The organism is Pseudomonas sp. 2 (assembly GCF_056627435.1).
Genome location: NZ_JBWXNG010000001.1, coordinates 507,790 through 563,431, shown reverse-complemented (window position 1 = coordinate 563,431; position 55,642 = coordinate 507,790). Strand labels below are relative to the sequence as shown.

The following is a 55,642-nucleotide window of genomic DNA, read 5'->3' as shown; positions in this document are numbered from 1 at the left end:
AGCCGCCCGGGTAACTGTGGGCAAGGCTGGCGGCGGCGCGGTTTTCCGACGACATCAGGGTGATCAGCAGCATGTCGTGACGGTTCAGCTCGCTGCCCAGCTTGACGCGGGAGAACACGCCCTTCATCTCGGCGGTCTGGGAGATGTCGACCTTGACCATCTCATCCATCGGCAACTTGGCGTCGAGGGTGACCATCGCGGTCATCAGTTTGGTGACCGAGGCGATCGGCACCACCACGTCAGGATTGCTGGAATACAGCACCTGGCCCGATTGCAGGTCGGTGATCATCGCGCTGCCAGAGGCCAGATGAAGATTGGCCGGGTCGCGGTTGAAGGCGGCAGGTTCGTTCGCAAGTGCACCAGTGGAAAGTGCAGAGCCTGTAAATGCAAATAATAGGCCGATGAGTGATGTGCGAATTTTCAAGAGCAAAGCTCACTTATGGATGAGAGATAGCGTGGAAAGCCGGACTTTTTTCAAGAACGACAACAAGATCGGCGCATTTTAGGAGCATGTTTCTAATTATGTCGATGGCCTGGGTTGGACCTTTGAGTAATAAAAACCGCCTGTATGGCATTCGTTCAGGTTAAGGATCCCAAAACCCTGTATTTAGGCCGGTGGCGTCGATATTCATGGCACTTGCGGCGGCCACCGATTAGCATTCCACGCCATTGAATCCCTTCATTTGAATTGACCTAGGAGTTGCGTGATGCCCAAGGGGTTTGTCAGCAAGGATTACGCTGCGCTGGTGTCCGGCGCGGTGGTCGTTGCGGTGCTCTTGCTGGTGGCAGGATTGTTTGTGCGGCCTTCGGACTGGGCCGGCTGGATTCAGGCGATCGGCCTGATCGTCGGCCTGATGATGGCCATTACCGTGCCGGCCATTCAGCGTCGCCAGGACCTGGCAGCGCAACAGAAACAGGTGCGCGACCGCGAAACCGGCTACGCGCGGCGCATGCAGTACCTGTGCGGCGAGCTGAACGAGCTGCTGGCCAAGACCACGGTCAACCTGGTGCACCTGCGCGCCGCCGATCGTCACCGCTTGCAGCGCACCCTGGAGGATTACCTGCATCGGCTGTTCGAATCCCACAAGCTGGATCAGAACGACGACCGCGTGGTGATTGCCCATGAACTGCGTCTGGTGGCCAACGACCTGATCGAAGAGCTGGAAAGCGGTCGCTCCGATCGCGTGGTGCTCGGCGCACTGGAAAAGCGCCTGCAGAAGCTGGCTCATCGCTGCCAGGTGAATGCAACCATGGCAGAGCGCCTCTAAACGCCAAATCGCAGGCAAAAAAAAGCCCGCATCAGGGAGGCGGGCTAAAGGGAAGTGCGGAGCAACGCACGATTTGAAGAAGAAGCGAATTCGTTTCAGCCGTTGAGCTGGCGGGTTTCCATTTGTTGCGAGAGCGCCTGTGCTGCGGGCAGCGACGACAGAGGACCACTGACTGGCTCGCCGTTGTGCATCAGGTACCAGCACGCCAACAGGCCGCGTTCGCGAAGTTGTGCCGGGACTGCGCTGCCCACTACCGACATGATTTGAACCTTGGTCATAAGTGCCTCCATCAATCTATGGCGCTACTTTACGATCAGGGTGGCACAGGCAGAAATCACTGCTCTCGATAGTCGTCATTGATGAGCGACAGGTCAGGTTCTGGCTTTGACGGATGTGCGGTTTTGTCTGTCAGGTCACAGTGGCGCGACGGCCACGTTCAGAAAAAACGCCCGAAAACGACAACCCCGCCTTGCGAGCGGGGTTGTTGTGTTCGAGGCTTTGGGCCGATGACCCGAAGCGGTCTTGATATCTGCCGTTACCAGCGACCGCCACCGTGGTAGTAGCCACGTGGAGGACCGTAGTAGCGTGGCGGGCCATAGTAGCCAGGGCCGTACACCACCGGGCGTTCAACCACGTAGGCCGGCTGTACGTAGACAGGCGGTGGCGGTGGCGGCGCGTAGTACACAGGTTGCGGCGGGGCCACGTAGACCGGTGCCGGTGCTGCATACACAGGACCTGAAGCCACGGCTGCACCCACCACGCCGCCGACGACTGCGCCAATGACTGCCGCTCCGCCCCAGCCCGGGCCGCCGCCATGGGCTTCGGCCTGACCTGCGAGGGCGAGGGCACCTAACAACAAGGCAACCTTGGGGATGTGACGAATCATGACTGTTCCTCGGGTGTTCAGTCCCGTTGTCGCCAGCCTGCGTTACGCTCAGGCATTGCCACGGGATAACTTCTCAGACAACAGGTTTCGGGAAATCTGCGAAGCCGTTGCGTAAATTTTGTGTAAGGTATTGGGCGACATTGAGAGCCATTGCTCGGGAATGCGCCGCAAGCGGTTGAATTCTACGCCTTTGCTGGCCCGTTCACTAATACCGTTCAGGAGATTTCATGTTTCATTCGCCCAGTAAGGAAACCCTGTTGTGCATGTCGCTGGCGGCCCGCCCCGGCAACTTCGGCGTGCGTTTTCACAATCACTTGTACGAACAGTTGGGGCTGAATTTCTATTACAAGGCCTTTGCACCCAATGACCTGCCGACAGCGATCGCCGGCATGCGCTCGCTGGGGATTCGCGGGTGTGGCGTGTCGATGCCGTTCAAGGAAGCGTGCATTGCCCTGATCGACGAGATGGACGGCTCGGCGGCGGCCATCGAGTCGATCAACACCATCGTCAATACCAACGGCCATCTGAAAGCCTACAACACCGATTACATCGCGGTGGCGCAACTGGTCGACAGCCATGCCGTGCCGCGCACCCGCTTCGCCCTGCGTGGCAGCGGCGGCATGGCCAAGGCGGTGGCCTGCGCGATGCGCGATGCCGGGTTCACCGATGGGCTGATCGTGGCGCGTAACGAACAGGCGGGCAGGGCGCTGGCGCGTGCCTGTGGCTTCGAATGGCAGCCGGAATTGGGCAGCGAGCGGGTGCCGTTGCTGGTCAATGTCACGCCCTTGGGCATGATCGGCGATCAGGCCGATGCGCTGGCGTTCGAGGCCGATGCCATCGAAGCAGCTGATACCGCATTCGACGTGGTGGCCAGCCCGGCGCTCACACCGTTCATTGTTCACGCGCAAAAGCACGGCAAGCGGATAATCACCGGCGATCAGGTGGCGGCGATCCAGGCGCTGGAGCAGTTCATCCTGTACACCGGCGTGACGCCGAGTCTGGCGCAATATGAGGCTGCGGCGGCGTTTGCGCGGGGTGTGTGACCCATTCGCCGATCGCGGCCGCAACACCGTCCCGTAGCAGCACGGCTTGCCGGCGGGAGCGGTGTGTCAGTCAGTATATCTGTCACTGACACACCGCACCCGCCGGCAAGCCGTGCTGCTACGAAGAGCGAATGTTCAGCCTTCCAGCCGCGCCAGACGCTCTTCCAGCGCCGCAATCCGCGCTTCGAGCTCTTCAACCCGTTCAGCCAGTGCCGGGCTGCTGCCGCCTGAGCGCTCTGACGGATTCTGCCGCGCCGCCAGAATCGCTTCCATGTCCGCAGGGTCGCCCAGGGTGTGCATGTAGCGGTCTTCGCGCTGGCCGGACTGTTTCGGGATCAGCACCGCCAGGCCGCGGGCGATCAGGCGTTCAAGCTGATGGACCACCGCAGCGCTGTCGTCGAAGTCGTGCATGCGATTGCTGCGGGTCAGCAGCTCGTTGACGGTCTGCGGGCCGCGCAAGAACAGCAGGCCGGTCAGAATCACCTGGGCCGGCACCAGTTCCAGTTTCTTGTCGACCTTGTGTTCCCAGCGATCGGCGCGGCTGCCCATGACCAGACGGGTCAGTTGGTGGCCTTCCAGTGCACGCAGGCTTTGCCCAACTTGCCCGGGCGTGAGGTTCATCACCGGTTCCCGGCTGGTTTTCTGGTTGCAGGCCAGCACCAGGGCATTGAGCGTCAGGGGATAGGTTTCAGGGTTGGTGGCCTGTTTTTCGATCAGACAGCCCAGAATGCGCACCTCGGTGCTGTTCAGTTGCAGAGCGTCTGCGCTTTCAACTGTGTTCTCGACATCCGTCTCTGTGGACATGACCTGTTCCCCAAACATTGAAAAGGCTATGAGGGTAGGGGCTCGATGAGGTAAAAGACAAGCCGCGTCAGCATGCGCTGCATGCCTTTTCAATGTGACTTCATCCCATCAGGAACTGCCATGACCATTTCTCTGTATGCCGCTTCGATTCCTGTCTTCAAGCAAATGCTCACCGCCCTGGGCGCGGTGCTGAAAAAAGGCGAAGAGCACGCCGCCGCCAAAAACATCCAGCCGGATGCCCTGCTGCAGGCACGTCTGTTCCCTGACATGTTCCCGCTGGTGCGCCAGGTGCAGATCGCCGTGGACTTCGCCAAAGGCGCGGGCGCGCGTCTGTCCGGTATCGAGCCGCCGAAATACGACGACACAGAAACCACCTTCGCCGAGCTGCAAGCGTTGCTGACCAAGGTGCTGGCTTTCCTGGACACCATCACCCCTGACCAGGTTGACGGTAATGAAGAGCGCGAGATCGTGCTGCGTCCGGGCACCGACAAGGAAAAACGCCTGAGCACCCAGAAATACCTGCTGCATTACTCCCTGCCGCAGTTCTTCTTCCACGTCACCACCACTTACGATCTGCTGCGCCACAATGGCGTGGAAGTCGGTAAGCGCGATTATATGGGCACGTTCTAAGCCTGGCTGCCCAGGCGTTCTCACTGAACGCTTGCTCCCGACCGCCGTCTGAATCGTTCAGGCGGCGGTATCTGTTGCCATCGCCTCCCGTTTTTTTCACCCGACCGACCGCTCCGCGAGGACTGGTCGTTTCGTCGTTCTGGAGATTTGATGTTTTTCCCTATCTACCTGTTGTCGGCCGCCGGATTCACGGTGTTGACCACAGAGTTCGTCATCGTAGGTCTCTTGCCGGCCATCGCCCGCGACCTGTCGGTCAGCATCCCTCAGGCCGGCCTGCTGGTGACGCTGTTCGCCTTTACCGTGGCCTGCTTCGGACCGTTCCTGACCGCTTATTTCTCGCGCTTCGAGCGCAAGCGCCTGTTCATCTCGGTGCTGATCATGTTCGCGGTGTCCAACGCCGTCGCGGCACTGGCGCCCAATATCTGGGTCATGGCACTTGCCCGGCTGGTACCGGCACTGGGCTTGCCGGTGTTCTGGGCACTGGCCAGCGAGACGGCCGTTGACATCGTCGGCCCTGACCACGCCGGGCGGGCCATCGCCAAGATCGGCTTCGGCATCGTCTGCGCCACGGTGTTCGGCATTCCGGTGGGCACGCTGATTTCCGACGCCTTCGGCTGGCGCAGCGCTTTCGCGATCCTCTCGGTGGTGGCCTTTGCCAAGGCCTTGCTGCTGTTCATTTACCTGCCGCGCAGCGTGCACAAGAATCAGGCATCGTTCGGCAGTCAGTTCGGCATCCTCAAAAGCCGGGTGATGCAGGGGCACGTGTTGCTCTCGGTGCTGGTGTTCAGCGGCATGTTCACGGCGTACACCTATCTGGCCGACATGCTCGAACGCCTGGCCGGGTTCAACGGCACGGTGGTGGGCTGGTGCCTGATGGGCTTCGGTGCAGTGGGGCTGCTGGGCAACTCGCTGGGCGGGCGTCTGGTGGACCGCCACCCGCTGATCGCCAGCCTGACCTTCTGCACCTTCATGGTCGGCGGCATGGTCATGGTGGTACCGAGCATGCATTCGCTGCCGGCGTTGGCTCTGGCGTTGGCGGTGTGGGGCGTGACCCAGGCGGCGCTGTTCCTGGTCAGCCACGTACGGCTGATGAAAGCTGCGCCCCAGGCACCGGCTTTCGCGGCCTCGCTGAACATCGCCGGGGCGAATCTGGGGATCGGTATCGGCGCGATCATCGGCGGCCGGGTCATCGATCATCTGGGCCTGGGCAATCTGGGCTTTGCTGCCGCCGGCATCATCCTGCTGTCGATCCTGCTGGCGCTGTTGCTGATGACTGCCAGGCCCCAAGCTCAGGCCTGTGAAGCCTAGTCAGTGAACAGCTGCTGTCGCGCCCCCTCGGTAATCGCCACGATGCCGGGGTGCTTGACCTTGCGTTCGACCGAGATCGCGTAAAACGACTCGGTCACCGCTTCGGTCTGGCCAATCAGTTCGACGTCGTACTGCTCCATCACCTCATCGGCAATCACGCTGGGTGCGACGAAAATCCCGCTGCCGGACTTGCCGAAGGCCTTCATCAGGGCGCTGTCATCGAACTCGCCGACGATTCTCGGTTGCACGTTCTGCTCGGCGAACCAGCGCATCAGGCGGCTGTGCACCACGGTCTGCTGGCCGGGCACCAGAAGCGGTGCTCCTTGCATGCCGTGGGGGAAGTCTTGGCCGTAGGTGTGAGCCAGCGCCGTGGTGGCGAAAAAGCTGACGCCGCATTCCCCCAGTTTCTGGCTGTAGCCCTTGATGTCCAAGTGCGAGGGCATGGGGCTGTCGGAAATCACCAGGTCCAGCCGTGCAATGGCCAGATCCGCCAGCAACCGCTCCAGTTGGTCTTCCCGGCAGGTGATGCGCATCGGCTCGCTCAGCGCCATGGTCGGCGCGATCAGGCGATAAACGATCGACTTGGGCACCACATCCGCCACGCCGACGCGAAACGGGATCTGCTGCTCATCGGGCTGGGCGCGCAGCAGGCTTTCCAGCTCACCGCCCAGCTGGAACATCTGTTCGGCGTAGGGCAGGGCGATGCGCCCGGTTTCGGTCAGTTCCAGCTGGCGCCCGACGCGGGTGAACAGGGCGACGCCGAAGGTCTGTTCCAGCAGGCTGATCTGGCCGCTGATGGTCTGCGGCGTCAGGTTCAACTGCTCGCACGCGCGCACAATGCTGCCGGTCTTGGCCACCACCCAGAAATAATGCAGTTGCCTATAGTTGAGCATAGGGTGCGACGCCTTCTGATACTTCGTTAAAACCGAAGTATACGCCTTGAAAATACGAATTTTCCTGAAGTGTTTCGCTCTCTAGAATTCGCGCTGTCCCTTTTTGTAACAAACTCACTGGATACCGGCACATGGAATATCTTCTGGAACTGGCTGCAAGCCCTACGGCATGGATTGCCCTGGCGACCCTGGTGGTCATGGAAATCGTGCTGGGTATCGACAACCTCATCTTCATCTCGATCCTGACCAACAAGCTGCCGGTGCATCAGCGCACCAAGGCGCGTCGGATCGGTATCAGCATGGCGCTGATTCTGCGTCTGGGCCTGCTGACCACAGTGGCCTGGATCGTTCAGCTGACCGAACCTGTGATCGAGATCATGGGGCAGGTGTTCTCCTGGAAGGACATGATCCTGATTGCCGGTGGCCTGTTTCTGGTGTGGAAGGCCACCACCGAGATCCACCACAGCATGGACGTCAGAGGTGAAGAAGAAAAAGCCGTGTCCAATACCGTTACGCTCGGCATGGCCGCTGCGATCGGGCAGATCCTGATGCTCGACCTGGTGTTCTCCATCGACAGCATCGTGACGGCTGTGGGCATGACCGAGCACTTGCCGATCATGGTCATCGCGGTGATCGCTGCCGTGATCGTGATGCTGGTGGCGTCCGAGCCTCTGGCCAAGTTCATCAACGACAACCCGACGGTGGTCATGCTGGCGCTGGGCTTTTTGATCATGATCGGCATGACGCTGATCGCCGAAGGCTTTGGCGCCCACGTACCGAAAGGCTATGTGTATACCGCGATGGCGTTCTCGGCCCTGATCGAAGGCCTGAACATGCTGGCGCGTCGGGCGAAGCTCAAGCGCCAGCAAGCTGAAGAGGCTGCCTAGGAAATCTGAACGACGGGCCGTCGAGAGCGGTGGCGCAATGGAAAACGGTCGGGATGGGAGCACCATCACCGACCGTTTTTTTATCCACTTCTAATGATTGGGGTTGAACAACGATTCAATGCGCGTGGGCATGCCGGTGCTTGCGCTCAGCCACCTGCGCAGGTTTGACGATCGGCGTGCTGTGGTGGTGCGGGTGATGGCGACGGGCAATGCGCATCACACCCCATAGCATGGCGCCCGCGACGGCCAGCCACGCAGCGATCAACATCACAATGGTCATTCCGAGGCTCATGGGTTCCTCCGGTCTTCGCTCTTCGTCTCTTTCTAACCGACAGTCTAGTACGCTGGTTGTTGCTGAAAATTGACCGAAGGTCGCGTTTGCAGGACCGTTTTGTTCTATCGGTGCTGATTGACTGCGTGTTGAGGCTATACCCCGGGCCAAAGCGGTTCTATGATCGGCGTCCGGCCGGGTCGCGGGTTGCCCGGCGCCAGACAAGTGAGTGAACAACGTGCCGGTACTGTCGCGAATGGATGTCCTTGGGGCCAAACGGAAATGGTGCGCCTTGGGCCTGGCCCTGTTGCTGGCCGGTTGCGCCGATTCCCACACCTACAAGCCCGGTTACCCGGCGATGTACAAGAACCTTCCGGACCGGGTCGAGATCAACGCGGTGCCGTTCTTCCGCGGCAAGGCCTACAACAGTGGCCCCAACGCGCTGGCCAGCATGCTCACCGTGCATGGTGTGCAGACCACCCCGGGCCTGCTGGAAAAACCGCTGAAACTGCCGGGCGCCGAGGAAAAACTCGACCAGAGCATGAGCAACCTGGCCCGTGAATACGGTTTTGTGGTGTATCCGATTGACCACCAGTTCACCGACTTGCTGGCCCAAGTGTCGGCCGGTTACCCGGTGCTGCTGCGCTTCTCGGAAGGCTCGATGTGGTGGAAGGACCAGCGCTACGGCGTGCTGGTAGGCTTCAACCAGAACAAGCGCACGGTGTTGATCTACACCGGCCTTGGCCGATTGACCGTGAGCTTCGACGAGTTCACCTCGGACTGGAACAACGCCGGCAATTGGGCCATTCTCGTCCAGAGCCCACGCCAGTTGCCGACGCCGGTCGATCGCGAACGCTGGCTCAAGGCGGCCAACGACCTCGCGCAGGCGGGGCAGGAACAGGCGGCGGGCGAGGCGGTGAAGGCGATCAACAACCCTCGCTAACGGTATGCCCGGCAGCCGGCAGCGCTCTCAAGATCGCCCCGCCGGCAAGCCGTGCTGCTACGGGGCGGGGTTGGTTGCCGGATATGTGATCAACACATTCGCCCGTAGCAGCCGGGCTTGCCCGCGGGTGGGCGGTGTGATCGCCATCACCCGCAAGCCGAATCGCCGAATCAGAACCCCAACTTGTCCCGCAAGCTGTAATACCACGCGCCCATCGCCGTCAGCGGCGTGCGCAGCAATTGCCCGCCGGGGAACGGGTAATGCGGCAACCCGGCAAACGCATCGAAGCGCTCGGCTTGCCCGCGCAGCGCCTCGGCCAGCACCTTGCCCGCCAGATGTGTGTAGGTCACGCCATGGCCGCTGCAACCCTGGGAGTAATAGATGTTGTCGCCCAGTCGGCCGACCTGTGGCAGCCGCGACAGGGTCAGCAGGAAATTGCCGGTCCAGGCGTAATCGATCTTCACATCCTTGAGTTGCGGGAAGGCCTTGAGCATCTTCGGGCGGATGATCGATTCGATGTTCGCCGGATCGCGGGCGCCATACACCACGCCGCCGCCGAAGATCAGGCGCTTGTCGCCGGAAAGGCGGTAGTAGTCGAGCAGGTAGTTGCAGTCCTCGACGCAGTAATCCTGAGGCAGCAGGCTGCTGGCCAATTCTTCGCTCAGCGGCTCGGTGGTAATGACCTGCGTGCCGCACGGCATCGACTTGGCTGCCAGTTCCGGCACCAGATTGCCCAGGTAGGCGTTGCCCGCGACGATGATGAACTTCGCCCGGACCTTGCCCTGCGCGGTATGCACGACGGGACTCGCGCCGCGTTCGATACGAATGGCCGCCGATTGCTCATGAATGACCCCGCCCAGCGACTCCACCGCCGCCGCTTCGCCGAGCGCCAGGTTCAGCGGATGAATATGGCCGCCGCTCATGTCGAGCATGCCGCCGATGTACTGGTCGCAGGCCACGACCTCGCGAATGCGGCGCTGATCCATCAGCTCCAGTTGCGTGTGGCCATAACGCTCCCAGAGTTTTTTCTGCGATTCCAGGTGGCCCATCTGCTTGCTGGTCAGCGCAGCAAATACACCGCCGTCTTTCAGATCGCACTGGATCTGATATTTGGCCACGCGTTCGCGTATGATGCGCCCACCTTCGAACGCCATCTGCCCCATCAGCTGCGCCTGTTTCGGGCCAACGGTGCGTTCGATGACATCGATGTCGCGGCTGTAGCTGTTGACGATCTGCCCACCATTGCGGCCAGACGCCCCGAAGCCCACCTTCGCGGCTTCCAGCACCGTGACCTTGAAGCCGTTTTCCAGCAGGAACAGGGCGCTCGACAGGCCGGTGTAACCGGCACCGATGATGCACACATCGGTCTCGACCTCGCCTTGCAGCATCGGCCGGGCAGGGGCGGGATTGGCCGATGCGGCATAGTAAGACTGCGGGTACGCGGTGTTCGTCATCCTGTGAGCCCTGTTTTATATTTTGAACGATGCGCCGATCCTACCTGAGATAAATGGGCGCCACCAGCGGATCATCCACTGAAAAGTGTTTGAAATATGTGCCGCTTACGTCATGTGCGTATCAAAAGATCAGAATATTCAAAGAGTTAGCTGAAATTAACGCTTGACACCTTGTCGAATATTCGTAGAATACCGACCCACAGCAGGCACGTAGCTCAGTTGGTTAGAGCACCACCTTGACATGGTGGGGGTCGTTGGTTCGAGTCCAATCGTGCCTACCAGACACAACCCGCTCTGCTGGGCGGGTTACGAAAAGGGCGAATCAAAAGATTCGCCCTTTTTTGTTGTCTGCGGATCAGAGATTGCCGTTACGCCTTCGCCCGACTGATCCGCCCGGCGCGGATTTCATCCACATATGCCCGCAGCCGGTCGGCATCGCGGTATTGCTGATTCATCAGGTGCAACACCGCCACCACGTCGACATCCTCGATGCTCTCGGCCAGGCGGCTGATTTCTCCGGCGGTGCGTTCCAGGTTGCCGGCGATGGCGTTCAGGTCTCGCTTGAGTTCGAGCGCTGACTTTTTCATTCCCACGGTGTCGATCCCCCAAAACCGAAAGGACAGGCCGATTGGATCGGCGCTGTCCTTTCTTAGCAATGCAATGTAACAACGGCGTGATGCTAGACGACGGCGGTGAGGTTAGCCGTCGGCGGGGGCTGCGGTTTGTGTGGGCACTTTCCGATTGTTCGGTCAGCCACCGACACCGCCTGCGCTCGACGAGCCACCAGCCGAACCTTTCGAGCCGCTGCCCATCGAGCCGCTGCCGGTGCTGTCGCCGCCCGGCAGGTCGGCATCGTCGTTGTGCTGCTGGGTGCCAGTGCCCGTGTTCATGCCGCGACGGATGCCGGTACCGGGGTCGCCCTTGTCCATGTCGGTGCCCTGTCGCTGCACGTCGCTGCCCTGGGTTCTGGGGTCGATGCCCATCTGCGAGGGCGTCGGGCCCATTTCCGGCGATGCTGCGCTTGCGAATGCTCCGGGGGAGCCGGCAATCAACGCACAACCCAAAACCAGTGTCGCAAACGATCTGTTCATCAGGTGATCTCCGTGTCGTCAATCCTGTGATGACTTTGGCCGTCTGAGTCTCAACAAAGTGCCATCATGGCGACCAGCGGCGGTATGTGAATTCACGGCTGGATCGGCGGCGGTGTCTCCGGCGCCACTGTTTCCAGGGATGACGGCAGCAGCGGTGCGTCGCCCAGGCTGCCTTCGATCTGCCCGGCCAGGTAATAGACCCCGGACATGACGCCGAACTGCGGGTTGTCGATCAGGCTGCGTTTCTTGTCGTTGAGCGCTGAATACAGGCTGTTGCGCATCTGCTCTTCCATCGAGGCCCGTTCGTTCTGATGGGTAATGGCGCCAAAGCCGATGGTGCCGACCGAGATCATCAGCCCGGCGACTCTTCCCACCACAGCGGCAACGGCGCTGGCGGCGCCGCGCGGGGCGAGGCTGGCTTCGAGTTTTTCGCTGGAGCGAATGGCCACCGACGAAATGCCCGCGTCGGGGCGCCCGGCTTCAGGGCCGGTGGCAGCCTCGTGAATGCGCTCGATCAAGGCAGCGTAGGCGGGCAGTTTGACCAGAGGCTCGGCATGGACGAGCTGATACAGCGTTGCATTGCTGCTTGAGGGGGGCGCCAGGGCGATGGCGGGAATGTTGTTGAGGTGAGCGTTGAACTGCTCGATCGGAATCTGGTGGCGCTCGGCAATCGAAGGCAGTTGCTGGCCCAGTTGCTGGATGTAGTACGCCGTGGCCTGGTTCGTCACGGCTTCGGGGTCGATCTGTTTCGACACCGGGTCTAGCACCCGTTCGTGGTATTGCTCCTGCAGGTAGGCGTCCAGGCGCTGGGCCGCCGTCGGTTCGCCCTTCTTGGCGCTGACCTTGTACCAGCTCACTTTTAGCGTCAGCCATTGCTGGGTCCAGTAGCCGGCGAACCAGGGAATGAAGTGCGATTCGGTGCGCTGATAGACGCTGTCCATCCAGCTGTCCATGGTCTGGGTGGCGTAGTGGCGGGCGGGGAGGGTCGCGTTCTTGGATGCCGCGAGGATTTCCTGGTCGACCTGGTACCAGGTTTCGGCGGCGATGGGGGTCGCGACGGGCGCAGGTTTGGGGGCGGACGCGCAACCGGCGAGCATCAGCGTTACGGAAAACAGCAGGGCGCGCGCGATCACGATGGCAATCCCCCGCGTGTGTCTGGGGCGTTGGATCCGTGGCTGGCGTGGGTGAGTCAGCCAAGGGTTTTTTCAGTATAGGCGGGCAAAACGGCGGGGTAGCGCAGGCGATGGTTTCCCGGTTGCTGGGCGCAGGCAGGGGGCGCTGCAAAAAATTCGCATATTCATAGGGTTAGTGTGAAAAAAGACGTTGACACACTTTCGAATATCCGTAGAATGCCGCCTCACAGCAGGCACGTAGCTCAGTTGGTTAGAGCACCACCTTGACATGGTGGGGGTCGTTGGTTCGAGTCCAATCGTGCCTACCAGATACAACCCGCTCTGCTGGGCGGGTTACGAAAAGGGCGAATCGAAAGATTCGCCCTTTTTTGTTGCCTGTCATTTGATGGGCCTGCAAGTCCCGTCGTTCGAGCGGTGCGCTTCTCTGGAAACAGGCGCCTACGTTCCCTTCCGAAAAAAATCCTGATTTTTCAATCCATCGGCTGGACCTTTTGCCACGATGCGCGATCATCAGTGCATGGATATCGAAAGGAGGTGCGTATGTTAAGTCGGTCACTGACCCTTGCCATTCTGTTTGCCGTGTCCAGCCCGTTGCTGGCGGCCGACAGTGATACCCCACTGGCCCAGGAGCGTGGCAGGTCGCGGCCGTTGATCATCATTGCTTCAAGCTCCGTGGATCCGACGCTGGTGAGCCTGAAGAAAAGCCTCGCCGAGCCGGCCAACAAGGAGGCCTTCACCAAGCGCAATATGGTGCTCTACACCATCGTCAACATGATGGGGCAGCGCGAGGGCAGGGACATGGACGCGCAGTCGACCATGGCCCTGATTCGTGATCTCAAGCTGGGCGCACGCGCAGGCTCCGAGGCGCAGGTGATCCTGGTGGGCAAGGACGGCGAGACCAAGATCGACCACAAGGGCGCCATCGATCCGAAAGAAATCTTCAGTACCATCGACCAGATGCCCATGGCCGAAAAGGAAGCGGCCGCCCCGGCACCGGTGGCGCCTGCCGCCGAGCCCAAGGCCGCCGCCAATGGCAAGCCCGGCAAGGCAGGCAAGGGTGCACCGGCTGCAGCACCCACGCCGCTGGATGACTGATGCACTGTGACAAAAGCTATGACAAAGGCTGTTGCAAAGAATAGAAGCGAAGCTGGCCATGCTGCTAACATCGCTCCTTTTTTATCGAAAGGACTGTCATGAAACATTGGGCGGGAGCGGTAGCGCTGGCGATGCTGGCAGGTTGCATGAACATGGGGTCAACCCGTTCGGCGGGGCCTGCGCAGGTCTACACCAGCCAGAAACCGGCGGTTGCGGTGGCTGAATGCATCAAGGTGACCTGGGCCAATGTGCAGCTGTTCGGCGACGTCGCGGACGTGTTCATGGACAAGGGCAAGCCGGGCGAATTCACCGTCTACACCACCGAGGGCGAATACTTTGCCGACGTGGCAGGCAAGGGCGGTTTGACCTCGATCAACTTCTACGCCAAGCCGGGCGCCAAGGTCGTCGACCAGCGCGGCGCTGCGCTGGCGACCTGCCTGTAATCTGCGCCGCCGGTTTTACATCGGCGGCGTCACGCCATTCTCACCCGCTGAAATGGACAGGGCCTGCAGCGCACCGCCCGCGTCCTTTTGCGCCTGCAGCACGATTTTTACCCCAGGCTTGAGCAGGCTGCGATCACCGGGTACCAGATTGACGATGGGCACGTCGTCGGGAATGACGATCGTCTTCTGACCACCCTTGTAGTTCACGGTGATGGTGCGCCCGTTGGTGTTCACCAGATCGCCCACCGAGCCGTTGGTCATGGTGCTGTCCTTGGCCAGGTCGAACGCGCGATGCCCGTCGCCGGTGCCTGCCATCTCGGGTGGGAAAACATGCACTTCCAGCGCCTTGAGCGTGCCGTCGGCTTGCGGTACGGCGGCCGAGCCGACGTAGCTGCCGGGTTTGATTTCCGACACCTGCGCCAGGGTCACGCCGCGCACCTGAGTGTCCTGAGTCAGCTTGACCTGCACATCTTCGCCACGATTGCTGTGGACCTTGAGCACATCGCCGTCAACGGCGGTGATCGCGCCGCGCACCCGAGTGGGCTTGGCGTCTTCGGCATGGGAGGGCAGTGCCATGAGCAGGGCCGTGGCGAGCATGCTTGCGGCCAGCATGTTGTCGAGCAGTCGTTTGCCGGAAGGAAGTTTCATGAGGGTCACAGTCCTGTGGGAGCGGAACGAGTGACAGAGCATAGCGCCGGATCTGCGCGCGGTTCATGACGTCTCTGTCAGAAACGCCCCGCAGATCGGCAGGCAGCAGGCAAAAAAAGACCGATCATATGATCGGTCTTTTTGGTTGCAGCGAGCGTTATTGCTGCAGCGAAATGGTGGTGTTGGCCAGCTTCGGCTGGTTGAACATGCTCACCAGCACTTCGTCCAGGATCGACGAGGCGCCCCATGGACGCGGGTCGTTGAGGATGGCGACCACTGCCCAGGTGTTGCCGTTGCTGTCGCGGCTGAAACCGGCGATGGCGCGCACGGTGTTCAGGGTGCCGGTCTTGATGTGAGCTTCGCCGCGCAGAGCGGTGCGCTTGAGGCGCTTGCGCATGGTGCCGTCCATCCCCGCCAGCGGCAGCGAGCTCATGAACTCGGCCTGATACGGGCTGTTCCATGCGGCCTGAAGCATCTGCGCCATTTCCCGGGCGCTGACGCGCTCGGCACGGGAAAGGCCCGAACCGTTCTCCATGACCAGATGCGGCGCGACGATGCCTTTCTTCGCCAGCCACTGGCGAATGACCCGCTGTGCGGCCTTGGCATCGTCGCCGTCGGCTTCGTTGCGGAACTCCGAACCCAGGCTCAGGAACAGCTGCTGGGCCATGGTGTTGTTACTGAATTTGTTGATGTCGCGAATGATTTCCGCCAGGTCCGGCGAATAGGCCTTGGCCAGCAGCTTGGCGCTGCCCGGCACGACGTCCAGGCGATCCTTGCCCTGGATGGTGCCACCCAGTTCCTGCCAGATCGCGCGCACGGCGCCGGCGGTGTAGGTCGGATGGTCAAGCAGCGACAGGTAGGTCTGCGAGTTGCAGCCGTCGCCCAACTGGCCGGACACGGTCACGGTGATGCCACCATCGGCTTCCGGCACCGGGTTGTACAGCACATCGCCCGTGCACTTGTTGGAGGCCAGGGCCTTGACCTGATTGTTGATGTGGATTGCGGCAATTGGCGGTTCCACCGACACCAGAATCTTGCCGCCATCGTTGCGGGTCACGAAGCGCAGGGCCTTGAGGTTGACCATCAGCGAGTCGGGACGGACCAGGAAGGGTTTGTTCTTGTCGTTGCCGTCGTCGTCGAACACCGGCAGTTGCGGCTGGATGAAATGGCTGCGGTCCAGCACCAGGTCGCCGGTCACCTGAGTGACGCCATTGGCGCGCAGGTCACGCATCAGCAGCCAGAGCTTTTCCATGTTCAGCTTGGGATCGCCGCCGCCCTTTAGGTACAGGTTGCCGCGCAGCACGCCGTTGCTCAGGGTGCCGTCGGTGTAGAACTCGGTTTTCCACTGGTGGGTCGGGCCGAGCATTTCCAGCGATGCGTAGGTGGTGACCAATTTCATGGTCGACGCCGGGTTCACCGAAACGTCAGCGTTGTAGACGGTCGGGGTGCCCGGGCCGGTCAGCGGCAGCAACACCAGCGACAGGGCACTGCGATCGAGCTTGCTGGCCTTCAGGGCCTGTTCGACCTTGGGCGGCAACGCGGTATTGATGGGGGCGGCAGAGACGCAGAGGGAAATCGGCAGGAGGAGGGAGGCAAGAAACAGTGGACGCAAAGATTTGATCATTCAATAAAACCCTACTGCAAGACGAGGGGGGAGAGGGGATGGATTCCCTCATGACTCAAAAAACCGGCACGGGTAAAAAGGTCCCGTCCCGCTGGAAAAAGGCGATGCCTTCCGCCAAAGCGGCATTATGCCGCAAGCGTTGGTGACTTGCGTCAGAGTATGGTCGTCAAACGCCGCTATTTTTGCAAAAGTCTTCGGATTGTCACGTTAAAACCCGATTTTCTGTGCAGGGTCGTCGGCTGATGACGTGGTTTTCGGGCTTTTGCGCAGCCAAACTGGTAGAGTGCCGCCCGATATTCATTTTTGAGGATTGTTTTCATGGCGACTAATCGTTCCCGCCGTCTGCGCAAGAAACTGTGCGTGGATGAATTTCAGGAGCTGGGCTTTGAATTGAACCTGGAGTTCAAGGAAGACCTGGACGACGCGGCGGTCGATGCCTTCCTCGACGCCTTCCTGGAGGAGGCCATGGATGCCAATGGTCTGGATTACGTGGGCGGCGACGACTACGGTCTGGTCTGCTCGGCCAAGCGTGGTTCGGTCACCGAAGAGCAGCGTGCAACCGTCGAGAGCTGGTTGAAGGCGCGCAGTGAAGTGACCAAGGTCGAAGTCAGCCCGCTGATGGATGCCTGGTACCCGGAAAAGCCGATCAATCCGGTTGGCTGATAGCCGCTGGGTTGGATCTGGAAAAGGGAAGTCGGTGAGAGCTGGCTTCCCTTTTTTTTGCGGTTTTTGAGATCAAGATCAGAGTCAAAGTCAAAGTCAAAGGCGTTCTTCCTAACGTCAGACCTGTTTCGACTTCGTCGAGTTACTTGGAAAAGACACCCAAGTAACCAAGGTGTCTTGCTCCTGGTTTGGCCCTCCTGCGTCGGGTACCTTCATTCCGGTCTCGTTCCGTGGGCACGGCGCGAAAGGGCCATCCATGGCCCACGCGCCTCTCGCGACATCCTGTCGCTCGTCCCACTCCACGAGACCTCCATTCAGCCTGCACCCAAGTCGCGATTTGTGGTGTCTGGGCTATTGCGCACGAAGATCAAAATCAAAAGCGATGGGCTAACGCCATCGATCGGCTAACGCCGCCCCCGTAGCACCCTGGCTTGCCCGCGGGTCGCCTTCAAGATCGCTCCCGCCGGCAAGCCGTGCTGCTACGGAGGGCATCGCTCTTGCGCTCTTGATTTGGCTTTTGATCTTTGTGCGCGACAGACCAGACGCCACAAATCGCGACTTGGGTGCAGGCTGAATGGAGGTCCCGCGTAGTGGGCCAAGCGGCAGGATGCCGCGCGAGGCGCGGGGCCATGGATGGCCCATTCGCGCCGGGCCCACGGAGCGGGACCGGAATGAAGGGACCCGACGCAGGAGGGCCAAACCAGGAGCAAGACACCTTGGTTACTTGGGTGTCTTTTCCAAGTAACTCGACGAAGTCGAAACAGATCTGACGTTAGGAAGAGCGCCTTTGATCTTGAAACAGCTCTGGCCTTAGCCAGAACAAAAAATCAGCATCACCTGCGCCATGAAGCATGAGCACGGTCTAAAAATCACGCTTTTAAAAAAACCACTAATCATCCCGCCCCCTCAATCGTCTTGTAGATAACGCCATCTGTACGAAGGCGATTCAACATGACGAGGTCCGCACATGAGCTTTGACGGCGAAAACACCCAATTCCGAGTCGTGATCAATCACGAAGAACAGTACTCCATCTGGCCCGACTACAAGGCCATCCCCGAAGGCTGGAAAAGCGTCGGTGTCGAAGGCGACAAACAGACCTGCCTGAACTACATCGAAACCACCTGGACCGACATGCGCCCCTTGAGCCTGCGCAAGGCCATGGCCTGATCAATCCCATTTCCAGCAGCTTCTGGAGCGACTGCCCATGAACATGAGCGTGCTCACGCCACACCAGCTTCACGTCGAAACCGGCTTCCCGCTGCGGGTCTATCCCGGCCAGGCAGGCGCCTCGCTGGCGGCTGAATTCGAATCCCTGCGCGGGGTGGTCGAGCGGATGCTCGAGCGCGACGGCGCCATCCTGTTCAGCGGCTTCGACAGCGACGGCGTCGAAGGCTTCCAGCGTTTCGCTGCGGCGTTCGGTCATCCGCTGCTCAACTACGAGTTCGGTTCGACCCCGCGCAGCAAGGTCGGCGGCAAGGGGGTGTACACCTCCACCGAATACCCGGCGCACCGCTCGATCCCGCTGCACAACGAACAGGCCTACACCACCGAATGGCCGATGCGCATCTGGTTCTACTGCGCCAAGGCTGCGGCCAGCGGTGGCGAGACGCCGATTGCCGACAGCCGCGAAGTGTTCCGCCGCATCGATCCGGCCCTGCGCAAGCGCTTCGAAGACAAGCGCCTGATGTACGTGCGCAACTACGGCAATGGCCTGGACCTGACCTGGGAGCAGGTGTTCAACACTGAGCAGCGCGGCGAAGTCGAAGCCTACTGCCACAAGCGCGGCATCCAGTGCGAGTGGACCGAAGACGGCGACCTGCGCACCCGCGAACTGGTACAGGGCGTGGCGCAACACCCGCGCACCAAGGACTGGGTCTGGTTCAATCAGGCGCACCTGTTCCACCTCTCCAACCTCGACCCGGAAATGCAGGAAATCCTGCTCGACACCGTGGGCGAGGAGGGCTTGCCGCGCAATGTCTATTACGGCGACGGCAGCCCGCTGGAAGAAGACGCGCTGGCGCAGATTCGCGGCGTGCTCGCTGAATGCGAAGTGGTGTTCCCCTGGAATACCGGCGATGTGCTGATGCTCGACAACATGCTCACCGCCCACTCGCGCAAGCCGTTCAGCGGCGAGCGCAAGGTGGTCGTGGCCATGGCCGAAGGCGTCAACGGCCACACGCTGCTCAATACTTGATGAGTTCGAAACCCATGCAGAAAACCAAACTTGTTTACGTCTGGTCGCTGCGTAACGGCTCGGCCGACAAGGCCGGTCAGTACGTCGATTACCACGGCGAAAAACGCTACATGAAGTCGCCGCTGGAATATCTGGTGCAGGCGCTCAACGACACGCCGCTGGGGGATTACTACTCCCTGGAAGCAGTGATCTGCGACGATAACCCCGAATCGGCCCGCGACCGCGAAAGCATCAAGGAATACGGCTTCGCGCCGGGGCAGGGCGAGCACTGGTTCTATCCAGCTGATCTCAAGGTCCAGGGCCGGCTGGTCAATGAATTGCTGGAAAACGTGCCGTCCACCTACCGCGCGCTGCCGCTGGGCGATGCTGGCCGGCCGGCGGGCAAATCGGATTTCGAGCGGCGTCTGGGCGAGCGCCTGCATGCCCTAGAAGCCGAGGTGGTGGTGCTCGACGGGCTGCTGGTGATCCTCGATGAACTGGTGCGTCCGGGCGCGGATTTCCATCGCCGCATCGTCAACATTCATCCAGGCATCACGCGCTTGGAATCGCCTTACGAGCGCCGCGGCGCCTATGCGACCCTCGATGCGCTGTATGGCGCCCGGGGCAAGAAGGTGATCGACTGGAAAACCCTCGAGACCGTGGACATCCCGGTGGTGGACATGACCGGCGCGTCGTTCCATTACGTCGACAACGGCATCGATTCGGGCGAGGTGATTTTCGACGTGCTCGACACGCCGATCGCCCCGGACGACACCATCCTGGAACTGCGCTGGAACAACTTCAACAACAGCCTGTTCCCGGCGCTGGAGCAGGGCTTGCTGGTGCTGGCGCGGCGTCAACCTCATTAACAGCTGCCCTGCAAACACGGCGCCCGCGCGATGATTGCCGCGCTGGCGCCGTTGTTCATTGCCGAATTCGCGCACTATCGCGACGTGCTGGTGCTGCACGATGACCCGCGTGCCGCCGTGCCATTGCCGAGGCTGCTGGGCGCCGATGGCTTCGACGAAATGCTCGGCCGCTTCAGCGCGCAGTACGCCGAAGGCGACAGACGCGGCCTGGCGTCGATCTGGACCAAGTACTATTTCATCAAACTGATTCCGCCGGTGGTCGCCGCATCGCTGATTCTCGACCATCGCCTGCCACTTCAACTGAACCAACTGCAACTGGTGCTCGACGAGCAGGGCATGCCCCAGGCCTTCAAGCTCCCCGATCCTGGCCAGCGTTGGACACCCAAACCCGCCGACCCCTTCGAGCGTTTCGCAGGTCTGATCGAAGACCACATGCGACCCTTCATCGACGCCATCGCCGGCCACGTCAATGTCTCGCCCAAGGTCCTGTGGAGCAACGCCGGCAATTACTTCGAGTGGCTTTTGGGCGTGCTCGCCGGGGCGATGCCCCATGCCGATCTCAGCCACGGCCGTGAACTGCTCGCCACGCAACACCTGCCCGATGGCACGCGCAACCCGCTGTACCAGCCGGTGCGTTATCTGAAACTGGCCGGGCAGGCCGGACTCAAGCGCCAGCGCCGGGTGTGCTGCGTGCGCTATCTGGTCGGCGGTCTGGCCTATTGCGAGAACTGCCCGCTGCCCAATCGCAAGGGCAGAACAGCCGTCGACCACGAATTGTCATTGCGCGAACGCTAGCGCCCAAGGGCCGCATCTTCTGCAACGTCAATAAAGCTGCCAACTGGTTGACGTCAATTTGCCATCAAATTATTTCAAGATGTACGATCACCGGCCGATAGTGGAAGACCACACGACCAGGAGGTGATTCGTCTCATGAAGTTGACCGTCAAGAGCAAGCTGCTGTGTCTTGCCATCATCCCCGCGTTGCTGTTCGCCCTGATTCTCAGTGGCGTGGCCTCGTGGATGTTGCAAAGCAGCGCCAATCAGGAAATGAAGGAAACCCGTGAACAGCTGGTGGAGCGCAACCGCCAGGTGCTGAAAAACTACGTCGACGTCGCGCTGACCACCATCAAGCCGCTGCATGATGCTTCCGCCCAGGGCGACATGGCCGCGCGGGACAAGGCGCTGGAGCTGCTCAAGCCGATGAAGTACGGCGACGACGGTTATTTCTTCGGTTACGACACCAAGGGCGTGCGGGTCTTCCGTGGCGACAGCCCGGCCGGGATCGGCAAGAGCTTTTGGGACACCCGCGATCCGGATGGCTCCTACCACTACCAGACCTTTGTCGAGGTCGCCAAAAACGGCAAGCATTACATCGACTACGCCGCGCCAAAGCCCGGTGACGAAGCGGTGCAGGTGCCCAAACTCGGCTACACCGTGTATCTGGACAAATGGGACATGGTGCTGGGCAGCGCGATCAACATGGACGACATCGACGCCGCCATGGTGCTGGAGCAGGAGGCTGTCACCAGCCGCACCCGCAGCATCCTGGTCAGCGTGTTCGTCGTGACCTTGATCCTGTTGCTGATCACCGCTGCCGCCGGTATCTGGACCGCCAACGGCATCGTCCGTCCGCTGCGCATTCTCAAGACCAACCTGGATGACATCGCTGCCGGCGACGGCGACCTGACCCACCGTCTGGTGGTCACCAGCCGCGACGAGCTGGGCGATCTGGCGGCCTCGTTCAACCTGTTCGTCGACAAGATCCACGCCATGGTGCGGCAGATCGCGCAGATGACCACCGACCTCGCAGGCCTGGTGGAGCAGGCAACGCAACAGACCCTGCGCTCCGAGCAGGCCATGCAGCGTCAGCGCGAAGAGACCGATCAGGTGGCCACGGCCATTCACGAGATGTCCGCTGCCGCACAGGAAGTCGCCCTGAGCGCGCAACGCGCCGCCGAAGCCGCCTCAGAAACCGACCAGCAAGGCCAGGCCGCACGCAAGGTGGTGGGCACCAGCATCAGTGGCATGAGTTCGTTGGTCGATGACATTCGCCTGAGCGGCACCAGCCTGGACAGCCTGCAACAGGACGTGCGCTCCATCGTCTCGGTGCTCGATGTGATCCGCTCGATTGCCGAGCAGACCAACCTCTTGGCGCTCAACGCCGCCATCGAGGCTGCCCGCGCCGGTGAAGCAGGCCGAGGCTTTGCCGTGGTCGCCGACGAGGTTCGCGCGCTGGCCAGCCGCACCCAGCAGAGCACCCAGGAAATCCAGGGGATGATCACCCGCCTTGAAACAGGCACCCATGCCTCGGTCGAAGCCATGCGCCGTTCCACCGAAGCGGGCGAGGGCGCCAACCAGCAGACCAACGAAGTGGGTGTTTCGCTGGATTCGATCTCGGGCCTGATCGGCACCATCAATGCCATGAACGCGCAGATCGCCAGCGCCGCCGAAGAGCAGACCTCGGTGGCCGAAGAGATCAACCGCAGCGTGCACCAGATCGCCGGTGCGGTGGAAAACCTTGCCGAAGAAACCGAGCAGAGCGCGCGCACCATGCGCGACGTGTCGGCACTGGGCGGCAACCTCAGCGCCCTGGTGGGCCAGTTCAAGATCTGATGAAACGTTTAACCCGTCGTGCTCGTGGCGGAGCACGGCAATAGCTGTTTTAGTAACGCCTGATTGCTTAGCTATCTAATGATTAGCTGGCGATCAAATCGCCGGGTTCAGTGGCTTGTGCAGGCTGCGCCCGGACGATTCAAAACGAGAGCCACGACAAGAGGCCGCAATAACAAACACAAAAAGAAACCGAAGCACACCCGTGTTCAGACCGAGGAGTACTAACCGATGTTCGATGACGACACGTCACCGGCGCGGCGCGATTTTCTGCGCAAGTCGCTGACCCTGATCCCCGTTGTGACCCTGGCCAGCACCGGCCTTCCCACCGCCACTTTCGCCCAGACCCCGGCCAGCGATGCCGCTCAGGGCTCGCAAGCCGCACCGGCAGTGGCCGCCGGCGACTACAAGCCGACCTTTTTCACCCCTGAAGAGTGGGCCTTTCTGATCGCCGCCTGCGACCGGCTGATCCCGGCTGACCACGTCGGCCCCGGCGCCGTCGAGCTGGGCGTGCCGGAGTTTCTCGACCGGCACATGCAGACCCCGTACGCCAACGGCGGGATCTGGTACATGCAGGGACCGTTTCTGGAAGCCGCCCCCGAGTTCGGTTATCAGGGCCGTCTGAACCTGCGCGAAACCCTGCGCATCGGCATCAAGGCGATGGACGCCAGCTGCAAGAAAACCTTCTCCGGCAAGACCTTCGCCCAGCTGTCCCATCCGCAACAGGAAGAACTGCTCAAGGCCGCCGAGAGCGGCAAGCTGGCGCTGGAAGACATTTCCTCGAAGCTGTTCTTCAGCAACCTGCTGAGCGAGGTGCGCAACGGCTACTTCGCCGACCCGTCCCACGGCGGGAACAAGAACATGGGCGCGTGGAAAATGATCGGTTATCCGGGCATGCGCGCCGACTACATGGACTGGGTCACGGTGCGCGACAAGCCGTATCCATTCGGGCCGGTGGATCTGGCCGGGCGGAGGGGCTGAACATGGCAAATGCAAAACCTAAAGTGGACGCCGTCATCGTCGGCATGGGTTGGACCGGGGCGATCCTGGCCAAGGAACTCACCGACGCCGGTTTGAATGTAGTGGTGCTGGAGCGTGGCGCCGATCGCGACACCCAGCCGGATTTCGCCTATCCCAAAGTGGTCGACGAACTGGAAGGCTCGGTGCATCGCCGCTATCTGCAAAGCCTGGCCCAGGAAACCGTCACCGCCCGTCACAGCCCCAACGGCACCGCCGTGCCGTATCGGCAGATGGGCTCGTTCAAGCCGGGCACCGGCGTGGGCGGCGCGGGCAGTCACTGGTCCGGCTGCCACTTCCGCGCATTGCCGGAAGACTTCAAGCTGCGCAGCAATGTCGAGCAGCGCTACGGCGCGAAATTCATCCCCACCGACATGAGCATCCAGGACTTCCCGATCAGCTACGAAGACCTGGAGCCGCACTTCGATCACTTCGAATACGTCTGCGGCACCTCGGGCAAGGCCGGTGTGATCCAGGGCGTCAAGCAGCCCGGCGGCAACCCGTTCGAAGGCTCGCGTTCCCGTGAATTCCCGCTGGGGCCCAACCCCAATTACCTTGGCGCCGAGATGTTCTACAAGGGCGCCCGCGAGATGGGCTGGGACCCGTATCCGATTCCCGCCTCCAACGCCTCGGGCCCTTACGTCAACCCGTACGGCTGCCAGATGGGCCCGTGCAACGCCTGCGGTTTCTGCAGCGACTACGGTTGCCTGAACTACTCCAAGGCCAGCCCCAACATCAGCATTCTGCCGGTGCTGCGCCAGCGCAAGAACTTCGAGCTGCGCACCCACGCGCAAGTGCTCAAGGTCAACCTGGACAGCGACGGCAAGAAAGCCACCGGCGTGACTTACCTCGACGCCCAGGGCCGGGAAGTCGAGCAGCAGGCCGACATCGTGCTGCTGTGCGCCTTCTCGCTGTACAACGTGCACCTGATGCTGCTATCGGGCATCGGCAAGCCGTATGACCCGCAAACCGGCGAGGGTACGGTGGGGCGCAACTATTCCTACCAGAACCTCAACCGCGTGGTGCTGTTCTTCGACAAGGACGTGCAGGCCAACCAGTTCATCGGCATCGGCGGCGCCGGTACCACCATGGACAACCTCAACGGCAACCAGCTGGACAACGGCAAGGTCGGTTTCGTCGGTGGCGGTATTGTCTGGGCACGTCAGCCGGGTGCCGGTCCGATTCGCGGCATCAACGTGCCGCCGGGTACGCCGAACTGGGGTACGGCCTGGAAGCAGGCGGCCAGCGATGCCTTCCGTCACTCGTTCTACTTCGAAGTGCAGGGCGCATGCATGTCCTATAAGCAGCACTACCTGAGCCTGGACCCGACCTACAAGGACGCCTTCGGCCGCCCGCTGTTGCGCATGACCTTCGACTGGCACGACAACGAGGTCAAGGCCTCGCAGTTCCTGGTCGGCAAGGCCATGGAAATGTCGAAGATCCTCAACCCGACGGCCATGTCTGGTGACGCCAAGAAGCCCGGCGAGCACTACAACATCACCAAGTACCAGAGCACCCATACCTGCGGCGGCGCGATCATGGGCAGCGATCCGAAGACCTCGGCGCTCAACAAGTACCTGCAGTCGTGGGACGTGCACAACGTGTTCGCCATCGGCGCCAACGCCTTCCCGCAAAACAATGGCTACAACCCGACCGGGATGGTGGGTGCGCTGGCGTACTGGTCTGCCAAGGCCATTCGCGAGCAGTACCTGAAAAACCCCGGCCCGTTGGTTCAGGCATAAGGAGAAACGACCATGAAAAAGTTTCTTCTGAGCCTGATCGCGTTGGGTGTGCTGGTGTTCGTGGTGCTGTTCACCTTTGCCCTGTGGCCGACCTCGACCCCCGCGTTGAATGCCTCGCTGAACATCGATCAGGCGTTGATTGACAAAGGCCGCTACCTGGCCGATGCCGGTGACTGCACCGCCTGCCACACCACCCATGGCGGCAAGCCGTTCGCTGGCGGCCTGCCGATCGCCTCGCCGGTGGGCACGCTGTACAGCACCAACATCACCCCGGACAAGGACACCGGGATTGGCAAGTACTCGCTGGACGAGTTCGACCGCGCCGTTCGTCACGGCATCGCGGCCAACGGCGACAGCCTGTACCCGGCCATGCCGTTCCCGTCCTACGCGCGCACCAGCGACGAGGACATCCGCGCGCTGTATGCGTACTTCATGCAGGGCGTGGAACCGGTGAAGGCTGAAAACCGCGCCAACGACGTGCCCTGGCCGTTGTCGATGCGCTGGCCGCTGGCGATCTGGCTCAAGGTGTTCGCACCCGCGCCGCAAGCGGTGGCGTTCGATGCCTCGCACTACAAGGACCCGCAGATTGCCCGCGGTGCCTATCTGGTGCAGGGCCTGGGCCATTGCGGCAGTTGCCACACGCCTCGCGCGCTGACCTTGCAGGAAAAGGCTCTGGATGAATCCGGCGCCGACTACCTGTCAGGGGGGCCTGTGATTGACGGCTGGCTCGCAGTGAACCTGCGCGGCAACCCAGCCGATGGCCTGGGCAACTGGAGCGCCGACGACATCGTCGCCACCCTGCGCAGCGCCCGCAGCGAAACCCACGCGGTACTGGGCGGGGCGATGAGCGATGTGGTGGTGCACAGCACCCAGCACCTCAACGACACCGACCTGCAAGCCGTGGCGGCCTACCTGAAAAGCCTGCCGCCGAGCGCCTACCAGGGCTCGAGCTTCAAGGCCGATCCGGCGACTGCCAAGGCGTTGCAGTCAGGCGAGGAGAGCGGTCGCGGCGCCCAGCTGTACGTCGACAACTGCGCCGCCTGCCATCGCACCGACGGCGAAGGGTATGCGCGGGTGTTCCCGAAGATCGCTGGCAACTCGTCGGTGCTCTCGCAGGATCCGGTGTCGATGATTCGCCTGGTGCTCACAGGTAGCAAACTGCCTGCCACCGCAACGGCGCCTTCGCAACTGGGCATGCCCGGTTTCGCCTGGCGGATGTCGGATGAGGAAGTGGCGCAACTGCTGACCTTCATCCGCAGCAGCTGGGGCAACCAGGCGCCTGCGGTCAAGGCCAGCCAGGTGGCCGAACTGCGCGCGACCCTGCCCAAGGAGTTGCCTGCGGTGAATCGTACGGATATTGCCAAGCCGTGATTTGACGCCCTCCGGGCAGACGCGATTCGCTTCTGCCCGGAGGGCGTGGGAGTTGAGCTTGCTAGCGATCTGGCGCGCAGCGGCAGCAAAACCATCCGCCTTCGTTCTCTCAGACACACCGCAGGCACCCGGTTAGCTGCCGCTTCGCGCCAGATCGCCGGCAAGCCAGGCTCCCACGCCCTCCGGGCAGAATCAAAAGCCCCGCCGGCAAGCCGTGCTGCTACAAGGTGAGGAAACTATGCGTTAGCGGTGTTTTTCGTCACCAGGCGCAACCCGCTGGCAATACTGCCCACCGCCGCAAACCCCGCACCAATGCTCAGCGCCAGTACCGGCCCATGGGCGCTGGAAATCCCGAAGCTCAACGCTACCAACGCCGCCCCCGTGGCCTGGCCGATCAGCCTTGCCGTGGCGATGGTGCCGCTGGCGCCGCTGGCACGCGAGCGAGGGGCGCTGGTCATCAGGGCTTTCTGGTTCGGCGCCTGGAAGAAACCAAAGCCGATGCCGCACAGAATCATCCGCGCGCCGATGGACATCACGCTGGCGTCGGCCGGCATGCTCGCCAGCGAGATCATCCCGCAGCACAGCAGCGCCAGGCCGATCCCGCCCAAGAGCCCCGGTTGATAGCGGTCGGACATGCGCCCGGCGAACGGCGCGATCAATGCCACCACCACCGACCACGGCGTCATCAGAAAGCCGGTCTGCACCGGGTCGCGGCCCAGTGTGGTTTCGAAAAAGAACGGCAGCGAGACGAACGCCAGTCCCTGGGTGGCGAACGAGCAGAAGGCGGTCAGTGCCGACAGGGCAAACATCGGCCGCTTGAGCAGGTCCAGCGGAAACATCGGCGCCGGGTGCCCGGCTTCGCGCCTGAGCATCGCCGCGCCGCAGATCAGAAACACCGCCAATGCGATCAGGACGCTGGTCAGCGAACCCAACTGGGCGGCCTGGCTCAGGGCGAAGATCAGTGCACCGAAGGTCAGCACGTTGAGCACGGCAGTCATGCGGTCGAAGGTCAGGCTGCCCGGTTTGACCACCGGCAGCGAGTTCCAGGCGAACACCAGGGCGAACACGCCGATGGGCAGATTGATCGCGAACAGCCACGGCCAACTGGCCACCGACAGCACCAGCGAAGCGATGGTCGGGCCGATAGAGAACGAGGTGCCGACCACCAGCGCGTTCATGCCCAGTCCGCGACCCAGGCGCTCTGGCGGGAAGATCGAACTGATCAGCCCGGCGTTGACGCTCATGATCGCGCTGGCGCCCAGGCCTTGCAGCACGCGGGCAATGGTCAGGGTTTCCAGCGACCAGGCAAAGGTGCACAGCGCCGACGACAGCACGAACAGCATCAGCCCGCCCAGATAAACCTTGCGCTGGCCCACGACGCCACCCAGCGCCGCGAAGGGCAATAGTGTGGCAACGGCGGCCAGTTGGTAGGCATTGATGATCCATACCGAGGCGGCAGGCGAGGCCTTGAGGTCGGCGGCGATGGCGGGCAGGGCGGTGTTAGCGATGGCCGTATCGAGGGTGGCCAGGGCGATGGACAGCAGAATGGCGACCATGCCGCGAAATTCGCGGGAGGTGAGTTTATCGTGAGTACGTGGCGCCTCTTGGGCAGAGGACTGGGCGGGCTGGACCATTATCGACAACGCTCCGGAAAACGCGGCAGACCGAGCTGCCAGGGCAGGCGAAAGCGTTATGGTGCCGATTGATTAGCCAGCTATGCAATGGACAAATCCACGATGTTGCCGACGGCGTGCCCTCTGTAGGAGCGAATTCATTCGCGAAGGTGGGTCAGACGATGAAGACGTGTCGTCCGTACGGCCATTCGCGAATGAATTCGCTCCTACAGGGGATGTACGGTGTGTCAGCCACCGGCGGTATCGATATCCCGGTCGGTTTCGCCGGTCTGATTCTCTTCCTTGGTGGTATCCGGCGACTGATGTTCCTCAGGCTCGAAGTCAGGGGTGTAGCTGTTTTCGTCACTGGTTTTCTGGTCCGGGTCGATACCCGGGTCGTGGCGTTCAGCAGTCTTTGGGTTCTGATTGGTCATATGCACCTCTTCAGCAGTCCGACTGGACAGGACTTACTGACTTCGAGGGCATGAAGCTGCAGGCGTTCGAACAATCCGCCGACCGGTTGTCAGGTGTTCTGATAGGCCCCCGTAACCGGTAAACGGCTGCCCAGCCGATAACGCGAAGACGGATGAATCAGCCGCACAAAGGTCACCACCCGCTCCTTGTTCCAGGTGCGGCGCATCAGCACCAGGCACGGCTCGCTGGCGTCGATCTGCAAATGCCGAACCTCGTCGGCGCTGGGGTGGCTGGCTTCGACGATGTGCTCCATTTCATCCGGCTGGATGATCTGCAGCAGGTAGCGCGCCGACTGCAGTTGATCGCCGAAGGGCTGGTGCAGAAAGTCCGGCGCGGTCTGCGGATTCACGTAGCGATCCTCCAGCTGCACCGCCACGTCTTCTTCGAAATGCACGCACAGCAGGTGAAACACCGAGGCGCCGGTGGGCAAGGCGAGGGCGGAGGCGATGGGCATCGACGCTGCTTCCCGCGCCAGGTGCAGGACCTGGCAGCGGTAGCGATGGCCGCGGGCGAGGATTTCGTCGGCGATGTTGGTGATCTGCAACAGGTTCGATTGCGGCTTGCTCTGGGCGACAAAGGTGCCGACCCCGGACACCCGCACCAGCCGGCCTTCTTCACTGAGCTCACGCAGCGCCCGGTTGACCGTCATGCGCGACATGCCCAGTTCCAGTACCAGGCGGTTTTCCGAGGGGATCAGATCGCCGGGTTTCCATTCGCCCGAGGCCAGTTTGCCGTGGACGAACTCCTTGGCCTGGCGATACAGAGCCTGGGGCACGGGTTTGTCCATGTGCGATCCTCCCAATCAATGCCGATCCCGTAGCAGCACGGCTTGCCGGGGCGGTGTATCTGTGACGGATGCATCGACTGACACACCGCCCCGCCGGCAAGCCGTGCTGCTACGGATCGAGGTGAGCCATCAGGTACCGCCGCCCTGCCAGAACGCATTGCGATCCAGATAATTCTGCAAGAACTGCTGCAAGCGCGGCTGGCTGGCGTTGTGGAAAATGTCGCGCGGGGTACCGCGGGCGACCACTTCGCCCTGATCGAGAAAAATCACCGAATCGGCCACCTGCGCGGCAAAGCCCATTTCGTGGGTGACCACGACCATGGTCATGCCTTCTTTTGCGAGGGTTTTCATCACCTGCAGCACTTCGCCCACCAGCTCCGGGTCCAGCGCCGAGGTGGGTTCGTCGAACAGCATGATGTGCGGCTCCATCGCCAGCGCCCGGGCGATCGCCACCCGCTGTTGCTGGCCGCCGGAGAGCTGTGCCGGGTAGTTGTCGGCCTTGTGCGCCAGGCCGACCTTTTCCAGCATCGCCATGCCGCGCTTGCGCGCATCAATCGCCGAGAGTTTGCGCACCTGACGCAAGGCCTCGCAGACATTGCCCAACGCGGTCATGTGCGGCCACAGGTTGAACTGCTGGAAGACCATGCCGACGTTGCGCCGCACCTGGTTGATCTGCGACTGCGGCGCGCGCTTGCGGCCTTTGTCGGTCTCCTGCCAGCCGAGCAACTGGCCTTCGATGTGGATCTGGCCTTCGTCGTATTCCTCAAGGAACGCCATGCTGCGCAGCAGCGTGCTCTTGCCCGAACCGGACGGGCCGATCAGGCACATTACTTCAGAGCGCCGCACCTCAAGGTCGATGCCCTTGAGCACCCGCAGCGCGCCAAAGCTTTTGCCGACCTGGCTCAGCTTGAGAATGGTGGGCTGCGCGCCGGGTACGCTTGCATCGGTTTTCATGCTGTCACCTTGTTTCTCACGTGAATCGGCAGATGCAGCGCCGCTTGGGATCAGAAAACTGTTCATCGTGCTTGCCTGTTCATGAAGCGGCCGACGCGGGTTTCCAGGAGCATGCCCAGCCGCGAGCACAGTTCCACCAGAATCAGATAGCCGATGCACAGCATCAGCAGGGTTTCGACGAAGGCGAAGGTTTCCGAGCCGATGCCGGTCAGCACCATGGTCAGTTCCGGGATGGTGATGATCGACAGCACGGCGGTTTCCTTGCACAACACGGTGATCATGTTGACCAGCGCCGGGAGGATGATCACCAGCATCTGCGGCACCTGGATGCGCCAGATGCATTGCAGGCGGGTGATGCCCAGGCAATCGGCCGCTTCCAGCTGGCCACGGGCGACCGACTCGAAACCCGAGCGGAAGATCTCGGCGAAGTACACGCTGCCATACACGCCCAGGCCCAGAATCCCGGCGGGCACTGGGTCCAGGCTCAGGCCGAACGACGGCCCGCCGTAGTAGATCAGGAACAGCTGCACCAGAAACGGCGTGCTGCGAATCAACTCGATGAACACCCGCAGCGGCGCGCGCAGCAGGTTGTTGCCGAACACCTGGGCGATGGCGATCAGCATGCCCAGCGCCATCCCCAGGGCCACGCCGCTGCTCCAGGTGCCAAGGGTGACGAGAAAGCCCGAGCCGATGTCGCCCAGATGGTCGGTGATGATGGTCGGGTCGAAGATCATGCGCCGCGCTCCTTCAGTCGGCGTTCCAGCAGGCTGCCGCAGTACGCCAGCGGGATGTTGATCAGGCAGTAGAAGCCGGCCAGCATCAGGTAGTCCTGCACGAACATGTAGTCGCTGGCGGCGAGGTTCTGCGCGGTGCGGGTCAGGTCGGCCAGGCCCACCACAGAAACCAGCGACGAGGCCTTGATCAGCAGGATCATTTCATTGACCAGCGAAGGCAGGGTCAGGCGCACGGCCTGGGGCACACGAATGCGCAGCAGCATCTGCCGGGCGTTCAGGCCCAGCAGGCCAGCGGCTTCCAGTTGCCCGCCGGGGATGGCCATGAAACCGCCGCGCATGATCTCGGCAATGTAGGCCCCGGCCGCCAGCGACAGGCCGATCACCGCCGCCACGGTGGGCGAGACGTTGGGCAGGCCGATGCGCGGCAGGAAGTAATAGATGAACAGCAATTGCACCAGCAGCGGAATGCCGCGGAACACGAAAATATAGGCGCCGCCCAGCCGCCGCAGCAGCGGCACGGGGGACAGCCGCAGGCTGCCGACGATCACGCCGATGACGAAACCGATCGCCAGCGCCGCGATCGACACCTGCAAGGTCACCCACAGGGCGTCGAGCAGGAGCGGGGCGTTCTGTTGTAGCAAGGGCCAATCGAACACGGTGTGACTCCAGGGATTCGAATACGACGCAAACCTTCTGTAGGAGCGAATTCATTCGCGAAGGCAGGTCAGACGATGAAGAGGTGTCGCTTGTCCAACCCGTTCGCCAATGAATTCGCTCCTACAGAGAAGGCGTTGCGGTGTTACCAGGTCGGCTCGAAATCGCCTTTAGGCACGTCCATCTCCGCGCCCAGCCATTTCTTCTGCAGCGCAGCGAGGCGGCCGTCGTCGTGCATCTTCAGCATGGCGGCGTCGAGCGCGGCGATCAGGCTGTCGGCGTCGGCATCCTTGCGGCCCAGGTAGGCGAAGTAGGATTTCTTGCCGAACGGCGGCTGCACCACCTTGTACAGATTGGCCTTCTGCGCCGCGACGAAGGAGATGTTCGGCAACGAGTTGGCCACGGCGACGATGCGCTTGGCGGCGAGGTCCGCGTAGGCCTGGTTGTTGTCGACGTATTCGCGAATGGTGACCTTTGCAGGCAAGGTCGCGGCGAAGGTTTTCAGCTCTTCGAGCTGCGCCGAGCCTTTGCCCGCACCCACGGTCTTGCCGGCGATGTCTTCAGGTTTCTTGATGCTGTCGTCCTTGGCGCCGACCATCAGCGCCACAGTGGCTTCGGCAATCGGCGAGACGAAGTGGTAACGCTCCTTGCGCGCCTTGGTGACGATGATCGGGCCGGCGACCACGTCGAACTTCTTCGCTTCAAGACCCGGCAACACGCTTGGCCACGGCAGGTCGAGGAACTTGATCTTGACCCCCAGTTCCTTGCCCAGCTCGGCGAACAGCTCCGCGTTCAGGCCCTGCTGTTTGCCGCCTTCCAGATAATCGAACGGGGCGAACTGCATTTCGGTACCGACCACCAGCTCGCCGGCCTTCTTCACATCGGCCAACTGGTCGGCGTGTGCCGCCAGGGGCAGGCAGGCCAGTGCGACCGCGATGCCGAGGCTTTTCAAGGTGCTGCCAAATGGAAAATCGAGTTGCATGGTGCGCGCTCCTTCTTCGGCGGTCAGCCGAATATTTTTCCGGGGTTGAGGATGTTGTTCGGATCGAAACAGCGTTTGAGCTCGGCCATCGCGTCCAGCGCTTCGTCACTGACCGAATGGTGCAGGAACTCGCGCTTGAGCAGGCCGATACCATGTTCGGCGGACACCGCGCCGCCCAGTTCACCCACCGCGCGATACACCAGTTCCTCGATTTCCAGAACTGGCGCAGGTTGCGGCAGGCTGTTGCAGTCCACGGTCAGGTGCAGGTTGCTGTCCCCGATGTGGCCGAAGTACACGCTGTGATTGCCCGGCCAGCGCAGGTCCAGGCGCTGGCGACACAGATCGGCGAACTCGCCGATCTGGCCGATGGGCAGGCTGATGTCGAAATTCAGCGGCGCGATGCGCACCGGGAATTCACCCGTGGCCTCGCGGATCTTCCACAGGCTGCGGGCCTGGGTGTGGGAGCTGGCGACAATGGCGTCGACCACCTCACCGGCCTCGATGGCGGCTTGCAGGGTCTGCTCCAGCAGATCGGCGCTGGCCGAGGACTCCAGCAGCACGTACAGCGGATGGTGGTCGGGCATCGGTGTCACCGGGTTTTCCAGCCACGACACGCCCATGCGAAAGAAGTCCTGCCACATCAGCTCGTAGGCCTGGGGCGTGCCGGCGCTGCGCTGCAGGCGGCGCAGCAGGGCCACCGCGCTGGTGTAGTCGGGCAGGGCGCAGAGCAGGGTGGTGGTCTGCCCTGGCTGCGGCGCGATCTTGAGCACCGCGCGGGTGATGACGCCCAGGGTGCCTTCGCTGCCGATGAAGTTCTGCTTGAGGTCGTAGCCGCAGTTGTTCTTGATCATCTTGTTCATCAGGTTCAACACCCGGCCATCCGCCAGAACCACCTCAAGGCCCAGCACCAGATCGCGGGTCATGCCGTAGCGGATCACCGCATTGCCCCCGGCGTTGGTGGCGATGTTGCCGCCGATCTGGCACGAGCCGCGGGCCCCCAGGTCCAGGGCGAACAGGTAGCCTGCGTCGGCCACGGCCTGCTGGATCTCTTGCAGCGTGGTGCCGGCCTTGACCGTGACGGTGGCCGCCGCTTCGTCGATCTCCTCGATACCGCGCAGGCGTTCCAGCGACAGGGCAAAATCGCTGGCGCGAGGCACAGCGCCACCGGCCAGCCCGGTCATGCCGCCCTGTGGCACCACGCTTTGCCCGGCGGCGTTGCAGATGCGCAGGGCGGTGGAGATGTCGGCAGTGTCCCTGGGCAGGATCAGTGCCGCCGGGCAGGCCGGCGCGTGGCGGGTCCAGTCGCTGTGGTGACGCGGGTTGATCGCGTCACCGGTCAGCACCTGGGCCTCGCCGAGGGCCGCGCGTAACTGGTCGAGGGTCTGTTGCACGTCGCTCATGGGTTCAACTCACGGTAAAGGAGGCGCCAGCGCCGGAATTGCGGCGGGCGTGCAGTTGATTCAGGTCCGGCTGGCCGAGCAGGGTCAGGGCCAGGCGCAGTTCGTTGGCGAGCAGATCCAGCGCATGGCCGGCGCCCGCCTGGCCGCCGACAGCAACGCCATACAGCGTCGCGCGGCCCAGCAGCACGGCATCGGCGCCCAGTGCGCAGGCCTTGAGAATGTCGGTGCCGCGGCGGATGCCACTGTCTAGCAGGATGCTCAGGCGGCCTTTGACCGCGTCAACGATAGCGGGCAGACAATCCAGGCTGGCAGGCACACCGTCCAGCTGCCGCCCGCCATGGTTGGTCACCACGATGCCGTCCAGACCAAGGGTTGCGGCCTGTTCGGCGTCATCGGGATGCATCACGCCCTTGAGCAGCAGCCGGTGTGGCCAGCGCTCGCGCAGCCGGGCGAGAAAGGCCCAATTCAGCTGCTTCTCCATTTTCTCGCCGATGAAGTGCGCGGCGCCTGCGGCGTTGCGCTGATCGGCAGGCAGGTAGCGATCCAGATTGGCCATGCTCGGCATGCCCTGAGGCCACAGTGCCTGCCTGACCCAGCGCGGATGGCGCAGCACATCGAGCTTGTTGCGCAGGCTCAACTGCCGGGGGCGGGCGAAGTTGCGCTTGTCCCATTCGCGATTGCCCAGCAGCACGGCATCGCTGGTCAGCAGCAGGGTCTGACAACCGGCGTTTTCGGCGCGCTGGATCAGGTCTTCCTGCACCGCCGGGTCGCTCATGCTGTACAGCTGGAACCACAGATTGACGTCAGGCACGGCGGCGCGGATCTGCTCCAGCGAACTGGTGGACACCGTACTCAGGGTGAACGGCAGGCCGCGTTCGGTGGCCGCTCGGGCCAGATGAATGTCGGCATCGCGGTGCAGCATGCCGTTGTAGCCGGTGGGGGCGATGGCCATCGGCAGGGATTGCCCACGGCCGAACAGGGTGCGATGGGTGTCGGGCGTCTGCCAGGGCACCAGGGTCTTGGGCAGCAGGTCGACCTCGGCGAAGGCCTGGCGATTGCGCTTCAAGGTCAGTTCTTCCTCGGCACCACCTTCCAGGTATTCCCAGGCGAAATGCGGCAGGCGCCGACGGGCCATGTGGGCCAGTTCGGCGATGCTGTGGGCGCGACGAAAATCCGAACCTGAGTGATAGCGGCGCATGGAAGTCCCTGGGCAAGCTGTATAGACAGCCAAGGCAAGATGCAGGCCAGTTCATGGCACAGGTTGAGATCGCGGGCTCAGACGCGGCGCCGGGGAAAGGCGCCGGGAGGATGTCACCAAAAGTTGCACCGAATGGGTTCCCCGTGCCCGTTGCTGGGGCATACCGAAACTTCTGAACGCTTGAATGCGGTCCGTAGCAGCACGGCTTGCCGGCGGGAGCGATCTTGCGGACGTCCCCGCCGGCAAGCCGTGCTGCTACGTGGATGGTGTACCTGCTATCGCGTTTTCTTCTGCGGCATGGGAAATGCTTACCCCTGTCTATACAGCTGCCGCCATCCACCCCATGAGGAGCCCGTATGACTGCCACCGCCAACCTTCCGCTGATCGACATGGCGGGCGTGCGCCAGGGCGACGAAGCCGCCATCGCCCGTGCCGGCGAGGCCATTCGCAAGGCCTGTTGCGAGACCGGGTTCTTCTACATCATCAACCATGGCGTGTCTCAGTCAGTGATCGACAACGCCATGGCCGCGGCGAAAACCTTCTTTGCCTACCCCGCCGAGACCAAGCGCGGCGTTGCGGTGAACAAACGCCATCGCGGCTGGCATGCGCTGGGCGGGGCGCTGATGTACGAGGCGACCAAGCCGGATTTCAAGGAGTTCTTCAGCATGGGCCTGGAGCTGCCCGAGGACGACCCCTGCGTGCTGGCCGGTGAAGCGCTGCGCGGGCCGAACCAATGGCCGGATTTCATGCCCGAGTTGCGCCTGGCGCTGGATGCCTATTACGAAGAAATCGGCCTGGCGGGGGCTGATCTGCTCAAGGCAGTGGCGGTGGGCCTGGGTATCGAGCAGGACTTCTTCGCCCCCAAATACGGCAAACGCCTGCAACGCACGCAGATGGTCTATTACCCACCGCATCCGCCGATGGCCGAGTCCGATCAGTTCGGTGTTGCGCCGCACACCGATTATGGTTGCATCACGCTGTTGTATCAGGACAACAGCGGCGGCTTGCAGGTGCGGGAGCTGGGCAGCAACAGCTGGATCGACGCGACGCCGATCGAGGGCAGCCTGGTGGTCAACGTTGGGGATCTGCTGGCGCGCTGGTCGAACGACCGTTTCCGTTCGACCTTGCATCGGGTGATCAACAAGTCGGGGCATGAGCGGTATTCCATCGCGACGTTTTACGATCCTACGTACAGCGCTGTTGTTGATCCTTGTGATTTGGGGATTGATTCGGGTGAGAGTCTTTATCCGGCGGTGGCGGCGGGGGATTACATACTCAAGCGGATTGATGATTCGATGGCTTATCGGAAGAAGGCGCAGTAGAGGGGCAATCCGGTCTTTGCGTTGTGTCATCGAGTTTTTTGGCGCCTGACCTGACGCGATGTTCTGGCTAACGCCAGAGATCAAGATCAAGAGCGCTCTTCCTAACGTCAGATCTGTTTCGACTTCGTCGAGTTACTTGGGGGTCTTTTCCAAGTAACTCGACGAAGTCGAAACAGGTCTGGCGTTAGCCAGAACAAAAAGCAGGTGCCGCACCCGCGGCAATGAACACGATCACGGTTCATGCCGCGACTGCAGTTGAATCAGGCTGCCTCCTCCTTCAATGTCGCCATATCAATCACAAACCGATACTTCACATCCCCCTTGACCATCCGCTCGTACGCCTCATTGATGTCCTTCATGTGAATCATCTCGATATCCGAAACGATCCCGTGCCTGGCGCAGAAATCCAGCATCTCCTGGGTCTCCCTGACGCCACCGATCAACGACCCCGCCAGGCTGCGGCGCTTGAAGATCAGGTTGAACACCGAAGGCGAGGGATGCGGATGATCCGGCGCGCCCACCAGGGTCATGGTGCCGTCGCGCTTTAACAGGTTCAGAAATGCATCCAGATCATGAGGCGCAGCCACCGTGTTGAGGATGAAATCCAGCTGATTGGTCTGAGTCGCCATCTCCTTGGGATCTTTCGATACGACGACCTCATCGGCGCCCAGACGCAAGCCGTCTTCGCGCTTGTTCGGCGAGGTGGTGAACAGCACCACATGCGCGCCCATGGCGTGGGCGATTTTCACCGCCATGTGGCCCAGGCCGCCGAGGCCTACCACGCCGACTTTCTTGCCGGGGCCGACCTTCCAGTGATGCAGCGGCGAATAAGTGGTGATCCCGGCGCACAGCAGCGGTGCCACGGCGGCGAGGTTGTCGCTGTGGGAAATCTTCAGGACGAACTTCTCCTTCACCACGATCTTGTCCGAGTAACCGCCATAGGTGTTTTCGCCACCGAACACCGGCCCGTTATAAGTCCCGGTGAAGCCATTCTCGCAATACTGCTCGTCTCCCTCGGCGCAGGACGCACAGTGCTGGCAGCTGTCGACCATGCAGCCGACGCCCGCCAGATCGCCGACTTTGAAATGCTTCACGTTGGCGCCCACGGCCGTGACCTTGCCGACGATTTCATGGCCGGGCACCGACGGGTACAGCGTGTTGTTCCATTCGTTGCGTGCGGTGTGCAGGTCCGAGTGGCAGACGCCGCAGAACAGAATGTCGATCTGCACGTCATCGGCGCCGGGGTCGCGACGTTCGATCTGGAAGGGGGCCAGGCGGTCGGTGGGTTTTTGCGCGGCATAGCTGTAAGTCTTGATCATGTCGATCATCTCCAGTTGGGCAAAAAGGCTTCGAATCTCTGCATGGGCAGGACGGTGTTGCGGATGCGTCGATCAATAGAAGGACAGAGGTGGCGCGTGTCGGTTCAGCTGACCAACGTGCACGGGATTTCTTTCATTTAAATGGCCGTCTGCCGATAACCCGGTACGCATCACGGGAAATGTCGTGAAATGCGGACTTTTTCGTCGTTTACAGGCAGCAATTTCCGATATGGCGCTTGCATCCATCTGTCAGACCCCATGAAGATAGACCAGTCCCACGCTGGCAATGGAGCGCCTGTGAATTTTCATGTATCGAACCCAACGCAGCGCTCGCCATCCTCCACTGACACGATGGCCCGGCCACACAGCGATGGGGCGCAATCTCTTCCCTTGACGGGCGATGAGCACTCGCTCGACGCCTTGCTGCGCGCGGCGCAAGAAGCGGCTCCGGACCTCAGTTGGGCCGCCTATCGGGCCAACCAGCACATGCACCTGCTGGCTCAGGGCGCGCAGACCACCGAATGGCCGAAACTGATTCCTCGCGAAGGTTTCGATGCCTTTTGTCGCGATCATGCCCTGCAGCGTTGGGTGACCGGGCAGGGCGAGTCGGCGCTCGGCTGGTTGCTGACGCCGGAGCGCGAGTCGGGCAATCCGTTTCTGCAGGCGCTGGCCAGCAGGCTGGGGCTGCGCTTGCAGGCCGATGCGCTGGCCCGGGCTCAGGCCACCCAGCGGGTGCTCTACGAAATCAGCTATCTGGCCAGCTCCACGCGTGATCGCTCGGCGTTCCTGCAGGGCGTGCACGAGCAGCTGTCGACGCTGATCGACGCGGAAAACTTCTACCTGGCGCTGTACGAGGCCCACAGCGGCAAGATCACCTATCCGTATTACATCGACATCACTGACGTCGACGCGCTGGAAGCCGAGACCCAGGAATTCCTCGATCCTGAGCGGCTGTCGATGACCGGTTACGTGCTGACCACCGAGCAGCCGCTGTTCGTCGACGCCGCTGACATCGAGCGGGCCCAGGCCCAGGAGCGTTTCCATTGCGTGGGCCATCGTCCGGAATTCTGGATGGGTGCGCCGCTGAAAAACGCCTCGGACGATGTGTTCGGCATGCTGGCGATGCAGGTCTATGACGTGTCGCGGCTCTACAGCGTCGAGGATCAGGAACTGTTTCTGGTGGTGGCTCGCCATGTAGCCATGGCCCTGGATCGCATCCTGCACCGCGCCCACCTTGAAGAAACCGTGGTGCGTCGCACACTTGAGCTGTCGCGCCTCAACGATGCGCTGCGCAACGAAGTGGCCGACCGCGAGCGGGCCGAGCACCTGCAAAGCGCGCTGTTCCAGATCACCGAGCTGTCCAGTCAACCCGGCGACATGGCCGATCTGTTCGAGCGCCTGCACGGGATCGTCGGTGAGTTGCTGTTCGCCCTGAACTTCTACATTGCGTTGTTCGACGACTCGACCGGCGAGGTGACATTCCCCTATTACGTGGACGAGCGCCTAGTGCGGCGCCCGAACCCGCGCCGGGGCGAGCGCGGCTTTACCGAGTACGTGATCCGCCAGCGCCGCCCGTGCCTGATCGACGGCGCCGAGGCCCGGCGGCTGGAAGCCTGCGGCGAGATCACCATCCAGAACGAGATCAACCGCTCCTGTTCCTGGCTGGGCATTCCACTGTTCGATGGCGACGTGGTACGCGGCGTGCTGGCGGTGCAGAGCTATTCGCCCCATGTCAGCTATTCGCTGCGCGATCAGGACCTGTTGACCTTCGTTTCCCGGCATATCGACACCGCGCTGTCCCGGCGCAGCGCCGCCGAAGCGATCCAGACTGCCAACCAGCGCCTGGAAGCACGGGTTCAGGACCGCACCCGCGAGCTGGATTATGCCAACGCCAAGCTGCAGCATGAGAACGCCCACGATTCGCTGACCGGGCTGCCCAACCGCAGCCATCTGCAACAGCGCCTGCAGGGCGCGTGGCGCGAATTCTGCGATCAGGGTCGTGAACTGGTGGTGATGTTCATCGATCTGGACCGTTTCAAGATGGTCAACGACAGCCTGGGCCATCATTCCGGCGACCTGTTGTTGATCCAGGCCGCCGACCGCCTGCGCAGTTGCATGCGCGACAGCGATCTGCTGGCGCGTCTGGGCGGCGATGAGTTTGCGGTACTGGCCTATTCGGCGCCGTCGGATGTTGCCATTGCCATCGCCGAGCGAATCCTGCTGGCCTTCGACGTGCCGTTCTACATCGACGGCCACGCGGTGTTTTCCTCGTGCAGCATCGGCGTGGTGGCCGCAGATCTGCAATTTCACAGCGAACCGGCCGACCTGCTGCGCGACGCTGACACCGCCATGTACCGGGTCAAGAACGCCGGCCGCGACAGCTACGCGGTGTTCAACCAGGAGGTGCGCCGCGAGGTCTCCGACCAGATGGAGCAGGAAACCGCGCTGCGTAACGCACTCAAGCGCACTGATGAATTGCTGCCATACTTCCAGCCGATCATCGATGTGGAAAGCGGCCAGATCCTGGCGCTGGAGGCGCTGATCCGCTGGCGTCAGCCCGATGGCCGGATCATCGCGCCGGGGCATTTCCTGCCAGCGCTGGAAGGCCTGCGCCTGATCGGCCGGCTGGACTTCTACATGCTGCAACAGGTGGTGGCCATGCTCGCCCAGCCGGAACATGCGCATTGGCCGACGGTGCATGTGAACTGTTCGAGCTACAGCATCAGCCGCCCTGAATTCGCCAACGAAGTGCTGGGCTTGCTCAGCCAGCACGATGTGGCGCCGTCTCGGATCTGTCTGGAACTGACCGAAGGCGCGCTGGTGGCCGAGCCCGAGCTGGCTCGCCAGACCATGGAGCATTTGGCGACCAATGGCGTGTCGGTGGTGCTCGACGACTTCGGCGCCGGGTTCTCGTCCTTGAGTTATGTGCATCAGTATCGCTTCAGTGGTCTGAAGATCGACAAGTCCTTCACCCTGGAACTGACCACCAGCTCGCGCAGCCGCGCCATCGTCCGCGCCATCGTGCGCATGGCCGAATCCTTGGGGCTGAGTGTGGTGGCCGAAGGCGTGGAAGATGCCGACACCCTGCAGCTGCTGCGGGAGATGGGCGCGGGGCAGGCGCAGGGGTATTACTTCTCGATGCCGGTGCCGTGGCAGAAGCTGGACCTGAGCAGGCTGGCCTGAGCACCGCTGGCGGCTGTTCAGCCGCGGGTGCCCTTGCTAGACTCCGGCCCATGTCAGACACCAAATCCACACCCGCGTCAGAACCTGTGACCTACGCTTTTTGCCCGGTGATCACTGCGCTTGAGATCATCGGCGAGCGCTGGGTGATCCTGATTCTGCGCGATCTGCTGCGCAATCCCAGCCGGCGTTTCCAGGATCTGCAGGATTCGCTCAAAGGCTGCGCACCCAGCACCCTGTCGACCCGCCTGAAATCGCTGGAGGCCCACGGCCTGATCGAGCGGCGCCTCTACGAGCAACACCCGCCACGCCTGGAATACCTGCTCACCGCCAAGGGCCGCGAAGTCGGACCGGTGGTGGCGTCGCTGCGCGACTGGGGGTTGCGCCTGCAAGAGCTCGATCCTCCGACGTAGCAGTCCGGCTTGTCGGCGGTATTGCCCTTGAGAACGCCCCGCCGGCAAGCCGTGCTGCTACGAGAGGGAAGATGCCTGCAAATCCTGAGCACGCCCCCTGACCCGTAGCAGCCGGGCTTGCCCGCGGGATCGATCTTGAATGCGCCATTGCCAGCAAACGATGTCGTCCGTGGAGCGGCCAGCACCTGCCGTTGTCGGCAATGACGGGCCGCCTTTGCCGCTTTTCCATTTCTCGCGGAAACACCTCCAGGTGCTGTAGGACAAGGCCTACAGAAGATGTAACAGGTTGTGGCACCGCTTTTGCTGCTACCGCCGATGCATCGAACCTGAATAAGGAGGTGAAAGATGATCATTGGTAACAGTGCCATCCAGCACTTCGTGTCCAAGGCCGTGGCCAACACGCATTACGACACGACGGACAAGGATGCCTACACCAGCGCCATGGCAACCGCCTCGGCGCCGGTCGCCGCGATCGCGGGCAGTACCGACAGTTCCACCCAGAGCAGCACCGACCAGGGCTACAACGAGTCCTTCGCCAAGATGATGGTGAACCTCAAGGCAGCCATGGCCAACAACGCTGTGCAAGTGACTGACGACGACAAGGCGGCTGCCGCTGCTGCGTTCGCCGCCAGCGCCGACAAACAGGTGGCGGCTTCGGACAGCGTGACCAAAACCGTCGACAGCGACATCGCGGCGGTGAGCGACAGCGACTCCAGCGCGTCAGCGGCCCTTTCGGCCAAAGACCAGTTCCTGGCGTACATGAACCAGAGCGATGCCGAGAAGGTGCGTCAGCAACTGACCGGCGTTTCAAAGGAAGAGTACGACGCCATGACGCCGGAAGAGCAGGCAGCGGTGGACAAGAAAGTCGCCGATCTGCAGAAGCAGAAATCCGAGCAGCAAATCGCCGAGCAAGAGGTCAAGACGAAAATCGCCATGGCCAAGGCGGAAATGGCCTGAGGAACCGGTTCGGCCGGTTTTGCGGGTGCGTAAAAGGAAAGGGGCAGCGGTGTCGACCGGCTGCCCCTTTTTTATTTCTGAGCCTGAGGTCGCGCCCCCGTAGCAGCACGGCTTGCCGGCGGGGCGATTTCAAGAGTGCCTCGCCGGCAAGTTCTGTCGTGACCTACTTCACCTCATCCCGATACGGCAAAACGGGCCCAACCCGAGTACAGGTCACGGCCGCTGCCGCGACGGCGAAATCGAGCATGGCGGTCAGGGTGTCGCGATCGATCCCGGCAAGGCCTGCGGGGGTGTCGAGTTCGCGTTCGGTGAGGAAGGTGATCAGCGCGGCCTGAAAGGTGTCGCCGGCGCCTACGGTATCTGCGGTTTTCACTTCGCGCGCTGGCACGGACCAGTGGCCCTGATCGCGGGTGAACACCGTCGCGCCCTGGCGGCCGCGGGTCATGATCACCAGTTGGCAATTGTCCTTGAGCCAGCCCTTGGCGACGCTTTCGGCGTCAAGGTCGGGGTAAAGCAGGTGCAGGTCTTCATCGCTGACCTTGATCAGGTGCGCATGTTCGGCGAATTTCGCCACCCGCTCGCGCCACAGTTCGATGCTCGGCGCCGGATTCAGGCGTACGTTGGGGTCGAAGGTGATCAGGCGCTTGCCGCTTTCGCGCTGCACCAGCGCCAGCAGCGCGTCGGCCACCGGTTGCACCACCAGCGAGTAGGAACCCACGTGCAGGCCGCGCACGCTGTTGTCCAGGGTCGGCAGTTGCTCGATGGTCAACAGCCGGTCGGCGCAGCCTTCGCCGCGAAAGCTGTATTGCGGCGAGCCATCGGCGCCCACCGACACCATCGACAGCGTGGTGGGCGCGTCCAGATGAATCAGGAAGTCATCGCGCACGCCTTCTTCTTCCAGCACCCTGGCCAAACGCTTGCCCAGGTAGTCGGTGGAAATCCCGGCGAAGAAGGCCGATTCCACGCCCAGCCGGCGCAGGCCCACCGCGACGTTGAACGGCGAGCCTCCGGCAACCGCCTGAAACGCGACTTTATTCGTGCTGCTTTGATCAGCGCTGCTGTCCGGCTGACTGAAAAAGTCGAACAGTGCTTCGCCACAGACCAGATACATAGGTGCTCCGTTAAGGGCCGACGCCAGGCGTCAGAGGCCCTGCAATTGATTGCGATAGTGCTGATAAACCTGTTGATACGCGGCCACATGCTCGGGCATCGGGCGGGTTTCGCTCTGCGGGTCCAGGCTCACGCAGCGTTCGCTCAGGGCCTGCAGCGACTCCTGCTTGCCGTTGGCATACGAGTGACACCAGGCCGCCTGAATCGCCGCGCCCAGCGCCGCCGCTTCAGTGCCGGTGGTGCAGATCACCGGGGTGTCCATGATGTCGGCGACGATCTGCCGCCAGATCGCGCTCTTCGCGCCGCCGCCGATCAGGCGAATGTTGGCGCTCTTGATGCCGCTGTCACGCAACAGGTCCAGGCCGTAGCGCAGGCCGAATGTCGTGCCCTCGACCACGGCGCGGCACAAGTTGGCCTGATTCAGGTTGGTGCTGTCCAGCCCCAGGATGCTGCCGGTGGCGTGGGGCAGGGCAGGCACCCGTTCGCCGTTGAGAAACGGCAGCATCAGCACACCCTGGGCGCCGATGGGCGAGGAGGCGATGGCGGCGTTGAAGGCGCCGATGTCCAGCGCGAACAACTCGCGAATCGCACTGGTGGCGTTGGTCAGGTTCATGGTGCAGATCAGCGGCAGCCAGCCGCCGGAGGACGAGCAGAAGGTCGCCACCGAAGGCTGCGCACTGACGTTCGCCTCGCTGGCGAAGGCGTACACGGTCCCGGACGAACCCAAGCTCATGGTGATCGAGCCCGGCGCGATGTTGCCGGTGCCGATGGCGCCCATCATGTTGTCGCCGCCGCCGCTGGAAACGATGGCCTCGGGGTTAATGCCCAGGCGCTCGGCGATCGCCGGCAGCACCGTGCCCACCGGCTCATGGGCCTGGAGCAGTTGCGGTAAAGCCTTGACCAGGCGCCCGTCGGGGTCGATATGCTGCAGAATGCCGTGGTCCCACTGGCGGCTGCGCACGTTGAAATACCCGGTGCCGGACGCATCGCCGTACTCGCTGCAGCAGCGCCCGGTCAGCCAGTAGTTGAGATAGTCGTGGGGCAGCAGAATCTTGTCGATGCGGGCGAACAGCTCGGGGAACTGCTCCTTGGTCCACAGCAGTTTCGACACGGTGTAGCCCGGCGCGATGGCCACGCCCAGGCGCTCCAAGGAGCCTGCTTCGCCACCCAGCCAGTTCAACAGGCGCTGGTTTTCCGGGGCCGATTCGGTGTCGCACCAGAGTTTGGCCGGGCGCAACACTTGCCCGGTTTCATCGAGCATCACCAGCCCGTGTTGCTGGCCGGACACGCCGATGCCCTGAATCTCGGCGCCGGACACACCGGCGGCTTTCAGCGCGGCGGCGGTGGCCTGCTCGAACGCATCGAGCCATTCCTGCACATCCTGCTCGCGACGGCCATTGGCGCCGCTGATCATGTGATGCGCCGCCGAACCTTCGCCCAGTACCTTGCCATTCACGGCATCCAGGACGATGGCCTTGGTGCCTTGGGTGCCGCAATCGATGCCAAGAAACATGCTCACCTCTCAAGCTCGGATGGTTTTCGCCAACAGGTTTTCCAGGGTTTTGCTGACGCCCAATTGCTTGAGGCTGTTCAGGTTGTGTTCGAACGATGCCACGAACTCGGCGGATTTCGGAATCGCCGCGCCGAAGATTTCTTCCACTTCCAGCAGGCGTTGAGTGATCAGCACGTCATCGGCCACCAGCGCCTTGCAGAAGTCGGCGCGCGGATCGACGACCTTGTACTCGACGCCGTTCTCGCCTTTGAAATCGCCATTACGATTGCCCTGCAGGTACAGCGCCCAGGCCGCGACCACCAGGGATGCGCGGTCCATGTTGCCGCTGTCGACGATCAGGCGATTGATGGTCGGCACGGTGAATTTCGGAAACTTCGACGAGCCGTCCGAGCAGACCCGCTCCAATTGGTCGGCGATGGCCTGATTGGAGAAGCGGTCGATCAGCGTCTGTTTGTACTCGGTCAGGTCGATGCCCGGCACCGGCGCCAGTTGCGGGGTGACGTCCAGGTCCATGTAGGTGCGCATGTACTGGACGAACAGCGGGTCGTTCATGGTTTCGTGAACGAAGCGGTAGCCCTTGAGCGCGCCTAGGTAAGTCAGCGCCAGATGGCTGCCGTTGAGCAGCTTGATCTTCATTTCCTCGTAGGGCGTGACGTCGTCGGTGAACTGCACGCCGACCTTTTCCCAGGCAGGACGACCGTTGACGAACTTGTCCTCCAGCACCCACTGCACGAAAGGCTCGCAGACCACCGGCCAGGCATCGTCGATGCCTTTGGCGTCGTGCAGCTGCAGGCGGTGGGCGGTGCTGGTCATCGGGGTGATGCGGTCGACCATGGCGTTAGGGAAGCTGACGTTGGCGGCGATCCAGTCGTGCAGCTCGGCGTCGCGCAGTTTGGCGAAAGCCAGCAGCGCCTTGCGGGTCACGGCGCCGTTGTGGGGCAGGTTATCGCAGGACATCACGGTGAACGCCGGGGTGCCTTCGGCGCGACGTTTGGCCAGTGCGGCGCACAGGTAACCGAACACGGTTTTAGGCGTAGCCGGGTGCTGCAGGTCGTGCTGGATTTGCGGCAAGTGGCTCATGAACTCGCCGGTGCTGTCGTCCATGCAGTAGCCGCCTTCGGTGATGGTCAGCGAGACGATGCGGATGCCGGGGCTGGCCAGCTTGTCGATCAGCGCCAAGTCGTTGTCGGTGGACATCAGCATCTGGCTCATGGCGCCGATCACCCGGGTTTCGGTGTCCGGGGTGTCGCCCAGTTCGAACAGGGTGTAGAGGAAATCCTGGCCCTTGAGCGCTTCGAAATTGGCCCGGTCTTCCTCGCGCAGGCTGACGCCGCAGATGGCCCAGTCCAGGCCTTCGCCGCTCTGGTCCCTGGCACCGAGAGACATCAGCGCGTCGGTGTAAAACGCCTGATGCGCACGGTGGAAGCCACCGACGCCGATATGGGCAATGCCCTGGCGGCGGTCTTCGAGGGCGTAGGCGGGCACGGCCACGCCAGCGCCCAGATTGGAGAGGTTGTGTTGGTTCAGTTTCATGACTGCATTCCTGATTCTGTGAGTGCCGCCGGCTCAGGCGGCGGCCTGCATGGCTTTGCGAATGACCTGGCCCTGGGCGTCGAACAGATGGCAATGGCTGCTATCCAGATGCAGGTTCAGGGTTTCGCCGAACTGGCTGGCGAGGTCGCCACGAATTCGCATGGTGAGCATTTCGCCGGAACGGGTGCGCACGTGGCAGAAGGTGTCGCTGCCCAGGCGTTCGCTGACGTCGGCCACCACTTGCAGCGTGCAGTCGCCGTCTTTGGCGAGTTCCAGATGTTCCGGGCGAATGCCCAGGGTCACCGCATCGCCGACGCTCTGTTGGGCGTTGGTGAACGGCAGGTTGATTTTCGTCCCGGCGTCCAGCGTGACTTCGCAGCCGGCGGATTCGACCCGGCTGACCTTGCCCTTGAGAAAGCCCATTTTCGGCGTGCCGAGAAAGCCCGCAACGAACAGGTTGGCCGGGTGGTGATACAGCTCCAGCGGCGAGCCGACCTGCTCCACGCGCCCACCGTTGAGCACGACCACCTTGTCGGCCAGGGTCATGGCTTCGACCTGATCGTGGGTCACGTAGATCATCGTCGCTTCCAGCTCCTTGTGCAGGCGCGACAGCTCAAGGCGGGTCTGCACGCGCAGCGCGGCGTCGAGGTTGGACAGCGGCTCGTCGAAGAGGAAGATTTTCGGGTTGCGCACGATGGCCCGACCGATCGCAACGCGCTGGCGCTGGCCGCCCGACAGTTGCTTGGGCTTGCGCTCCAGCAGCGGGCCCAGTTCAAGAATGCGCGCCGCTTCAGCGACTTTCTTCTCGACTTCGGCCTTGGGCGTACCGGCCAGGTCCAGGGCGAAGGACAGGTTCTTGCCCACGGTCATGTGCGGGTACAGGGCGTAGGTCTGGAACACCATGGCCAGGTCGCGCTTGGCCGGAGACACTTCGGTGATCTCGCGGCCATCGAGTTCGATGGTGCCGCTGGTGACGTCTTCAAGGCCGGCGATCAGGCGCAGCAGGGTGGATTTGCCGCAGCCGGACGGGCCGACGAACACCACGAATTCGCGGTCGTTGACGTCCAGGTCGATGCCTTTGATGATCTGGTGGCCGTCGAAGCCTTTTTGCAGATTTCTGATTGTCAGGTTAGCCATGTGGGGCTCCAGTTTTGTTCTTTGCAAACGTTAAACGTTCACCCCTGTGGGAGCCGGCTTGCTGGCGAATGCGTCGGTTCAGACGCTGCTGCGTGAATGACACACTGCATTCGCCAGCAAGCCGGCTCCCACATGAAGGGGTTCGCTTCGCTCAACTCAATTTATTTCACCGCACCAAACGAAAGGCCGCGCACCAGCTGTTTCTGGCTGACCCAGCCCATGATCAGGATCGGCGCGCAGGCCAGGGTCGAGACCGCCGACAACTTGGCCCAGAACAGGCCTTCGGGGCTGGAATACGAGGCGATCAGCGCGGTCAACGGCGCGGCGTTGGACGAGGTCAGGTTCAGCGACCAGAACGCCTCGTTCCAGCACAGGATCAGCGACAGCAGGCCGGTGGACGCAAGGCCGCCTTTGCAGATCGGCATCAGCACGCGGAAGATTTCTTGGCGCGTGGTGGCGCCGTCCAGGCGGGCGGCTTCGAGGATGTCGTTGGGGATGTCCTTGAAGTAGGTGTAAATCATCCAGACCACGATCGGCAGGTTGATCAGGGTGTAGATCACGATCAGCACCAGGCGCGAATCCAGCAGGTTCATGCTTTTGGCCAGCAGGTAGATCGGCACCAGAACGCCCACCGACGGCAGCATTTTGGTCGACAGCATCCACAGCAGCGTGCGCTTGGTGTTCTTCGTCTCGAAAAACGCCATGGAGTACGCCGCCGGCACCGAAATCAGCAGGCTCAGAATTGTCGCGCTGAAGGAAATCAGCACCGAGTTCCAGGCGAAGTGGAAGTAGTCGCTGCGCTCCTGGATGTGCAGGTAGTTCTCCAGCGTCGGCGTGAAGATGAACTGCGGTGGCGTGGCGAAGGCGTCGAGCTCGGTCTTGAAGCTGGTCAGCACCATCCAGAAGATCGGGAAAAACAGCAGCGCGGCGATCAGCCAGGAGAGCACGCCCAGGGTCAGGCTCTGCAGCCTGCGGGATTGCTTGAGGGTCATCATGGTCGTGTCCTCAGCCTTTTTCGGTCAGGTTCTTGCCGATCATCCGCACCAGGATGATGGCAGCGATGTTGGCGATCACCACGGCAATCAGGCCGCCGGCCGAGGCCATGCCGACGTCGAACTGCAACAGCGCCTGGTTGTAGATCAGGAACGCCAGGTTGGTCGAGGCGTAGCCCGGGCCACCGTTGGTGGTGGTGAAGATCTCGGCGAACACCGAGAGCAGGAAGATGGTCTCGATCATGACCACCACGGCAATCGGCCGCGCCAGATGCGGAAGCGTCAGGTGCCAGAAGATCGCGATGGGGCCTGCGCCGTCCAGGCGTGCGGCTTCTTTCTGTTCCTGGTCGAGGGACTGCATGGCGGTCATCAGGATCAGAATGGCGAACGGCAGCCACTGCCAGGCGACGATGATGATGATTGACAGCATCGGGTAGGTGGCGAGCCAGTCGACCGGTTCTGCGCCGAAAAACTTCCAGACCGCCGCGAGAATGCCCGACACCGGGTGGAACATCAGGTTCTTCCACACCAGCGCGCTGACGGTGGGCATGATGAAAAACGGGGAAATCAGCAGCACACGGACGATGCCGCGACCGAGGAATTCGCTGGCTTCGAGCAGCGCCGAGATCAGCACCCCGAGCACGACGCTGATGGCCAGCACGCTGACGACCAGCAGCAAGGTATTCAACGCACCGGGAATGAACCCGCTGTCGGTGACGAAGTATTGAAAGTTCTCAAGGCCTACGAACGCTTCATTGCCCGGATCGAGCAGGTTGTAGCGCATCAGCGAGAAGTAGACGGTCATGCCCAGCGGCACGATCATCCAGACGAGCAGTAACAGGACCGACGGGCTGACCAGGAACCAGCCGGGCTTTTTCAGCGTGCTGGTGCGACGGTGCTGCGCGTCATCGGCCTTGGCGGCGTGGGGGACGGTGGTGGTGTTCATGGTGACTCCGACCTGCTGCGAACGGGATGACGAAGGGGCTGGGCCCCTTCGTCAAGGCATGGCCCTGAGAGGATCAGGACGATTTCTTCGGATACCCGGCCCGCTTGATCTCGCGTTCGGTGGAGCTCTGTGCGGCCTTGAGCGCTGCATCCACGGTCATCTGACCGGTCAGGGCGCCAGAGAATTGCTGACCGACTGTCGTGCCGATGGCCTGGAACTCGGGGATGGTCACCAGCTGGATGCCCACGTACGGCACGCCTTCACGCTTGGAGTTGGTCGGGTCGACCGCGTCCAGCGACTCCTTGGTGACCTTGGCGAACGGCGCAGCCTTCATGTAGGCGTCGCTGTAGGTCGAGGCGCGGGTGCCTGGCGGCACGTTGGCGATGCCTTCCTTGTCGGCCACCAGCTTGGCGTATTCCTTGGAGGTGGCCCAGGTGGTGAAAGTCTTGGCGTCTTCGCTGTGCTTGGAACTGCTGGGAATTGCCAGCGCCCACGAGTACAGCCAGGAGGAGCCCTTGTCGCTGGTCTCGTGCGGGGCGAAGGTGAAGCCTACGTTGTCGGCGACCTTGCTCTGGGACTTGTCGGTGACGAACGAAGCGGCCACGGTGGCGTCGACCCAGATGGCGCACTTGCCGCTGTTGAACAGCGCCAGGTTTTCGTTGAAGCCGTTGCTGGAGGCGCCGGGCGGGCCGGATTTCTTCATGTTGTCGACGTAGAAGGTCAGCGCGTCCTTCCAGCCTTGCTGGTCGAATTGCGGTTTCCAGTCCTTGTCGAACCAGGCCACGCCATAGGAGTTGGCCAGGGTGCTGATCAGCGCCATGTTCTCGCCCCAGCCGGCCTTGCCGCGCAGGCACAGGCCGTACTGGTCCTTGCTCTTGTCGGTGAGTTTTGCCGCGAACTCACCGATCTGGGTCCAGGTGGGCTTGTCCGGCATGGTCAGGCCGGCGGCCTTGAACAGGTCGGTGCGGTAATAGGTCATCGAGCTTTCGGCGTAGAACGGCAGCGCATACAGCTTCTTGTCCACCGACAGGCCGTCGCGCACGGAGGGGAACACGTCGTCCAGATCGTACTCGGCCGGCAGGTCTTTCATTTCCTGCAGCCAGCCCTTGGCGCCCCACAGCGAGGCTTCGTACATGCCGATGGTCAGCACATCGAACTGGCCGCCCTTGGTGGCGATGTCGGTGGTCAGGCGCTGGCGCAGTACGTTTTCTTCCAGCACCACCCAATTGAGTTTGATGTCCGGGTGCTTGGCTTCGAATTCCTTCGACAGCGCCTGCATGCGGATCATGTCTTTGTTGTTGACGGTGGCGATGGTCACTTCGCCTGCGCAGGCGAGGGTGCTGAGCGTGAGACAGGTGCTGGCAAGGAGAACTTTTGCAGAGGTCTTCATGTATCTCTCCTCTCCTGCGTTCAGAGAACGGCAGAAGCTTGGTTTATTGTTGTTGTTCCTTCCAAAGACCCGGAAGAATGTCCGTTGATTACAACGTCGCGCAGGATCGGTGACAAATCCTGCGACACACTGGAACTGATACTTTTTTGCACTCGGAGTTCAGGCGAAAACACACCACAGTGACGATCCGGCGTGTTTCGGCGCAGTTGCAGCGTAGTCGATGGGATCCAGGCTGTCGCATGGCCAACCGCTCTGGAACAGGCCTGGCACCCGTAGCAGTCCGGCTTGCCGGCGGGTGCGTGCGCAAGATCGCTCCCGCCGGCAAGCCGTGTTGCTACGGGGGGAACGTCTGAAAAATCGCGTTTTTTGCGGGGAGGCAGTAACGAATCAGTACAGGTTCTGTTCGGTCAGGCGCTGCACCGCAAGGCGCCGGTAGTGCGACGGCGTCATGCCCTTGAGCTGCTGGAAGCGTCGGTTGAAGTTGGAGATGTTGTTGAAGCCGGATTCGAAACACACGTCGGTGACCGGTTTCTCGCCATCGGCCAGCAGCTCGCAGGATTTGCTGATGCGCAGGCGGTTGACGAACTCGACGAAGGTGCGGCCGGTGGCCTGCTTGAACACGCGGGAGAAATAGGTGGGCTTCATGCCCAGATGGTCGGCCACTTCTTCCAGGGTCAGCTCGCGGGCGTAGTGGGTGAAGATGTAATCCACCGCCTTGTTGGTGCGCTCCACCGCGTGGTCGTCCGACAGCTGCGAGGCGGTGGTGCCTGACAGCAACTGGAAGTCGTCACTGGACGCCAGGAGCTCCAGCAGAATGAAGAAATGCCCCAGACGCGTCATGCCGTTGGAGTCGGCGATCTTCTGCATCAGTTTCACCGCCTGGCGAATGGTGCGCTTGCAGCGGAATTCGATGCCGTACTGCGCCCGTTCCAGCAGCGGGGCCAGGGTCTTGAGCTCGGCGAACACCTGATTGCCGCTTTCCAAAAGCTCCTCGGTGAAGTTCACCAGCATGTCCCGCTTGGGCACCACCTCATCTTCCTCGACCTGGCTGATCCAGTTGTGCGGAAGGTTGGGGCCGGTGAGGAACAGCGTCTCGGGGTAGAAGTTGCCGATGTAGTCGCCGACGAACACCTTGCCGGAACTGGCCACGATCAGGTGCAGCTCGTACTCCTTGTGAAAGTGCCAGCGCACCAGCGGGCAGGGAAAACCGTGCTCGCGGTAGATGATCGACAGACCGTTGTGGTCGTCCATCAACTCGTAGGAAGGGTCGGTGACTCTTGTTGTTTTGGTCATGCTGCTGGCGCACTTCACAAGATTGCTCAGACCGTAATGTGCACTATTTTTTGGTCGCGTTACATCCGGTCTGACAAAACCCGGTTGGCTCGTGCGCAGTAGGGAGATTATTGGTTTGTGCTGGTCACAGGAATCACTTTGTAGGAGCGAATTCATTCGCGAACAGTTGATCAGGCAATACAAATGTGTCGACTGAACGATTTTTCGCGAATGAATTCGCTCCTACAGGGAGGGGAGAGCGTATTTCAAACCCGATTCTTCGCCTCGATCCACTGCGCCATGTACTGGGTGCTCTTGTGCTGGTGATGGCGCAGCATCGCGCCGGTGAAGTTGGCGGTGCGGTGGGCTACCAGATTGTCGCGGATCTGCTCGATGCGTTCGATCAGCGTCGCGCAGTGCATCTGGAAGCGGAAGCGCTCACTCAGCACTCGCCAGCCGGCCTGTTGCGCCTGTTCCCACAACGCCTGCTCGTTGTACAAGCGCACGGCGGCGTCGGCCAGGCCCTGGGCGTTGCTGGCGATCGTGCCGGGGAAGGGCAGTTCGCCGTGCATGGCTTCGGCGCCGATCGGGGTGGTGACGCTGGGCGTGCCGCAGGCCATGGCGTCCATGATCTTGCCCTTGATGCCGGCGCCAAAGCGCAGCGGCGCCAGCGACACTCTCGCCGCCGACACCACTTCGAAGGCGTCTTCGGCCCGATCCATGATGTGGAAGCCCTGGGCGGCGTTATGCAGCGCCGTGGCCTTGGGCGGAGTGTAGGCGCCGTAGACATGCACCTGGGCGCCCGGCAATTGCTGGCGGATCAACGGCCAGATCGCGTTTTTCAGCCACAGCACCGCGTCCCAGTTAGGGGCGTGGCGGAAGTTGCCGATGGTCATGAAGTGCGCGCGCTCGGCATAACCCTTCCCGGCATCCGGAATCTCGCGCAGCATCAACGGGCACCAGTGCAACAGCTCGGGCGGGATGCGGAAATGACGGGTCAGAAACTCGATTTCGACCTCCGACACCACCAGATTCAGATCGCAGCGATAGAAGGACGCCACTTCACGCTGGGCGAGGTCGGTCTCGGCCATCTGCGTGAACAGGGCAGCGCCCGGTGTGGCGAACAGCTGGTCATAGCGCTCGGAGTTGGCGTCGGCTTTGAGCAAGTCCTTAAGCGTTTGATGCCGGGCGTGGCGCATGCTCTGCAGGTCACAGGTCTCCAGCACGCGAACGGCGTTCGGGCAGTGTTTCTCCACGCGCCAGCCAAACTGCTCTTCCATCAGGAACTGGTCGAACAGCACCACGTCCGGCTGCAGGCCGGCGACGAACTCATCGAAACTGGCGTCATTGAGCTTGATGGCCACTTCGGTGACGCCGAGCATCGCCAGATCCGCCCTGTGCTCGCCCTCGGTCGCGGGGCTGGCGAAGGTGATCTGCCAGCCGTGTTCCACAAAGCAGTCGATCAGTTGCATGACATGGCCGCTGGCGGCCGAAGAGCGGGGTTCGGGCCACACGTAGCCGATGATCAGCACATGGGTGTGGCGCGCAGGGGAGCGGGAATCACTGGCCAAGAATGCTGTTCACTTTGTCGCGCAATTGATCGATGGAGAAAGGCTTGCCGATCAGGTGAGTGCCGGCCGGGGTGTCGATGTTTTCCGCGTAGCCGCTGGCGAACAGGATCGGCAGGGCCGGGCGCAGGGCGGCCGCCTCTTTGGCCAGCTCAGTGCCGCGCATGTCGGGCAGGCCCTGGTCGGTCATCATCAGGTCGATGGTCTGGCCCTGGTTTTTCAGGAATTGCAGCGCCTCGCTGCCGTCGGCCGCTTCGAGCACGCTGAACTTGAGTTCTTCGAGCACATCGACGATCAGCATGCGGACGATGCTGTCATCTTCAACCACCAGGATGGTGCTGGCCGGGTTGGACATGAAAATTTTCCTTGCGCGGGAGGAAGCAGGATCAGGCGATCGGCGCCCGATCTGCTAAACAATTAAGCCAGCGATTGTGACAAGTTCTCGGCGTCAACGACACAATTCAATTGGGTGTAGTGGCGAGATAAAATCATTCAAACGTATAGTAATGGCATTTTTGCAGCTATTCGAATGTGGGAATGTTCTATTTTGGGTGTCAGAAACTGGAGTTTTTTGCCGACGATTACGGCACACTCCGTCGTTTAGTCGAATTTGACCGGGCCTTTTGCGATGATCCAAACCTCTGCAGTCGATGAGCAACGTTTTCGCAAGCTGTTGAGCCGCAACGTCGGATTACCCCTTGGAGTCGGAGTGCTCAGCGCGGTGTTTTTCGTCGTGCTGATCAGTTACCTGCTGTCGGCGATCCAGTGGGTGGAGCACACCGACCGGGTCATCAACAACATCAATCGCTCGCTCAAGCTTTCCATTGACATGGAAACCGGCATGCGCGGTTACCTGCTCACCGGCGATGAGCGTTTTCTGGACCCTTATGAGGTTGCCAAACCCGGCATCGCGGCCGAACTCAAGGGGCTTGAAGAGTTGGTGGCCGACAATCCGGATCAGGTCGACCGCCTCAAACGTCTGAACGCCCTGCAGAACTCCTGGAACGATTTCGCTCAGGAAATGATCACCCTGCGCCGCAACAACGGCGACTACCAGACCGCCGTGCAAACCCGGCGGGGCAAGCGCCTGACTGATGAGATTCGCGAACAGTACGACCAGGCCGAAGCGGTGGAGCATCAGTTGCGTCTATCTCGCAACGCTGACGTGACCCGTACCACCATCTGGACGGTGTCGGTGTACATCGCCTTCATTTTGCTGGTCAGCGGTATTCTGGCCTGGGTCGGCCGAAGAGACATGACTGCCTTGTCATTGACCTACGCCGCCAACCTCAAGGCCCAGCAGGAAGACGCCGAGCGCCTGGCCCAC

53 protein-coding genes, 2 tRNA genes and 2 pseudogenes (2 of these 57 running past the window's edge) are annotated in these 55,642 nt (G+C 62.0%); 25 read left to right on the top strand and 32 right to left on the bottom strand.

The window, feature by feature from the left end; translation table 11 throughout:
- Window positions 1-424 carry the beginning of a D-alanyl-D-alanine endopeptidase gene (gene pbpG, locus AC1MEK_RS02625; RefSeq protein ID WP_480394695.1) on the bottom strand. Its footprint begins 512 nt before the window's first position, so the window shows 424 of its 936 coding nt (coding positions 1-424); its start codon is at window positions 422-424; its stop codon lies beyond the left edge, outside the window.
- Between the two features lie 283 nt (window positions 425-707).
- Here pbpG and AC1MEK_RS02620 point away from each other — a divergent pair, with 283 nt between their 5' ends.
- The gene (locus AC1MEK_RS02620) at window positions 708-1,268 is read left to right on the top strand and encodes a hypothetical protein (protein WP_480394694.1); all 561 of its coding nucleotides are present in this window, start codon (window positions 708-710) and stop codon (window positions 1,266-1,268) included.
- Between the two features lie 95 nt (window positions 1,269-1,363).
- Here the strand turns inward: AC1MEK_RS02620 and AC1MEK_RS02615 are convergent, their stop codons facing one another.
- Both AC1MEK_RS02615 and AC1MEK_RS02610 read right to left on the bottom strand, forming a co-directional pair.
- Window positions 1,364-1,546 carry a hypothetical protein gene (locus AC1MEK_RS02615; protein WP_480394693.1) on the bottom strand — a complete coding sequence of 61 codons (183 nt, stop codon included), beginning with the start codon at window positions 1,544-1,546 and terminating at the stop codon, window positions 1,364-1,366.
- Window positions 1,547-1,803: 257 nt separating this feature from the next.
- Window positions 1,804-2,154 carry a hypothetical protein gene (locus AC1MEK_RS02610; protein ID WP_480394692.1) on the bottom strand — a complete coding sequence of 117 codons (351 nt, stop codon included), beginning with the start codon at window positions 2,152-2,154 and terminating at the stop codon, window positions 1,804-1,806.
- Between the two features lie 227 nt (window positions 2,155-2,381).
- On the opposite strand from AC1MEK_RS02610, the gene AC1MEK_RS02605 reads away from it, so the two are divergent.
- On the top strand, window positions 2,382-3,197 hold the full coding sequence (locus tag AC1MEK_RS02605; RefSeq protein ID WP_480394691.1) for a shikimate 5-dehydrogenase: 816 nt from the start codon (window positions 2,382-2,384) through the stop codon (window positions 3,195-3,197).
- Window positions 3,198-3,332: 135 nt separating this feature from the next.
- Here the strand turns inward: AC1MEK_RS02605 and AC1MEK_RS02600 are convergent, their stop codons facing one another.
- Window positions 3,333-4,001 (bottom strand): YceH family protein, encoded by a 669-nt coding sequence (locus AC1MEK_RS02600; protein ID WP_480394690.1) that lies wholly within the window; start codon window positions 3,999-4,001, stop codon window positions 3,333-3,335.
- Window positions 4,002-4,121: 120 nt separating this feature from the next.
- Here AC1MEK_RS02600 and AC1MEK_RS02595 point away from each other — a divergent pair, with 120 nt between their 5' ends.
- Both AC1MEK_RS02595 and AC1MEK_RS02590 read left to right on the top strand, forming a co-directional pair.
- Window positions 4,122-4,631 carry a DUF1993 domain-containing protein gene (locus AC1MEK_RS02595; RefSeq protein ID WP_480394689.1) on the top strand — a complete coding sequence of 170 codons (510 nt, stop codon included), beginning with the start codon at window positions 4,122-4,124 and terminating at the stop codon, window positions 4,629-4,631.
- A gap of 150 nt (window positions 4,632-4,781) precedes the next feature.
- On the top strand, window positions 4,782-5,939 hold the full coding sequence (locus tag AC1MEK_RS02590) for an MFS transporter (protein WP_480394688.1): 1,158 nt from the start codon (window positions 4,782-4,784) through the stop codon (window positions 5,937-5,939).
- Here AC1MEK_RS02590 and nhaR read toward each other — a convergent pair.
- Entirely contained in the window at window positions 5,936-6,832 is an 897-nt protein-coding gene (gene nhaR, locus AC1MEK_RS02585) for a transcriptional activator NhaR (RefSeq protein WP_480394687.1), read from the bottom strand. The two genes, AC1MEK_RS02590 and nhaR, sit on opposite strands and share 4 nt — an antisense overlap.
- Before the next feature lie 131 nt (window positions 6,833-6,963).
- Between nhaR and AC1MEK_RS02580 the strand changes: the two genes are divergently transcribed.
- On the top strand, window positions 6,964-7,719 hold the full coding sequence (locus tag AC1MEK_RS02580) for a TerC family protein (RefSeq protein WP_480394686.1): 756 nt from the start codon (window positions 6,964-6,966) through the stop codon (window positions 7,717-7,719).
- A 115-nt stretch (window positions 7,720-7,834) separates the two neighbouring features.
- On the opposite strand, the gene AC1MEK_RS02575 is transcribed toward AC1MEK_RS02580, so the two are convergent.
- Window positions 7,835-8,011, bottom strand: a complete 177-nt coding sequence (locus AC1MEK_RS02575) for a hypothetical protein (protein WP_480394685.1) — start codon at window positions 8,009-8,011, stop codon at window positions 7,835-7,837.
- Between the two features lie 235 nt (window positions 8,012-8,246).
- On the opposite strand from AC1MEK_RS02575, the gene AC1MEK_RS02570 reads away from it, so the two are divergent.
- Window positions 8,247-8,933 (top strand): cysteine peptidase family C39 domain-containing protein, encoded by a 687-nt coding sequence (locus AC1MEK_RS02570; protein ID WP_480394684.1) that lies wholly within the window; start codon window positions 8,247-8,249, stop codon window positions 8,931-8,933.
- A 170-nt stretch (window positions 8,934-9,103) separates the two neighbouring features.
- On the opposite strand, the gene AC1MEK_RS02565 is transcribed toward AC1MEK_RS02570, so the two are convergent.
- A complete protein-coding gene (locus AC1MEK_RS02565; protein ID WP_480394683.1) occupies window positions 9,104-10,387 on the bottom strand; it encodes an NAD(P)/FAD-dependent oxidoreductase in 1,284 nt (427 codons plus the stop codon).
- Between the two features lie 204 nt (window positions 10,388-10,591).
- On the opposite strand from AC1MEK_RS02565, the gene AC1MEK_RS02560 reads away from it, so the two are divergent.
- A tRNA-Val gene (locus tag AC1MEK_RS02560) sits at window positions 10,592-10,668 on the top strand.
- An 87-nt stretch (window positions 10,669-10,755) separates the two neighbouring features.
- Here the strand turns inward: AC1MEK_RS02560 and AC1MEK_RS02555 are convergent.
- The 3 genes from AC1MEK_RS02555 to AC1MEK_RS02545 form a co-directional block, all read right to left on the bottom strand.
- The gene (locus AC1MEK_RS02555; RefSeq protein ID WP_480394682.1) at window positions 10,756-10,974 is read right to left on the bottom strand and encodes a hypothetical protein; all 219 of its coding nucleotides are present in this window, start codon (window positions 10,972-10,974) and stop codon (window positions 10,756-10,758) included.
- A gap of 162 nt (window positions 10,975-11,136) precedes the next feature.
- Window positions 11,137-11,478 (bottom strand): hypothetical protein, encoded by a 342-nt coding sequence (locus AC1MEK_RS02550; protein WP_480394681.1) that lies wholly within the window; start codon window positions 11,476-11,478, stop codon window positions 11,137-11,139.
- Between the two features lie 92 nt (window positions 11,479-11,570).
- Window positions 11,571-12,611, bottom strand: a complete 1,041-nt coding sequence (locus tag AC1MEK_RS02545; protein WP_480394680.1) for a hypothetical protein — start codon at window positions 12,609-12,611, stop codon at window positions 11,571-11,573.
- A 231-nt stretch (window positions 12,612-12,842) separates the two neighbouring features.
- Between AC1MEK_RS02545 and AC1MEK_RS02540 the strand changes: the two genes are divergently transcribed.
- From AC1MEK_RS02540 to AC1MEK_RS02530, 3 genes are all read left to right on the top strand, one after another.
- Window positions 12,843-12,919 (top strand) — tRNA-Val (locus AC1MEK_RS02540).
- 232 nt (window positions 12,920-13,151) lie between these two features.
- Window positions 13,152-13,706: a DUF4174 domain-containing protein gene (locus tag AC1MEK_RS02535; protein WP_480394679.1), complete on the top strand. Its 555-nt coding sequence runs from the start codon at window positions 13,152-13,154 to the stop codon at window positions 13,704-13,706.
- 98 nt (window positions 13,707-13,804) lie between these two features.
- A complete protein-coding gene (locus AC1MEK_RS02530) occupies window positions 13,805-14,149 on the top strand; it encodes a 2-oxoacid ferredoxin oxidoreductase (RefSeq protein WP_480394678.1) in 345 nt (114 codons plus the stop codon).
- 15 nt (window positions 14,150-14,164) lie between these two features.
- Here AC1MEK_RS02530 and AC1MEK_RS02525 read toward each other — a convergent pair whose 3' ends face one another.
- Window positions 14,165-14,797, bottom strand: coding sequence for a DUF5666 domain-containing protein (locus tag AC1MEK_RS02525; RefSeq protein WP_480394677.1), 633 nt, complete (start codon window positions 14,795-14,797; stop codon window positions 14,165-14,167).
- Between the two features lie 157 nt (window positions 14,798-14,954).
- On the bottom strand, window positions 14,955-16,421 hold the full coding sequence (gene dacB / locus AC1MEK_RS02520) for a D-alanyl-D-alanine carboxypeptidase/D-alanyl-D-alanine endopeptidase (RefSeq protein WP_480394676.1): 1,467 nt from the start codon (window positions 16,419-16,421) through the stop codon (window positions 14,955-14,957).
- Window positions 16,422-16,739: 318 nt separating this feature from the next.
- Between dacB and AC1MEK_RS02515 the strand changes: the two genes are divergently transcribed.
- The 10 genes and pseudogenes from AC1MEK_RS02515 to AC1MEK_RS02470 all read left to right on the top strand — a co-directional run bounded on the left by AC1MEK_RS02515 (window position 16,740) and on the right by AC1MEK_RS02470 (window position 26,867).
- The gene (locus tag AC1MEK_RS02515; protein ID WP_480394675.1) at window positions 16,740-17,084 is read left to right on the top strand and encodes a YggL 50S ribosome-binding family protein; all 345 of its coding nucleotides are present in this window, start codon (window positions 16,740-16,742) and stop codon (window positions 17,082-17,084) included.
- Between the two features lie 967 nt (window positions 17,085-18,051).
- A complete protein-coding gene (locus AC1MEK_RS02510) occupies window positions 18,052-18,252 on the top strand; it encodes an MbtH family protein (RefSeq protein WP_081569556.1) in 201 nt (66 codons plus the stop codon).
- A gap of 43 nt (window positions 18,253-18,295) precedes the next feature.
- The gene (locus tag AC1MEK_RS02505; protein ID WP_480394778.1) at window positions 18,296-19,279 is read left to right on the top strand and encodes a TauD/TfdA family dioxygenase; all 984 of its coding nucleotides are present in this window, start codon (window positions 18,296-18,298) and stop codon (window positions 19,277-19,279) included.
- A 14-nt stretch (window positions 19,280-19,293) separates the two neighbouring features.
- A complete protein-coding gene (locus AC1MEK_RS02500) occupies window positions 19,294-20,127 on the top strand; it encodes a formyltransferase family protein (protein WP_480394674.1) in 834 nt (277 codons plus the stop codon).
- A 30-nt stretch (window positions 20,128-20,157) separates the two neighbouring features.
- Window positions 20,158-20,922 (top strand): siderophore-iron reductase FhuF, encoded by a 765-nt coding sequence (fhuF, locus tag AC1MEK_RS02495; protein WP_480394673.1) that lies wholly within the window; start codon window positions 20,158-20,160, stop codon window positions 20,920-20,922.
- Between the two features lie 135 nt (window positions 20,923-21,057).
- A pseudogene (locus AC1MEK_RS02490) lies at window positions 21,058-21,882 on the top strand (cache domain-containing protein); the annotation flags it as partial.
- A 348-nt stretch (window positions 21,883-22,230) separates the two neighbouring features.
- Window positions 22,231-22,740: pseudogene (locus AC1MEK_RS02485) on the top strand (methyl-accepting chemotaxis protein); the annotation flags it as partial.
- Between the two features lie 228 nt (window positions 22,741-22,968).
- A complete protein-coding gene (locus AC1MEK_RS02480) occupies window positions 22,969-23,718 on the top strand; it encodes a gluconate 2-dehydrogenase subunit 3 family protein (RefSeq protein ID WP_480394672.1) in 750 nt (249 codons plus the stop codon).
- A gap of 2 nt (window positions 23,719-23,720) precedes the next feature.
- Window positions 23,721-25,496: a GMC family oxidoreductase gene (locus AC1MEK_RS02475; protein WP_480394671.1), complete on the top strand. Its 1,776-nt coding sequence runs from the start codon at window positions 23,721-23,723 to the stop codon at window positions 25,494-25,496.
- Window positions 25,497-25,508: 12 nt separating this feature from the next.
- The gene (locus AC1MEK_RS02470) at window positions 25,509-26,867 is read left to right on the top strand and encodes a c-type cytochrome (RefSeq protein WP_480394670.1); all 1,359 of its coding nucleotides are present in this window, start codon (window positions 25,509-25,511) and stop codon (window positions 26,865-26,867) included.
- Between the two features lie 236 nt (window positions 26,868-27,103).
- Here the strand turns inward: AC1MEK_RS02470 and AC1MEK_RS02465 are convergent, their stop codons facing one another.
- The 9 genes from AC1MEK_RS02465 to AC1MEK_RS02425 form a co-directional block, all read right to left on the bottom strand.
- Window positions 27,104-28,423: an MFS transporter gene (locus AC1MEK_RS02465; RefSeq protein ID WP_480394777.1), complete on the bottom strand. Its 1,320-nt coding sequence runs from the start codon at window positions 28,421-28,423 to the stop codon at window positions 27,104-27,106.
- A 305-nt stretch (window positions 28,424-28,728) separates the two neighbouring features.
- Complete coding sequence (locus AC1MEK_RS02460; protein ID WP_480394669.1) at window positions 28,729-28,914, bottom strand: hypothetical protein; 186 nt, start codon at window positions 28,912-28,914, stop codon at window positions 28,729-28,731.
- A gap of 89 nt (window positions 28,915-29,003) precedes the next feature.
- Entirely contained in the window at window positions 29,004-29,741 is a 738-nt protein-coding gene (gene hutC / locus AC1MEK_RS02455) for a histidine utilization repressor (protein WP_480394668.1), read from the bottom strand.
- A gap of 129 nt (window positions 29,742-29,870) precedes the next feature.
- Entirely contained in the window at window positions 29,871-30,695 is an 825-nt protein-coding gene (locus AC1MEK_RS02450; protein WP_480394667.1) for an amino acid ABC transporter ATP-binding protein, read from the bottom strand.
- Between the two features lie 62 nt (window positions 30,696-30,757).
- Window positions 30,758-31,429 (bottom strand): amino acid ABC transporter permease, encoded by a 672-nt coding sequence (locus AC1MEK_RS02445; protein WP_480394666.1) that lies wholly within the window; start codon window positions 31,427-31,429, stop codon window positions 30,758-30,760.
- The gene (locus AC1MEK_RS02440) at window positions 31,426-32,085 is read right to left on the bottom strand and encodes an amino acid ABC transporter permease (protein ID WP_480394665.1); all 660 of its coding nucleotides are present in this window, start codon (window positions 32,083-32,085) and stop codon (window positions 31,426-31,428) included. Before AC1MEK_RS02440 ends, AC1MEK_RS02445 begins: the two co-directional genes overlap by 4 nt.
- Before the next feature lie 143 nt (window positions 32,086-32,228).
- Window positions 32,229-33,065 carry a transporter substrate-binding domain-containing protein gene (locus AC1MEK_RS02435; RefSeq protein WP_480394664.1) on the bottom strand — a complete coding sequence of 279 codons (837 nt, stop codon included), beginning with the start codon at window positions 33,063-33,065 and terminating at the stop codon, window positions 32,229-32,231.
- A 23-nt stretch (window positions 33,066-33,088) separates the two neighbouring features.
- Window positions 33,089-34,465, bottom strand: coding sequence for an FAD-binding oxidoreductase (locus AC1MEK_RS02430; RefSeq protein ID WP_480394663.1), 1,377 nt, complete (start codon window positions 34,463-34,465; stop codon window positions 33,089-33,091).
- Between the two features lie 4 nt (window positions 34,466-34,469).
- Window positions 34,470-35,663, bottom strand: coding sequence for an alpha-hydroxy acid oxidase (locus tag AC1MEK_RS02425; protein ID WP_480394662.1), 1,194 nt, complete (start codon window positions 35,661-35,663; stop codon window positions 34,470-34,472).
- A gap of 356 nt (window positions 35,664-36,019) precedes the next feature.
- Here AC1MEK_RS02425 and AC1MEK_RS02420 point away from each other — a divergent pair, with 356 nt between their 5' ends.
- Complete coding sequence (locus tag AC1MEK_RS02420) at window positions 36,020-36,985, top strand: isopenicillin N synthase family dioxygenase (protein WP_480394661.1); 966 nt, start codon at window positions 36,020-36,022, stop codon at window positions 36,983-36,985.
- Between the two features lie 260 nt (window positions 36,986-37,245).
- Here the strand turns inward: AC1MEK_RS02420 and AC1MEK_RS02415 are convergent, their stop codons facing one another.
- Complete coding sequence (locus AC1MEK_RS02415; protein ID WP_480394660.1) at window positions 37,246-38,304, bottom strand: NAD(P)-dependent alcohol dehydrogenase; 1,059 nt, start codon at window positions 38,302-38,304, stop codon at window positions 37,246-37,248.
- 351 nt (window positions 38,305-38,655) lie between these two features.
- Between AC1MEK_RS02415 and AC1MEK_RS02410 the strand changes: the two genes are divergently transcribed.
- The 3 genes from AC1MEK_RS02410 to AC1MEK_RS02400 all read left to right on the top strand — a co-directional run bounded on the left by AC1MEK_RS02410 (window position 38,656) and on the right by AC1MEK_RS02400 (window position 42,854).
- A complete protein-coding gene (locus tag AC1MEK_RS02410) occupies window positions 38,656-41,487 on the top strand; it encodes a sensor domain-containing phosphodiesterase (protein ID WP_480394776.1) in 2,832 nt (943 codons plus the stop codon).
- Between the two features lie 50 nt (window positions 41,488-41,537).
- Complete coding sequence (locus AC1MEK_RS02405) at window positions 41,538-41,897, top strand: winged helix-turn-helix transcriptional regulator (RefSeq protein ID WP_480394659.1); 360 nt, start codon at window positions 41,538-41,540, stop codon at window positions 41,895-41,897.
- A 345-nt stretch (window positions 41,898-42,242) separates the two neighbouring features.
- Entirely contained in the window at window positions 42,243-42,854 is a 612-nt protein-coding gene (locus AC1MEK_RS02400; protein ID WP_480394658.1) for a hypothetical protein, read from the top strand.
- A 163-nt stretch (window positions 42,855-43,017) separates the two neighbouring features.
- Here AC1MEK_RS02400 and AC1MEK_RS02395 read toward each other — a convergent pair whose 3' ends face one another.
- The 10 genes from AC1MEK_RS02395 to AC1MEK_RS02350 all read right to left on the bottom strand — a co-directional run bounded on the left by AC1MEK_RS02395 (window position 43,018) and on the right by AC1MEK_RS02350 (window position 54,670).
- Window positions 43,018-43,965, bottom strand: a complete 948-nt coding sequence (locus AC1MEK_RS02395) for a carbohydrate kinase family protein (protein WP_480394657.1) — start codon at window positions 43,963-43,965, stop codon at window positions 43,018-43,020.
- Between the two features lie 30 nt (window positions 43,966-43,995).
- Entirely contained in the window at window positions 43,996-45,477 is a 1,482-nt protein-coding gene (gene xylB / locus AC1MEK_RS02390; protein ID WP_480394656.1) for a xylulokinase, read from the bottom strand.
- 9 nt (window positions 45,478-45,486) lie between these two features.
- A complete protein-coding gene (locus tag AC1MEK_RS02385; protein WP_480394655.1) occupies window positions 45,487-47,010 on the bottom strand; it encodes a mannitol dehydrogenase family protein in 1,524 nt (507 codons plus the stop codon).
- A gap of 33 nt (window positions 47,011-47,043) precedes the next feature.
- Complete coding sequence (locus tag AC1MEK_RS02380) at window positions 47,044-48,147, bottom strand: ABC transporter ATP-binding protein (RefSeq protein ID WP_480394654.1); 1,104 nt, start codon at window positions 48,145-48,147, stop codon at window positions 47,044-47,046.
- 161 nt (window positions 48,148-48,308) lie between these two features.
- Window positions 48,309-49,142, bottom strand: coding sequence for a carbohydrate ABC transporter permease (locus tag AC1MEK_RS02375; protein ID WP_480394653.1), 834 nt, complete (start codon window positions 49,140-49,142; stop codon window positions 48,309-48,311).
- 10 nt (window positions 49,143-49,152) lie between these two features.
- Window positions 49,153-50,085, bottom strand: a complete 933-nt coding sequence (locus AC1MEK_RS02370) for a carbohydrate ABC transporter permease (RefSeq protein ID WP_480394652.1) — start codon at window positions 50,083-50,085, stop codon at window positions 49,153-49,155.
- 73 nt (window positions 50,086-50,158) lie between these two features.
- Window positions 50,159-51,475, bottom strand: coding sequence for an ABC transporter substrate-binding protein (locus AC1MEK_RS02365; RefSeq protein WP_480394651.1), 1,317 nt, complete (start codon window positions 51,473-51,475; stop codon window positions 50,159-50,161).
- A 387-nt stretch (window positions 51,476-51,862) separates the two neighbouring features.
- The gene (locus AC1MEK_RS02360; protein ID WP_480394650.1) at window positions 51,863-52,768 is read right to left on the bottom strand and encodes a helix-turn-helix domain-containing protein; all 906 of its coding nucleotides are present in this window, start codon (window positions 52,766-52,768) and stop codon (window positions 51,863-51,865) included.
- 245 nt (window positions 52,769-53,013) lie between these two features.
- Window positions 53,014-54,318, bottom strand: a complete 1,305-nt coding sequence (locus tag AC1MEK_RS02355; RefSeq protein WP_480394649.1) for a glycosyltransferase — start codon at window positions 54,316-54,318, stop codon at window positions 53,014-53,016.
- Complete coding sequence (locus AC1MEK_RS02350; RefSeq protein WP_480394648.1) at window positions 54,308-54,670, bottom strand: response regulator; 363 nt, start codon at window positions 54,668-54,670, stop codon at window positions 54,308-54,310. The genes AC1MEK_RS02355 and AC1MEK_RS02350 overlap by 11 nt, the downstream gene beginning before the upstream one ends.
- Window positions 54,671-54,943: 273 nt before the next feature.
- Between AC1MEK_RS02350 and AC1MEK_RS02345 the strand changes: the two genes are divergently transcribed.
- On the top strand, window positions 54,944-55,642 hold the 5' portion of the coding sequence (locus tag AC1MEK_RS02345; RefSeq protein ID WP_480394647.1) for a response regulator. The gene runs 2,820 nt beyond the window's last position; the window shows 699 of its 3,519 coding nt (coding positions 1-699); it begins with the start codon at window positions 54,944-54,946; its stop codon lies off the right edge, out of view.

Excerpts from the sequence above, each read along its gene's own strand:
- AC1MEK_RS02620 (WP_480394694.1), top strand. The coding sequence starts at position 708 with ATGCCCAAGGGGTTTGTCAGCAAGGATTACGCTGCGCTGGTGTCCGGC.
- AC1MEK_RS02615 (WP_480394693.1), bottom strand. The coding sequence starts at position 1,546 with ATGACCAAGGTTCAAATCATGTCGGTAGTGGGCAGCGCAGTCCCGGCA.
- AC1MEK_RS02610 (WP_480394692.1), bottom strand. The coding sequence starts at position 2,154 with ATGATTCGTCACATCCCCAAGGTTGCCTTGTTGTTAGGTGCCCTCGCC.
- AC1MEK_RS02605 (WP_480394691.1), top strand. The coding sequence starts at position 2,382 with ATGTTTCATTCGCCCAGTAAGGAAACCCTGTTGTGCATGTCGCTGGCG.
- AC1MEK_RS02600 (WP_480394690.1), bottom strand. The coding sequence starts at position 4,001 with ATGTCCACAGAGACGGATGTCGAGAACACAGTTGAAAGCGCAGACGCT.
- AC1MEK_RS02595 (WP_480394689.1), top strand. The coding sequence starts at position 4,122 with ATGACCATTTCTCTGTATGCCGCTTCGATTCCTGTCTTCAAGCAAATG.
- AC1MEK_RS02590 (WP_480394688.1), top strand. The coding sequence starts at position 4,782 with ATGTTTTTCCCTATCTACCTGTTGTCGGCCGCCGGATTCACGGTGTTG.
- nhaR (WP_480394687.1), bottom strand. The coding sequence starts at position 6,832 with ATGCTCAACTATAGGCAACTGCATTATTTCTGGGTGGTGGCCAAGACC.
- AC1MEK_RS02580 (WP_480394686.1), top strand. The coding sequence starts at position 6,964 with ATGGAATATCTTCTGGAACTGGCTGCAAGCCCTACGGCATGGATTGCC.
- AC1MEK_RS02575 (WP_480394685.1), bottom strand. The coding sequence starts at position 8,011 with ATGAGCCTCGGAATGACCATTGTGATGTTGATCGCTGCGTGGCTGGCC.
- AC1MEK_RS02570 (WP_480394684.1), top strand. The coding sequence starts at position 8,247 with ATGGATGTCCTTGGGGCCAAACGGAAATGGTGCGCCTTGGGCCTGGCC.
- AC1MEK_RS02565 (WP_480394683.1), bottom strand. The coding sequence starts at position 10,387 with ATGACGAACACCGCGTACCCGCAGTCTTACTATGCCGCATCGGCCAAT.
- AC1MEK_RS02555 (WP_480394682.1), bottom strand. The coding sequence starts at position 10,974 with ATGAAAAAGTCAGCGCTCGAACTCAAGCGAGACCTGAACGCCATCGCC.
- AC1MEK_RS02550 (WP_480394681.1), bottom strand. The coding sequence starts at position 11,478 with ATGAACAGATCGTTTGCGACACTGGTTTTGGGTTGTGCGTTGATTGCC.
- AC1MEK_RS02535 (WP_480394679.1), top strand. The coding sequence starts at position 13,152 with ATGTTAAGTCGGTCACTGACCCTTGCCATTCTGTTTGCCGTGTCCAGC.
- AC1MEK_RS02530 (WP_480394678.1), top strand. The coding sequence starts at position 13,805 with ATGAAACATTGGGCGGGAGCGGTAGCGCTGGCGATGCTGGCAGGTTGC.
- AC1MEK_RS02525 (WP_480394677.1), bottom strand. The coding sequence starts at position 14,797 with ATGAAACTTCCTTCCGGCAAACGACTGCTCGACAACATGCTGGCCGCA.
- dacB (WP_480394676.1), bottom strand. The coding sequence starts at position 16,421 with ATGATCAAATCTTTGCGTCCACTGTTTCTTGCCTCCCTCCTCCTGCCG.
- AC1MEK_RS02515 (WP_480394675.1), top strand. The coding sequence starts at position 16,740 with ATGGCGACTAATCGTTCCCGCCGTCTGCGCAAGAAACTGTGCGTGGAT.
- AC1MEK_RS02510 (WP_081569556.1), top strand. The coding sequence starts at position 18,052 with ATGAGCTTTGACGGCGAAAACACCCAATTCCGAGTCGTGATCAATCAC.
- AC1MEK_RS02505 (WP_480394778.1), top strand. The coding sequence starts at position 18,296 with ATGAGCGTGCTCACGCCACACCAGCTTCACGTCGAAACCGGCTTCCCG.
- AC1MEK_RS02500 (WP_480394674.1), top strand. The coding sequence starts at position 19,294 with ATGCAGAAAACCAAACTTGTTTACGTCTGGTCGCTGCGTAACGGCTCG.
- fhuF (WP_480394673.1), top strand. The coding sequence starts at position 20,158 with ATGATTGCCGCGCTGGCGCCGTTGTTCATTGCCGAATTCGCGCACTAT.
- AC1MEK_RS02480 (WP_480394672.1), top strand. The coding sequence starts at position 22,969 with ATGTTCGATGACGACACGTCACCGGCGCGGCGCGATTTTCTGCGCAAG.
- AC1MEK_RS02475 (WP_480394671.1), top strand. The coding sequence starts at position 23,721 with ATGGCAAATGCAAAACCTAAAGTGGACGCCGTCATCGTCGGCATGGGT.
- AC1MEK_RS02470 (WP_480394670.1), top strand. The coding sequence starts at position 25,509 with ATGAAAAAGTTTCTTCTGAGCCTGATCGCGTTGGGTGTGCTGGTGTTC.
- AC1MEK_RS02465 (WP_480394777.1), bottom strand. The coding sequence starts at position 28,423 with ATGGTCGCCATTCTGCTGTCCATCGCCCTGGCCACCCTCGATACGGCC.
- AC1MEK_RS02460 (WP_480394669.1), bottom strand. The coding sequence starts at position 28,914 with ATGACCAATCAGAACCCAAAGACTGCTGAACGCCACGACCCGGGTATC.
- hutC (WP_480394668.1), bottom strand. The coding sequence starts at position 29,741 with ATGGACAAACCCGTGCCCCAGGCTCTGTATCGCCAGGCCAAGGAGTTC.
- AC1MEK_RS02450 (WP_480394667.1), bottom strand. The coding sequence starts at position 30,695 with ATGAAAACCGATGCAAGCGTACCCGGCGCGCAGCCCACCATTCTCAAG.
- AC1MEK_RS02445 (WP_480394666.1), bottom strand. The coding sequence starts at position 31,429 with ATGATCTTCGACCCGACCATCATCACCGACCATCTGGGCGACATCGGC.
- AC1MEK_RS02435 (WP_480394664.1), bottom strand. The coding sequence starts at position 33,065 with ATGCAACTCGATTTTCCATTTGGCAGCACCTTGAAAAGCCTCGGCATC.
- AC1MEK_RS02430 (WP_480394663.1), bottom strand. The coding sequence starts at position 34,465 with ATGAGCGACGTGCAACAGACCCTCGACCAGTTACGCGCGGCCCTCGGC.
- AC1MEK_RS02425 (WP_480394662.1), bottom strand. The coding sequence starts at position 35,663 with ATGCGCCGCTATCACTCAGGTTCGGATTTTCGTCGCGCCCACAGCATC.
- AC1MEK_RS02420 (WP_480394661.1), top strand. The coding sequence starts at position 36,020 with ATGACTGCCACCGCCAACCTTCCGCTGATCGACATGGCGGGCGTGCGC.
- AC1MEK_RS02415 (WP_480394660.1), bottom strand. The coding sequence starts at position 38,304 with ATGATCAAGACTTACAGCTATGCCGCGCAAAAACCCACCGACCGCCTG.
- AC1MEK_RS02410 (WP_480394776.1), top strand. The coding sequence starts at position 38,656 with ATGGCCCGGCCACACAGCGATGGGGCGCAATCTCTTCCCTTGACGGGC.
- AC1MEK_RS02405 (WP_480394659.1), top strand. The coding sequence starts at position 41,538 with ATGTCAGACACCAAATCCACACCCGCGTCAGAACCTGTGACCTACGCT.
- AC1MEK_RS02400 (WP_480394658.1), top strand. The coding sequence starts at position 42,243 with ATGATCATTGGTAACAGTGCCATCCAGCACTTCGTGTCCAAGGCCGTG.
- AC1MEK_RS02395 (WP_480394657.1), bottom strand. The coding sequence starts at position 43,965 with ATGTATCTGGTCTGTGGCGAAGCACTGTTCGACTTTTTCAGTCAGCCG.
- xylB (WP_480394656.1), bottom strand. The coding sequence starts at position 45,477 with ATGTTTCTTGGCATCGATTGCGGCACCCAAGGCACCAAGGCCATCGTC.
- AC1MEK_RS02385 (WP_480394655.1), bottom strand. The coding sequence starts at position 47,010 with ATGAAACTGAACCAACACAACCTCTCCAATCTGGGCGCTGGCGTGGCC.
- AC1MEK_RS02380 (WP_480394654.1), bottom strand. The coding sequence starts at position 48,147 with ATGGCTAACCTGACAATCAGAAATCTGCAAAAAGGCTTCGACGGCCAC.
- AC1MEK_RS02375 (WP_480394653.1), bottom strand. The coding sequence starts at position 49,142 with ATGATGACCCTCAAGCAATCCCGCAGGCTGCAGAGCCTGACCCTGGGC.
- AC1MEK_RS02370 (WP_480394652.1), bottom strand. The coding sequence starts at position 50,085 with ATGAACACCACCACCGTCCCCCACGCCGCCAAGGCCGATGACGCGCAG.
- AC1MEK_RS02365 (WP_480394651.1), bottom strand. The coding sequence starts at position 51,475 with ATGAAGACCTCTGCAAAAGTTCTCCTTGCCAGCACCTGTCTCACGCTC.
- AC1MEK_RS02360 (WP_480394650.1), bottom strand. The coding sequence starts at position 52,768 with ATGACCAAAACAACAAGAGTCACCGACCCTTCCTACGAGTTGATGGAC.
- AC1MEK_RS02350 (WP_480394648.1), bottom strand. The coding sequence starts at position 54,670 with ATGTCCAACCCGGCCAGCACCATCCTGGTGGTTGAAGATGACAGCATC.